This is a genomic window from Streptomyces sp. RKAG290, from assembly GCF_023701695.1.
Lineage (GTDB): Bacteria > Actinomycetota > Actinomycetes > Streptomycetales > Streptomycetaceae > Streptomyces.
On record NZ_JAJOZC010000001.1, the window covers coordinates 2,011,206 to 2,068,420 of the forward strand.

46 protein-coding genes and 7 pseudogenes (2 of these 53 cut by a window edge) are annotated in these 57,215 nt (G+C 72.3%); 27 read left to right on the plus strand and 26 right to left on the minus strand.

Annotated elements, in window-relative coordinates; genetic code table 11:
* Positions 1-604 (minus strand): annotated as a pseudogene (locus LNW71_RS08365) (ferritin-like domain-containing protein); it reaches 514 nt to the left of the window's first position.
* Positions 605-781: 177 nt separating this feature from the next.
* Between LNW71_RS08365 and LNW71_RS08370 the strand changes: the two are divergent.
* From LNW71_RS08370 to LNW71_RS08390, 5 genes are all read left to right on the plus strand, one after another.
* The gene (locus tag LNW71_RS08370) at positions 782-1,717 is read left to right on the plus strand and encodes a diiron oxygenase (RefSeq protein WP_250967664.1); all 936 of its coding nucleotides are present in this window, start codon (positions 782-784) and stop codon (positions 1,715-1,717) included.
* Between the two features lie 52 nt (positions 1,718-1,769).
* Positions 1,770-2,522 (plus strand): TetR/AcrR family transcriptional regulator, encoded by a 753-nt coding sequence (locus tag LNW71_RS08375; protein ID WP_250967665.1) that lies wholly within the window; start codon positions 1,770-1,772, stop codon positions 2,520-2,522.
* Between the two features lie 17 nt (positions 2,523-2,539).
* On the plus strand, positions 2,540-2,809 hold the full coding sequence (locus LNW71_RS08380; protein ID WP_250967666.1) for a hypothetical protein: 270 nt from the start codon (positions 2,540-2,542) through the stop codon (positions 2,807-2,809).
* 93 nt (positions 2,810-2,902) lie between these two features.
* Entirely contained in the window at positions 2,903-5,572 is a 2,670-nt protein-coding gene (locus LNW71_RS08385) for a PQQ-binding-like beta-propeller repeat protein (protein WP_250967667.1), read from the plus strand.
* A 188-nt stretch (positions 5,573-5,760) separates the two neighbouring features.
* Entirely contained in the window at positions 5,761-6,948 is a 1,188-nt protein-coding gene (locus tag LNW71_RS08390) for a C40 family peptidase (protein ID WP_250967668.1), read from the plus strand.
* A gap of 85 nt (positions 6,949-7,033) precedes the next feature.
* Here LNW71_RS08390 and LNW71_RS08395 read toward each other — a convergent pair whose 3' ends face one another.
* The 6 genes and pseudogenes from LNW71_RS08395 to LNW71_RS08420 all read right to left on the minus strand — a co-directional run bounded on the left by LNW71_RS08395 (position 7,034) and on the right by LNW71_RS08420 (position 12,707).
* Positions 7,034-8,269, minus strand: a complete 1,236-nt coding sequence (locus LNW71_RS08395; protein WP_250967669.1) for a styrene monooxygenase/indole monooxygenase family protein — start codon at positions 8,267-8,269, stop codon at positions 7,034-7,036.
* 22 nt (positions 8,270-8,291) lie between these two features.
* Positions 8,292-8,941 (minus strand): annotated as a pseudogene (locus tag LNW71_RS08400) (ATP/GTP-binding protein).
* Positions 8,922-9,338 (minus strand): DUF742 domain-containing protein, encoded by a 417-nt coding sequence (locus tag LNW71_RS08405; protein ID WP_250967670.1) that lies wholly within the window; start codon positions 9,336-9,338, stop codon positions 8,922-8,924. The pseudogene LNW71_RS08400 and the gene LNW71_RS08405 overlap by 20 nt, the downstream one beginning before the upstream one ends.
* Positions 9,335-9,813: pseudogene (locus LNW71_RS08410) on the minus strand (roadblock/LC7 domain-containing protein). The gene LNW71_RS08405 and the pseudogene LNW71_RS08410 overlap by 4 nt, the downstream one beginning before the upstream one ends.
* Complete coding sequence (locus LNW71_RS08415) at positions 9,810-10,154, minus strand: hypothetical protein (protein ID WP_250967671.1); 345 nt, start codon at positions 10,152-10,154, stop codon at positions 9,810-9,812. The pseudogene LNW71_RS08410 and the gene LNW71_RS08415 overlap by 4 nt, the downstream one beginning before the upstream one ends.
* Positions 10,155-10,310: 156 nt before the next feature.
* Positions 10,311-12,707 (minus strand): nitrate- and nitrite sensing domain-containing protein, encoded by a 2,397-nt coding sequence (locus LNW71_RS08420; protein WP_250967672.1) that lies wholly within the window; start codon positions 12,705-12,707, stop codon positions 10,311-10,313.
* A 451-nt stretch (positions 12,708-13,158) separates the two neighbouring features.
* Here LNW71_RS08420 and LNW71_RS08425 point away from each other — a divergent pair, with 451 nt between their 5' ends.
* The gene (locus tag LNW71_RS08425; RefSeq protein WP_250967673.1) at positions 13,159-13,944 is read left to right on the plus strand and encodes a protein phosphatase 2C domain-containing protein; all 786 of its coding nucleotides are present in this window, start codon (positions 13,159-13,161) and stop codon (positions 13,942-13,944) included.
* 38 nt (positions 13,945-13,982) lie between these two features.
* On the opposite strand, the gene LNW71_RS08430 is transcribed toward LNW71_RS08425, so the two are convergent.
* A complete protein-coding gene (locus tag LNW71_RS08430; protein ID WP_250967674.1) occupies positions 13,983-14,414 on the minus strand; it encodes a MarR family transcriptional regulator in 432 nt (143 codons plus the stop codon).
* A 289-nt stretch (positions 14,415-14,703) separates the two neighbouring features.
* Between LNW71_RS08430 and LNW71_RS08435 the strand changes: the two genes are divergently transcribed.
* On the plus strand, positions 14,704-15,558 hold the full coding sequence (locus LNW71_RS08435) for a lysozyme (protein WP_250967675.1): 855 nt from the start codon (positions 14,704-14,706) through the stop codon (positions 15,556-15,558).
* Between the two features lie 304 nt (positions 15,559-15,862).
* Positions 15,863-16,541, plus strand: a pseudogene (locus LNW71_RS08440) (polysaccharide deacetylase family protein).
* A gap of 175 nt (positions 16,542-16,716) precedes the next feature.
* Here LNW71_RS08440 and lon read toward each other — a convergent pair.
* The gene (gene lon / locus LNW71_RS08445; RefSeq protein WP_250967676.1) at positions 16,717-19,137 is read right to left on the minus strand and encodes an endopeptidase La; all 2,421 of its coding nucleotides are present in this window, start codon (positions 19,135-19,137) and stop codon (positions 16,717-16,719) included.
* 215 nt (positions 19,138-19,352) lie between these two features.
* Here lon and LNW71_RS08450 point away from each other — a divergent pair.
* The 13 genes and pseudogenes from LNW71_RS08450 to LNW71_RS08510 all read left to right on the plus strand — a co-directional run bounded on the left by LNW71_RS08450 (position 19,353) and on the right by LNW71_RS08510 (position 32,251).
* A pseudogene (locus LNW71_RS08450) lies at positions 19,353-19,888 on the plus strand (isochorismatase family protein).
* Between the two features lie 64 nt (positions 19,889-19,952).
* On the plus strand, positions 19,953-20,771 hold the full coding sequence (locus LNW71_RS08455) for a nucleotidyltransferase domain-containing protein (protein WP_250967677.1): 819 nt from the start codon (positions 19,953-19,955) through the stop codon (positions 20,769-20,771).
* Between the two features lie 58 nt (positions 20,772-20,829).
* On the plus strand, positions 20,830-21,432 hold the full coding sequence (locus LNW71_RS08460) for an RNA polymerase sigma factor (RefSeq protein ID WP_250967678.1): 603 nt from the start codon (positions 20,830-20,832) through the stop codon (positions 21,430-21,432).
* Positions 21,429-21,800: a hypothetical protein gene (locus tag LNW71_RS08465; protein ID WP_250967679.1), complete on the plus strand. Its 372-nt coding sequence runs from the start codon at positions 21,429-21,431 to the stop codon at positions 21,798-21,800. The genes LNW71_RS08460 and LNW71_RS08465 overlap by 4 nt, the downstream gene beginning before the upstream one ends.
* A 142-nt stretch (positions 21,801-21,942) precedes the next feature.
* A complete protein-coding gene (locus LNW71_RS08470; RefSeq protein WP_250967680.1) occupies positions 21,943-22,521 on the plus strand; it encodes a hypothetical protein in 579 nt (192 codons plus the stop codon).
* Between the two features lie 10 nt (positions 22,522-22,531).
* Positions 22,532-23,317 carry an ATP-binding cassette domain-containing protein gene (locus LNW71_RS08475; RefSeq protein WP_250967681.1) on the plus strand — a complete coding sequence of 262 codons (786 nt, stop codon included), beginning with the start codon at positions 22,532-22,534 and terminating at the stop codon, positions 23,315-23,317.
* A 124-nt stretch (positions 23,318-23,441) separates the two neighbouring features.
* Positions 23,442-24,377 (plus strand): hypothetical protein, encoded by a 936-nt coding sequence (locus LNW71_RS08480; protein ID WP_250967682.1) that lies wholly within the window; start codon positions 23,442-23,444, stop codon positions 24,375-24,377.
* Positions 24,362-24,667: a hypothetical protein gene (locus tag LNW71_RS08485; RefSeq protein ID WP_250967683.1), complete on the plus strand. Its 306-nt coding sequence runs from the start codon at positions 24,362-24,364 to the stop codon at positions 24,665-24,667. Before LNW71_RS08480 ends, LNW71_RS08485 begins: the two co-directional genes overlap by 16 nt.
* Positions 24,664-25,311: a hypothetical protein gene (locus tag LNW71_RS08490; protein ID WP_250967684.1), complete on the plus strand. Its 648-nt coding sequence runs from the start codon at positions 24,664-24,666 to the stop codon at positions 25,309-25,311. The genes LNW71_RS08485 and LNW71_RS08490 overlap by 4 nt, the downstream gene beginning before the upstream one ends.
* 104 nt (positions 25,312-25,415) lie before the next feature.
* On the plus strand, positions 25,416-26,108 hold the full coding sequence (locus LNW71_RS08495) for a spermidine synthase (RefSeq protein ID WP_250967685.1): 693 nt from the start codon (positions 25,416-25,418) through the stop codon (positions 26,106-26,108).
* A gap of 235 nt (positions 26,109-26,343) precedes the next feature.
* Complete coding sequence (locus LNW71_RS08500; RefSeq protein WP_014154105.1) at positions 26,344-27,081, plus strand: response regulator transcription factor; 738 nt, start codon at positions 26,344-26,346, stop codon at positions 27,079-27,081.
* Entirely contained in the window at positions 27,078-28,154 is a 1,077-nt protein-coding gene (locus LNW71_RS08505; protein WP_250967686.1) for a HAMP domain-containing sensor histidine kinase, read from the plus strand. The genes LNW71_RS08500 and LNW71_RS08505 overlap by 4 nt, the downstream gene beginning before the upstream one ends.
* Positions 28,155-28,411: 257 nt before the next feature.
* Positions 28,412-32,251 carry a multifunctional oxoglutarate decarboxylase/oxoglutarate dehydrogenase thiamine pyrophosphate-binding subunit/dihydrolipoyllysine-residue succinyltransferase subunit gene (locus LNW71_RS08510; protein ID WP_250967687.1) on the plus strand — a complete coding sequence of 1,280 codons (3,840 nt, stop codon included), beginning with the start codon at positions 28,412-28,414 and terminating at the stop codon, positions 32,249-32,251.
* Positions 32,252-32,327: 76 nt separating this feature from the next.
* On the opposite strand, the gene fxsT is transcribed toward LNW71_RS08510, so the two are convergent.
* The 10 genes and pseudogenes from fxsT to LNW71_RS08560 all read right to left on the minus strand — a co-directional run bounded on the left by fxsT (position 32,328) and on the right by LNW71_RS08560 (position 46,205).
* Positions 32,328-35,321: an FxSxx-COOH system tetratricopeptide repeat protein gene (gene fxsT / locus LNW71_RS08515; protein WP_250967688.1), complete on the minus strand. Its 2,994-nt coding sequence runs from the start codon at positions 35,319-35,321 to the stop codon at positions 32,328-32,330.
* A gap of 81 nt (positions 35,322-35,402) precedes the next feature.
* Positions 35,403-36,793 (minus strand): annotated as a pseudogene (locus LNW71_RS08520) (HEXXH motif-containing putative peptide modification protein).
* On the minus strand, positions 36,790-37,941 hold the full coding sequence (locus LNW71_RS08525; protein ID WP_250971933.1) for an FxsB family cyclophane-forming radical SAM/SPASM peptide maturase: 1,152 nt from the start codon (positions 37,939-37,941) through the stop codon (positions 36,790-36,792). The pseudogene LNW71_RS08520 and the gene LNW71_RS08525 overlap by 4 nt, the downstream one beginning before the upstream one ends.
* 319 nt (positions 37,942-38,260) lie before the next feature.
* Positions 38,261-38,476 (minus strand): FxSxx-COOH cyclophane-containing RiPP peptide, encoded by a 216-nt coding sequence (gene fxsA, locus LNW71_RS08530; RefSeq protein ID WP_250967689.1) that lies wholly within the window; start codon positions 38,474-38,476, stop codon positions 38,261-38,263.
* A gap of 234 nt (positions 38,477-38,710) precedes the next feature.
* Positions 38,711-42,226 carry an SAV_2336 N-terminal domain-related protein gene (locus tag LNW71_RS08535; protein ID WP_250967690.1) on the minus strand — a complete coding sequence of 1,172 codons (3,516 nt, stop codon included), beginning with the start codon at positions 42,224-42,226 and terminating at the stop codon, positions 38,711-38,713.
* Between the two features lie 178 nt (positions 42,227-42,404).
* The gene (locus LNW71_RS08540; protein ID WP_250967691.1) at positions 42,405-43,436 is read right to left on the minus strand and encodes a MoxR family ATPase; all 1,032 of its coding nucleotides are present in this window, start codon (positions 43,434-43,436) and stop codon (positions 42,405-42,407) included.
* 130 nt (positions 43,437-43,566) lie between these two features.
* Positions 43,567-44,571 (minus strand): hypothetical protein, encoded by a 1,005-nt coding sequence (locus LNW71_RS08545; RefSeq protein ID WP_308294562.1) that lies wholly within the window; start codon positions 44,569-44,571, stop codon positions 43,567-43,569.
* Entirely contained in the window at positions 44,493-45,419 is a 927-nt protein-coding gene (locus LNW71_RS08550) for a trypsin-like peptidase domain-containing protein (RefSeq protein ID WP_250967692.1), read from the minus strand. Before LNW71_RS08550 ends, LNW71_RS08545 begins: the two co-directional genes overlap by 79 nt.
* Positions 45,413-45,574, minus strand: a complete 162-nt coding sequence (locus LNW71_RS08555; RefSeq protein WP_250972261.1) for a hypothetical protein — start codon at positions 45,572-45,574, stop codon at positions 45,413-45,415. The genes LNW71_RS08550 and LNW71_RS08555 overlap by 7 nt, the downstream gene beginning before the upstream one ends.
* Positions 45,513-46,205 carry a CU044_2847 family protein gene (locus LNW71_RS08560; protein ID WP_308294466.1) on the minus strand — a complete coding sequence of 231 codons (693 nt, stop codon included), beginning with the start codon at positions 46,203-46,205 and terminating at the stop codon, positions 45,513-45,515. The genes LNW71_RS08555 and LNW71_RS08560 overlap by 62 nt, the downstream gene beginning before the upstream one ends.
* A 174-nt stretch (positions 46,206-46,379) precedes the next feature.
* Between LNW71_RS08560 and LNW71_RS08565 the strand changes: the two genes are divergently transcribed.
* Complete coding sequence (locus LNW71_RS08565; RefSeq protein ID WP_030207192.1) at positions 46,380-46,565, plus strand: DUF6104 family protein; 186 nt, start codon at positions 46,380-46,382, stop codon at positions 46,563-46,565.
* A 47-nt stretch (positions 46,566-46,612) separates the two neighbouring features.
* On the opposite strand, the gene LNW71_RS08570 is transcribed toward LNW71_RS08565, so the two are convergent.
* Positions 46,613-47,470, minus strand: coding sequence for a hypothetical protein (locus LNW71_RS08570; protein ID WP_250967694.1), 858 nt, complete (start codon positions 47,468-47,470; stop codon positions 46,613-46,615).
* A gap of 164 nt (positions 47,471-47,634) precedes the next feature.
* Between LNW71_RS08570 and LNW71_RS08575 the strand changes: the two are divergent.
* Positions 47,635-48,491, plus strand: a pseudogene (locus LNW71_RS08575) (DUF4097 domain-containing protein).
* 1 nt (position 48,492) lies between these two features.
* Complete coding sequence (locus LNW71_RS08580) at positions 48,493-49,494, plus strand: PadR family transcriptional regulator (RefSeq protein ID WP_250967695.1); 1,002 nt, start codon at positions 48,493-48,495, stop codon at positions 49,492-49,494.
* Positions 49,495-49,686: 192 nt separating this feature from the next.
* On the opposite strand, the gene LNW71_RS08585 is transcribed toward LNW71_RS08580, so the two are convergent.
* From LNW71_RS08585 to LNW71_RS08600, 4 genes are all read right to left on the minus strand, one after another.
* The gene (locus tag LNW71_RS08585; RefSeq protein ID WP_250967696.1) at positions 49,687-50,262 is read right to left on the minus strand and encodes a Clp protease N-terminal domain-containing protein; all 576 of its coding nucleotides are present in this window, start codon (positions 50,260-50,262) and stop codon (positions 49,687-49,689) included.
* Entirely contained in the window at positions 50,262-50,471 is a 210-nt protein-coding gene (locus LNW71_RS08590; RefSeq protein ID WP_123461611.1) for a sigma factor-like helix-turn-helix DNA-binding protein, read from the minus strand. Before LNW71_RS08590 ends, LNW71_RS08585 begins: the two co-directional genes overlap by 1 nt.
* 38 nt (positions 50,472-50,509) lie before the next feature.
* Positions 50,510-51,475, minus strand: coding sequence for a zinc-binding dehydrogenase (locus tag LNW71_RS08595; protein WP_250967697.1), 966 nt, complete (start codon positions 51,473-51,475; stop codon positions 50,510-50,512).
* Positions 51,476-51,637: 162 nt separating this feature from the next.
* Positions 51,638-52,849, minus strand: coding sequence for an NADP-dependent malic enzyme (locus tag LNW71_RS08600; protein WP_250967698.1), 1,212 nt, complete (start codon positions 52,847-52,849; stop codon positions 51,638-51,640).
* A 520-nt stretch (positions 52,850-53,369) separates the two neighbouring features.
* On the opposite strand from LNW71_RS08600, the gene LNW71_RS08605 reads away from it, so the two are divergent.
* The 3 genes from LNW71_RS08605 to LNW71_RS08615 are packed head-to-tail and all read left to right on the plus strand — an operon-like array spanning position 53,370 to position 56,089.
* Positions 53,370-54,320 carry an ABC transporter substrate-binding protein gene (locus LNW71_RS08605; RefSeq protein WP_250967699.1) on the plus strand — a complete coding sequence of 317 codons (951 nt, stop codon included), beginning with the start codon at positions 53,370-53,372 and terminating at the stop codon, positions 54,318-54,320.
* Positions 54,321-54,365: 45 nt separating this feature from the next.
* Positions 54,366-55,331, plus strand: coding sequence for an amino acid ABC transporter permease (locus LNW71_RS08610; protein ID WP_250967700.1), 966 nt, complete (start codon positions 54,366-54,368; stop codon positions 55,329-55,331).
* A gap of 5 nt (positions 55,332-55,336) precedes the next feature.
* Positions 55,337-56,089, plus strand: coding sequence for an amino acid ABC transporter ATP-binding protein (locus LNW71_RS08615; protein WP_250971935.1), 753 nt, complete (start codon positions 55,337-55,339; stop codon positions 56,087-56,089).
* A 77-nt stretch (positions 56,090-56,166) separates the two neighbouring features.
* On the opposite strand, the gene LNW71_RS08620 is transcribed toward LNW71_RS08615, so the two are convergent.
* Both LNW71_RS08620 and LNW71_RS08625 read right to left on the minus strand, forming a co-directional pair.
* Positions 56,167-56,946 carry a hypothetical protein gene (locus LNW71_RS08620; RefSeq protein WP_250967701.1) on the minus strand — a complete coding sequence of 260 codons (780 nt, stop codon included), beginning with the start codon at positions 56,944-56,946 and terminating at the stop codon, positions 56,167-56,169.
* A protein-coding gene (locus tag LNW71_RS08625) for a SigE family RNA polymerase sigma factor (RefSeq protein WP_250967702.1) crosses the window boundary here: on the minus strand, positions 56,943-57,215 show its 3' portion. The gene runs 216 nt beyond the window's last position; only the last 273 of its 489 coding nucleotides appear in the window; the start codon falls outside the window, past its right edge; its stop codon occupies positions 56,943-56,945. Before LNW71_RS08625 ends, LNW71_RS08620 begins: the two co-directional genes overlap by 4 nt.

Here is a 57,215-nt window from a genome sequence, read left to right on the forward strand (position 1 = left end):
GTGTCGCGGATCATGCCGAACGCGGCCAGGGCCAGGCCCTCGATGAGGACCTGCATGCCGAGGTAGGGCATGTCCCAGCGGGAGTCGCGCAGGGTGTCGCCCAGCAGGCCCTGGAGGTTGTCGTTGACCGGGTAGAGCATCCCGATCTTCTCGTGCAGGAACCGGCCGTAGATCTCCGCGTGCCGTGCCTCGTCCATGGTCTGGGTCGCGGAGTAGAACTTGGCGTCCAGGTCGGGGACGGACTCCACGATCCGGGCCGCGCAGATCATCGCGCCCTGCTCGCCGTGCAGGAACTGGCTGAACTGCCAGGAGGTGTAGTGCTTGCGCAGCTCGCCCCGGTCCTTCTCGGTCATCTTCGCCCAGTGCGGGGTGCCGTAGAGGGTGAGGGCCTCGTCGGGGGTGCCGAGGGGGTCGGTGGGGTCGACCTCCAGGCTCCAGTCGATGCGCTTGTTGCCGTCCCACTGCTTGTCCTTGCCCTTCTGGTACAGGGCGAGCAGACGTTCACGGCCGTCGTCGTAGTCCCAGCTGAAGCGGGCTGCGCCCGAGGCGGGCACCGTCCACAGCGGCTGCTCGGGGCGGTGGTGTAGAGGTCGTGTGTCGACACGGACGGCTCCTTCGCCTCGCATGCATCGATAAGTCACCTGGCGCCTGGCTCAGTTGGCAGGTTCACACGTTGGTAGACGCCGGGTCAACAAGTCGCGCACAAGGGATTGACGGGCTTGCTGACAGGAGGTCTCATAAGAAGTGACCGTCGGTAACCCAGGTGTGAGGTGCCCCAGCGATGACGACAGCGACCGAACGCGACGTGCAGATGCTCCGCGATGCGCTGGGCCCCCTCCGGGACCGCGAGCAGATCGCCGAGCGGCTGCTGGAGGCCTCGGCCAAGCACTCCTTCGACCCCGACAAGGAGCTCGACTGGGACGCGGCGATCGAGGACGGCAAGTGGTTCTGGCCGCCGGAGCTGGTCTCCCTCTACGACACCCCGCTGTGGCGCAGGATGTCCCAGGACCAGCGCTTCGAGCTCGCCCGGCACGAGGCGGCCTCGCTGGCCTCGCTCGGCATCTGGTTCGAGATCATCCTGATGCAGCTGCTGGTCCGCCACATCTACGACAAGTCGGTGACCAGCAACCACGTCCGCTACGCACTCACCGAGATAGCCGACGAGTGCCGGCACTCGATGATGTTCGGCCGGATGATCACCTGGGGCGGCGCGCCCGCCTACCCCGTGCCGCGCAGGTACCACAATCTGGCCCGGGTACTGAAGACCGTCTCCACCACCCCCGGTTCGTTCGCGGCCACCCTGCTCGGCGAGGAGATCCTCGACTGGATGCAGCGGCTGACCTTCCCCGACGAGCGCGTCCAGACCCTGGTGCGCGGCGTGACCCGCATCCATGTGGTCGAGGAGGCCCGGCACGTGCGGTACGCCCGCGAGGAGCTGCGCCGCCAGATGGTGACCGCACCGCGCTGGGAGCGCGAACTCACCCGGGTGAGCTGCGGGGAGGCGGCCCGCGTCTTCTCCGTCTGCTTCGTCAACCCGCAGGTGTACGCACACGTCGGCCTGGACCCGCAGGAGGCCGTGGCCCAGGTCCGGGCGAGCGGGCACCGGGCGGAGGTCATGCAGTCGGGCGCCAGGCGGCTGACCGACTTCTTCGAAGACATCGGAGTCCTCAACGGAGTGGGGCGCAGGCTGTGGAAGAGCTCGGGACTGCTTGCCTGACCGGGCCGCCCGCCCCCGGCCCGCCGGGGCGGCAGGCCGTAGGCTGCCTGGTATGACCCCTGCCGCAGCCGCGCCGCCGACCCGTGCGTACCGAAGGCTCAGCGTCGAGGAGCGGCGCACCCAGCTCCTGGGTGCGGCGCTCACCCTCTTCGCGCACCGGGCCCCCGACGAGGTCTCGCTGGACGAGGTCGCGACGGTGGCCGGGGTGTCCCGCCCGCTGGTCTACCGCTACTTCCCCGGCGGGCGGCAGCAGTTGTACGAGGCGGCCCTGAGGTCCGCCGCCGAGGAACTGATCCTGTGCTTCGCCGAACCGGCCGTGGGCCCGCCCACGGAACGGGTGACCCGGGTCCTGGACCGCTACCTGGCCTTCGTCGACCAGCACGACGCCGGTTTCAGCGCACTGCTGCGCGGCGGCAGCGTCGCCGAGACGTCCCGGACGAGCACGATCGTCGACGAGGTACGGCGGGCGGCCGCCGACCAGATACTCCTGCACCTGGGCCGGGGCGCGGGCAGTGAACCCGGGCCGCGGCTGCGGATGATGGTGCGCACCTGGATCGCGGCCGTCGAGGCGGCCTCACTGATCTGGCTGGACGAGGAGAAGCAGCCGGCCGCGTCCGAGCTGCGCGACTGGCTCGTCGACCAGTTCATCGGGCTGCTCGCGGTCACCGCGGCCACCGACCCGGGAACCGCGGCCGCGGTGGCCGAACTGCTGCCGCTGGAGACCGCGGCGGGCCCGGCCGGCCGGCTGGCGGCCCGGCTGATCCCGGTGGTCGGCGGGGCGGCGCATCTGCTGCCGCCGGACTGATCGGTCAGACTGGGGCGGTGAGAAGCGAGAACACCCCCTTCGCCGGCGGCCCGCTGGACGGCCGGGTACTGCCCGTGCTCGTCGGCGCCACCGGCCACCCGCCCAAGTGGTACGAGGTCCCGGTCCCGGACGCCACCGGCGGCCCGGCCACCGTGCACGCCTACCGCAGGGTCCCGGCCGGGCACACCAAGCGGCTGGGCATCCAGCGCGGCTGGTTGTACGAGTACGCCCCGGGCGGCCGCGAGCGCCACGGCCCCAAGTGGCCCTGGTCGAAGCCGGGTCAGTAAATGCGCTGAAATGGGGCGGGGTGGCCTTTCGGTCTAAGATCGGCGATCTGGTCCGAGGACGGTCGCGAGAGGCCGGTCACAAGGGGGTGCGCCATGGAGGCGCTGCGTCAGGATGATCCACGCCACTTCGGCCCGTACACCACGCTGGCGCGTTTCCGTGAGACGGCGGCAGCGGTGCAGTACCTCGCGCGTGAGGCGACTTCGCGGGACATCGCCGTCATCACCGCGGCACGGCCCGCGCTCGCCGCGCTGCCCGCCTTCCGGCGCCGCTTCCAGGCGGAGGCACGCACCGCGGACCGGCTGGCCGGGGGCTGGGTGGCGGCTCAGCTCGACACCCGCACGGACGGACCCGAGGACGACGCACGCCTGTGGACCGCCTCGGCGTACGTACCGGCACTGACGCTCGCCGAGGCCATCGAGATCGCCGGGCCGCTGCCCGAGCGTGCCGTGCGGATACTGGGCGCGGGCGTCGCCGAGACACTCTCCCGGGTGCACGCCACCGGAGCCGTACTGCACGGCCTCGCCCCCAGGACGGTGCTGCTGGCGGAGGACGGGCCGCGGCTCACGGCCTTCGGCCCCCTGGGCGCCGCGGCCGAGGCCGAGGCGCGGCCGGGCGGGCAGCTCTCCGTGCGGCTCGGTTACCTGACCCCGGAGCAGGTGGAGGGCAAGGAGGCCGGGCCGGCCTCGGACATCTTCGTGCTGGGCCTGCTGCTCGCGTACGCGGCGACGGGCAGTACCCCGCTGGCGGACGGCCCGGTGACCGAGGCCGCCGAACGGATCGCCCACACGGACCCGGAACTGGCCGCCGTGCCGGACGCGCTGCGCGACCTGGTCGCGCGCTGCCTGGCGAAGGACCCGGCCGACCGGCCGGCTGCGGGGGCGGTGGCTGCGGAGCTGGCCCTGGAGGGTGCGGCCGGACTGGCCAAGGGCGACTGGCTGCCGGGACCGCTCTCGGCGGCCGTGGCCGAACAGGGCCTGCGTGCCGAGGCGTTGGACGCCGCGCCGCCCGCCGTCGAGGACTCGGTGCCCGCGCGGGACGCGAGCGATGCACCTGCCGTGACCGGCGTGCAGGACCGGGCCCCGGACGCGGTGGGCGTCCCCGGCGGCGCCGAAGTTCCGGACGTGCAGGACTCCGTGGTGCCCGCGGCCGCTCCGGCCGGCGGCGGCGCACCGGACGCGCCCGCCCCCAGGGACACCAGGACCGCCCAGTTCGGGATCATCGATCACCACGCCCCGCGGCCCGACCGGGCGACGACCCAGCTCTCGATGCCGCGCGAGCTGCCCGGACCGCCGGTGGCCGGACCCCCGGTGGCCGGTCCGCCGGCGGCCTTCCCCGCTCTCCCCGCCCTCCCCGGGCCTGTGGTCCCGCAGGCGCTGCCCGTGCACGTCCCTGCGGCGCCCTTCCCCTCCGCCACTCCCCCGCCCGCCCCCAAGTCCGCCGCGGCCGACCGCCGGACCCTGCTGATCGGGGCGGCCGCCGGGGTCGCCGGGCTCCTCGTGGGGGGCGGCGGGGTGCTCGCGCTCGGGCCGGGCGACGACGCGAAGTCCACGGCCGACGACAAGCCCGCCCCGGACACCGCCCGGCCCACGGTCGCCGGACTGCCCCCGCAGCCGCGCTGGATCTACACCCACCCGGCTGCCGAGACGGTCCCCCTCACCGCCGCCGTGTGGAACGACCGGCTGCTGGTGCTGACCGACGAGACCCAGGCCTCCGCCGTCGACCTGCGCACCGGACGCCGGGTCTGGGAGAGCGCGGACGCCGCCAAGGGCCAGGCCGCCGTGCCGGCCGGCAAGGAGTTCTGCTTCATCGCCGGCCCTTCCGAGTTCCTGTGGCTCTCGGCGAAGGACGGCCGGGTGGCCCACCGGGTGGCGTACGCCGACGGCTTCGCGGGAGCGCCCTACCTGGCGGTGCCCCAGCTCGTCGGCGCGTCCGGGGCGACCATCTGGTTCACCGGCTCCACGAAGGTCACGGTGAAGGCGCCCAAGCCGAAGAAGGGCAAGAAGCGCGGCAAGGACGAGCAGGTCGTCAAGTCGTACCTGTTCGCGTACGACGTCGAGCAGCGCAAGGAGCTGTGGCGGACTTCCGTGCCCACCGGCCGCGGCCCGGTCGCGCCGGTGTACAAACTGATCGCGGAGCGGCCGGACGACATCGTCGTACGGCAGCACCGGCTGTCGCTCACCCCGGCGGACGTGAAGGCCGGCAAGGGCAAGGGCCGCTTCCGCAGTTTCGACCGGAAGACCGGGAAGCTCCAGTGGACCGAGGCGTTCGGCACCGTGACCGCCGACGGGGCGGCCATGGGCGACGAGGAAGGGACGCTGTACGCGGCGGTCGGTGACGACCTGCGGGCGTTCGAGACCGGCAGCGGGAAGCCGAAGTGGACGCTCAACGGCACTCGCGGCTCCCTTTTCGGGACGTCGGTCGAGGCGGGCGCGCTGCTGCACACCACGAACCGCAACCAGGAAGTGGGCGCGGTCGAACGGGGGACCGGGCGGCTGCGGTGGCGGCGCTCGACCGAGGGGATGCTCACCGGCTGGGCGCCCGCGCTGACCGTCAGCAGCAGCGGCGGCACGCTGCTCGCCGCGGGCTCCGGCCAGGTCTGCGCGTTCGCGGCGGCCGACGGGCGGCGGCTGTGGAAGTTCCAGGACATCGGCGCCCAGGACCCGAAGGGCGCGACGGTCACCGACCCTTACCAGGTGCTGGCAGCCGGGAAGAGCGCGATCGTCCGGCGCGGCCGGGTGACGTACGCGTTCCCCGTCGACTGACCGGGCAGCGGCGACGGCGGATGCGGCCTTGGTGAGGTCACCGGCGCCGCACCCGCCGCCTTCCGGGGGACCGGCCCGTCGCCACGCCGCCGGGTTCTTGCATCGCCTGACGGTAGGTGAGCGTATGGAGGAATTGCGCTCACTCATGGGGTAGTCCCACGATTCACCCCTTCATCGGAGGTGATGTCGTGCCGGGCAGAGTCCTGCGCTCCCTCGCGACGGCGACGCTGGCCGCCGTCGTGGTGACCTCGCCGGCCGCCGCCGTGGCCGCCCCCTCGCCCGCTCCCTCGGGCCCCGGCTCCGGCACGGACGCCGAGGGCGCCGCGGCCCCGGAGGCCGCAGGCACCGGTGTCGCCTCGCTGCTGGGCCGGCTGCAGAAGCTGTACCAGCAGGCCGAGGAGGCGACCGAGACGTACAACGGGACGGCGGCCGAGCTCAAGAAGCGGACGGCGGAGGCGAAGAGGCTGGACGCCGCGCTCGTCACCGCCCGGCTCTCGCTGGCCCGCAGCCGTGACGACGCCGGGCGGCTGGCCCGCGAGCAGTACCAGGGCCGTTCCGACTTCTCCTCGTACCTGCAGCTCCTGCTGGGCCGCGACCCGGCGCAGGCCCTGGACCAGGGGCAGGTCATCCAGCGGCTGGCCGCCGGGCGGGTGGCGACCGTGAAGCGGTTCAGCGGCGCCGAGAAGCGCGCCGACGAGCTGGCGAGGGAGTCCCGCAAGGTGCTGGACAGGCAGCAGGTGCTGGCCGCGCGGCAGAAGAAGGAACGCGACGCGGTCCACAAGCGCCTCAAGGACGTCGAGGCGATGCTCGCCGCGCTCTCCGTGGACCAGCTCGCCGATGTGTCCAGCCTTGAGCGGAAGGGCACGGAGAAGGCCCAGGGCGCCCTGGTCGCCTCGGGAGCCCTGTCCTCGGCCAGGCCGCCGTCCGAGGAGGGCGGCGAGGCCGTCCGGTACGCGATCGGGCAGATCGGCAAGCCGTACGTGTGGGGCGCCGAGGGCCCCGGCTCGTTCGACTGCTCCGGACTCACCTCGCAGGCCTGGGCGAGCGCCGGCCGGACCATTCCGCGTACCTCGCAGGAGCAGTGGCGACAGCTGCGGAAGGTGGCGGTGAGCGCGCTGCGCCCGGGCGACCTGGTGATCTACTTCCCGAAGGCGACCCACGTCGCCCTGTACATCGGCAACGGCCTGGTGGTGCAGGCGCCCCGGCCGGGGTCCCAAGTCAAGGTCTCGCCGTTGGCGTCGAACCCCCTGCTGGGCGCTGTCCGGCCCGACCCGGAGAGTGCGCCGCTGAGCACGTACCAGGCGCCGGAGCTCCCCCAGGACGCGTCCGACGGCTCCGACGAGGGGTACGGCGAGTCCTCGTCCCCCGACGCGTGACAGCTGCCGTACGCGAGTCGGCCGGGCCGGGCAGCGTCGGTGACAGCGACGTGCCCCGGCCCGGCCGGTTCGTTCAGGCGGTGGATCAGGCCCCGGACACCGAAGCCAGGTACGCGTTCGTCTTGTCCGGCTCGAAGAAGAAGTTCTCGAAGTCCGCCGGGTCGTTGAACCCGTTGGCGAAGCGGTCGGCGACCGGCTGGAGCTGGCCGGCGGCGCCGATCAGGTTCAGCACGTGCTCCGGCGGAACGCCGAGCATCGCGTTCGTCCACTTCGTGACGTGCTGGGCGGTGTCCCAGTAGCGGTCGAACGTGGACTGCATCCACTGCTCGTCGAACTCGCCGTCGCCGCGCTCGATGATCGAGTCCAGGTAGGCGTTGGCACACTTGGAGGCCGAGTTGGAGCCCTGCCCGGTGATCGGGTCGTTGGCGACGACCACGTCCGCCACGCCGAGCACCAGGCCACCGCCGGGCAGCCGGCCGACCGGCTTGCGGACGGTCGGGGCGTAACGGCCCGCCAGGGTGCCGTTGGCGTCGGTCAGTTCGACCTTGGTGGCGCGTGCGTACTCCCACGGCGTGAACTTCTCCATGAGCTCCAGCGTCTTGGCGAGGTGCTCCGAGGGGTCCTTGATGCCCTGGAAGGCGTCGAGCGGGCCGCCCGGGATGCCCTCCCAGAACAGGATGTCGGCGCGGCCCGACGTGGTCAGGGTCGGCATCACGAAGAGCTCGCCGACGCCCGGCACCAGGTTGCAGCGGACCGCGTCGAACTCGGGGTGCTCGGGCCGCGGGCCCATGCCGTGGACGTACGAGACGGCCAGCGCACGCTGCGGGGCGTCGAACGGCGAGCGGGACGCGTCCCGGCCGAACATGGAGACCAGTTCGCCCTTGCCCGCGGAGACCATCACCAGGTCGTAGGTGCGGGAGAAGTAGTCCAGGTCCGAGACGGCCGCACCGTGGATGACGAGCTGTCCGCCGCGCTGGGCGAAGGTCTCCATCCAGCCGGCCATCTTCACCCGCTGGTCCACGGACTGGGCGAAGCCGTCCAGCTTGCCGACCCAGTCGATGGCGCGTGAGGAGTCGGGCGCGGCGACCGAGACGCCGAGGCCCTCGATCCGCGGGGCCTGGGACTCCCAGAAGTTGAGCTGGTAGTCCCGCTCGTGCTGGAGCGCGGTGTGGAACATGCACTGCGTCGACATGACCCGGCCGGAGCGGATCTCGTCGGCGGTGCGGTTGGACATCAGGGTGACTTCGTACCCTCGGGACTGCAGTCCGAGGGCGAGCTGGAGCCCGGACTGGCCGGCTCCGACTATCAGTATCTTCCGCATCGCGGTTCTCCGTTGTGTGTAGCTATGCCGGGGTGGCGTCGAGGGCGTGGCCCACCAGGGCCAGCAGCGACTCGACGACGGTGATCCTGTTACGCGCGTCCATGATCACAACAGGCACGTGCGGGGGACGGTCAGGGCCTCCCGGACGTCCTCCGCCTCGAACCCGGGCGTGCCCTCGAAGTGGTTGACGGCCACGATGTACGGCAGTCCGCAGCTCTCGAAGTAGTCGAGAGCGGGGAAGCAGTCGGCGAGCCGCCGGGTGTCGGCCAGCACGACCGCGCCGATCGCGCCGCGCACCAGGTCGTCCCACATGAACCAGAAGCGCTGCTGCCCCGGTGTGCCGAAGACGTACAGCACGAGGTCGTCGTCGAGCGTGAGGCGGCCGAAGTCCATGGCGACGGTCGTGGTGACCTTGTCGGGCGTCGCGCTGAGGTCGTCGGTGTCCTCGCTGGCCTGGGTCATCGTCGCTTCGGTCTTCAGCGGGGTGATCTCGGAGACCGACCCCACGAAGGTCGTCTTGCCCACGCCGAAGCCGCCCGCGACCACTATCTTCGTGGCGATCGGGGCCCTGGTGTGGTCGAGCTGCCATGCCTGCAGCGATTCCTCGGCCTGGGGCCTCGGCCCCGGCCGGCGCGGAGTGAACAGCGGCGACTCAGAGACGGCGGAGTCCATTGAGCACCCTTTCGAGCAGTGCGCGGTCGGGCTGGCCGGTGCCGTGCCCGGTTCCGTACACGCGGATCTTTCCCTGGTCGGCCAAGTCGCTGAGCAGCACCCGGACCACGCCGAGCGGCATCTTCAGCAGCGCGGAGATCTCCGCGACGGTGCGCATCCGGCGGCAGATCTCGACGATGGCCTGGAGCTCCGGCATGACGCGCGAGGCCAGGTTGCCGTTGGTGAGTTCGCGGCGTTCGTCGGGGGCTTCGAGCGCGGCCACGAACGTCTCGACGAGCAGGACGTGACCGAACCGGGTGCGACCACCGGTGAGCGAGTACGGGCGGACCCGTGCGGGGCGTTTGTCGGCGCCGCGGACCGGGAGCCTTCGGGTGGGTTCAGCAGCAGCGGGGGTCACTGGGCGCTCTCCATCGATTTGCGCAGCTCACTGCGGAGTTCGGGGGTGAGTACGTGTCCGGCACGGCCGACGAAGAGCGCCATGTGGTAGGCGATGACGCTCATGTCGCAGTCGGGTGTGGCGTGCACCCCGAGCAGCGAGCCGTCACTGATCGACATGACGAAGACGCTGCCCTCCTCCATGGCGACCATGGTCTGCTTGACGCCGCCGCCTTCCATCAGCTTCGCGGCGCCGATGGTGAGGCTGCCGATGCCGGAGACGATGGTCGCGAGGTCGGCGCTGGAGCCCCGGGGCCTTCCTGCCGGCCCGCCACCGGGGCGGACTGGTGGCCGGGGTCGGAGGAGAGCAGCATCAGGCCGTCGGACGAGACGACGGTGACCGAGTGGACCCCTGGCACCTCCTCCACCAGATTGCTCAGCAACCAGTGAAGGTTACGGGCCTCGGTACTCAGCCCGAACGTGCTGGGCGCAGTCAACTGCGTGCCTCCTCGACTGTGTCCCCCGTCTCATCGGTTCGACCGTCGGTACGGTCGGCCGCCTCAGTGTGGCCTGTGCGTGCGGCGCGTCCGGCCGTGGCGGGGGGCTCCGGCGTGGCGGCGGACTCGGCGATCTCCGCCTCGACGTCCCTGCGGCCGTCCTTCGCGCCCTGGTGGAAGCCGCCGAGCCGGCGGCGCAGGGCGTCCTTGTCCACGCTGCCCTTGCGCTCGGCCGCGGGGGCCCCGGCGGGCTTCACGACCTTCGGGGTGCGCTTGGGCAGCCCCTTGTCCGTGATCTCTTCCGGCTCCGGGTGGCGCGGGCCGGGTACCGCGTCGGCCACGGAGGTCGTGACGGGCGCGGGCGTCGGGACCTCGTGCGGCTGCGGGCCCTCGTCGGCGGTGCGTTCGTGGCGGTCGGGTCCGATGGCGTACGGGCCGGACGCGAGCGTGGGCTCGGGGCCGTCCCCGAAGGCGGGGCGTGGGTGAACTCGGGTACGTCATCGAACTCGGGCACCCGGGGGAGCCTGACCTGCATCGTGGTCTCGGCCTCGGTCTCCGCGGGCTGCGGGACCTGCTGCGGCTGCGGCGGCTGGGAGGCCTCCGGCTCCGGCGCGGCGGGGGTGCGTGGTCGGGGCGACGTGGACACGGTCGGCCGCGGGTGCCGGGGTGGCGGCGGCCGGGTCCGCGGCGGCCGGCGCGGTGACGGCTGCCGGGCCGGACTCGGCGATCGTCTGCTCGGCCGCCGCGATCAGCGGGTCGCCGGGCAGCGCGAGCGTGCGGCGCGGCAGGGCGTTGGAGTTGGCCTCGGCGACCGAACCCGGCAGGTTCAGCGTAGGGGCGTCGCCCGGCGCGGTGACCGGCGGCGGGGTGGCGGCCGGGGGCGCCTTCGGGAGCAGCGCCTTGGGCAGCACGACCACCGAGGTGACCCCGCTGCCCTTCTGCTCGCGCAGCTGGACCCGTACGCCGTGGCGCGCGGCCAGCAGCGAGGTCACCTGAAGGCCGAGGCCGGCCCCGTCGGCGTTCTGCTCGCCGGCCTCGAAGAGTGACGGGTTGCCCAGCCGGGTGTTGAGCTCGCCCATCCGCACGGACGACATGCCGATGCCCTCGTCCTGCACGGAGAGCATCACCTCGCCGGTCTCCAGCAGCCAGCCGGAGAGCTGGACATGGGAGTCGGGCGGGGAGAAGGAGGTGGCGTTCTCCAGGAGTTCGGCGACGAGGTGGCTGAGGTCGTCCGCGGCGAATCCGGCGATCGCGGCGTGCGGCGGCAGCGACTGGATGGTGACCCGCTCGTACCGCTCGATCTCGCTGACCGCGGCGCGCAGGACGTCGACCAGCGGGATCGGCCCCGGGTGTCCGTGCCCGTGCTCGGCGCCCGCGAGCACCAGCATGTTCTCGCTGTGGCGGCGCATGACCGTGGCCATGTGGTCGAGCTTGAAGAGGGTGGCGAGCCGCTCCGGGTCCTGCTCGCGCTCCTCCAGGGCCTCGATGACCCCGAGCTGGCGCTCGACGAGGCCGAGGTTGCGCAGCGAGAGGTTGACGAAGGTGTGGTGGACGGTGTTCTTCAGCTTCTCCAGCTGGGCCGTCAGGTCGGCCGTGCGGACCTGGAGTTCGGCCCGCTGGAGGGTGAGGGCCTCGCGGCCGGAGATCAGCTCGGCGCGCTCGGTCTCCAGGTTCTCGAACCGCCCGTTGAACTCGTGGAGCAGCCCGTGCAGCTTGCCGTGCAGGGCGTTGAGGGACCGTACGACCTGCGCGAACTCGTCGTTGCGGCCGGTGTAGCGGACCGGTTCGGCCGTGGCGGGTTCCGCCGCGAGGCGCGCGGCACCGATCCGGAGCACGGCGAGCGGCTGGGTGAGGGTGCGGGCCACGGCGGTGGAGACGCCGACGGCGATCAGCAGAGCGCCGCCGAGCAGCGCGATCCGCAGTTCGAGGGCCGTGACGTCGTCGTCCCGCAGCTCTTCGAGCCGGTGGACCTGGGCGGTGCCGAGCGCGGACTCCACGCCCCTCATCCGGTCGATCCGGGCGGAGAGCGCCGCCTGGACCTTCTTGTTGCTGACCTTCAGGTCGGTGTCGGAGAGTTCGGGGCGGTCGGTGAGCTCGCCGAGGTACTTCTCCGCGTTGTTGACCTCGGGGCCGGTGACGGTGGTGGCGAGCTTGTCGCGGGCAGTGGCGCCGGCCGCCTGGTCGAAGTCGGCGAGCGCGGCGAGTTCGCCGACGCGGGCCTGCTGGGCGGCGGCGCTCAGCTCGTCACGGGTGCGGTCGTCCTTGGTGTCGCCCTCGTCCTGGGTCTGGACGGGCAGGCCGGTGAACGGGTCGGTCTGCGGGGTCACCGGCTCCTTGCGGGGCACGGCGAGCGCGGCGAGCAGCAGCCCGCGGGTGGCGGAGGCGTGCTCGGTGGCCTGGCCGAGCGCGAGCGGGGTGCGGGTCGCCTCGGCGGCGCGCGGCGGGGTCTTCTCCGCGAGGTCGTCGGCGAGGCCGTGCAGCTTGGAGATGACCTCGGAGTACGCCTGATGGGCCTCCAGCGCGGATCCCTTGCCGCTGACGGCGTCGCGCCGCAGCGAGGGGATGGTGGAGAGGTCGCGGCGCAGGACGGCGGGGGCCGCGTCCCGGATCTCGTCCACCTGCTGGTCGACACGGGCGCTCCGGCTCCCGGCGGCGCTGCTCGTCCCGCCGGGCTTGCCCGTCCGGCCGGCGGCGATGTAGGCGGTCACCTCGTCGCGCTCGTCGGCGAGGGAGTGCGCGAGCGAGATGGCCTGCTGGTTCAGCTCCGCGAGGGTGACCAGCCGCTGCGATTCGGTCAGGTCGGACGAGGCACCGAGGGCAGCAGGGGCTCCTGCGGCTATGACGGTGATCCCGACGACCGCGACGCCCGCGACCAGCCGGCTGCGCACGCGCACGCGGCGCCCGCCCTCAGCCGACGCCGAAGGCGCCACCCCGGAATCGTTGTGCTTGCTGCCCTTGCTCCGAGGCCGCTTCTTCTGCACCGGTGCTCGCAATCTTGACTCGTCCGCCCTTGAAGCAGAGGTGACGCACGGCCACTTGAACGAGCGCCCCGACCCCTGGTACGGCTTCTGACCATTCCAGTGCTTTTGAGAGGGGGGCTCGCATCAACCGCTCCGCCACTCGAACGAGTGAACAACACTCCAGAGTTGACGAACAACTCTCCCCTCGGGGCCCCGAAGGCACACCCGGGCGGTCGGCTGGAACTTCCGGGCAGGCTTTGGCAAGATGCCCGCCCGCACACTTCTCGGAGTGATTCCTTCCGCTCCAGCCGCCCGCCTGACCTGCCGGTACGGGCCAATCCCGGGTCCGTGCAGGGCGCGTGAAGACGTCGTGCAGACTGTCCGTATGCGCATCGAACTCGCCACCTCGGCCGGCGCTCCCGAGCGACCGAACGAGGACTGGGCCGCCAGCGTCCTGCCCGCCTCCGGCCAGGGCGGGGGGCTGGTGCTGCTCGACGGGGTCACCCCGCCGCAGGGCGACGACGGTTGTGTGCACACGGTCCCGTGGTTCACCGCGAGACTCGGCGGCTCCCTGGTCGAACTGTCCGGTTCGCGGCGGGATCTGACCCTGCAGGAGATCCTCGCGGAGTCCATCCGGCGCACCGCCGACACGCACCGTTCCCTGTGTGACCTTTCTCACGTACGTACCCCACAGGCAACCGTCGTCGTGGTGCGTTGGGACGCGGCCGAGGTCGAACACCTGGTGCTCTCCGACTCGGTGCTGCTCCTCGAGTCGCCCGGCGGAGCCGTCCGCGCCCTGCTGGACGACCGGCTCGACCGGCTGCCGCCCGGCTCGCTCGCCTCCGACGCGATCGCCGACGCCCAGGTCCGGAACAAGGAGGGCGGCTTCTTCACCGCCGCCGCCGATCCGGCCGTGGCGGAGCGCGCGGTCACCGGGCGTACGCCCCGCGCCGAGGTGCGCGCCCTGGCCGCGATGACGGACGGCGCGAGCCGCTGGACGGAGATGTTCGGCGAGGGCGACTGGGCCGCCTGCTTCGGGGTGCTCCACAAGGAGGGGCCGCAGGGGCTGATCGACCGGGTCCGCGCCCTGGAGGACGCGGACACGGACCGTACGCGGCTGCGTCGCAGCAAGACGCACGACGACGCGACGGCGGTCTACGCGCAGCTGTGACACCTCGGGCGGGGGCTGGGCAGCCCCCGCCCCCGGTGTCAGTCCTCCGCGCGGGCGTTCAAGTGATGGAGCAGCCGGGCCAGTTCCGCCACCTCGGCGCGGTCCCAGTCGGCGAGCTTGCGCACATACCGGTCCCGGCGCGCATCGCGGACGTGCCGGAAGCGTTCGAGCCCCTCGTCGGTGAGCCGGACGAGGAAGGCGCGCCCGTCGGCCGGATCGGGCTCGCGCGCCACCAGCCCGAGGCTCTCCAGGGCCCGCAGCTGACGGCTCATGGTGGCCTTGCCGACCCCGAAGTACGACGCCAGGTCGGTGGCCCGCTGCCGGCCGGCCGACTCCAGGCGCACGAAGAGTCCGTACGCGGCCGCCTCCAGCTCGGGATGCACCTCGCGCGCCATTTCGCCGGAGTTCGCCCGGGCGCGGCGCAGGAAAACCGCCAACTCCAGCTCCAGAGCGAGGAATTCGTGGTCCACACCACTCCCCCGGCTGCGCCGGGTTCACTCCCGCTTTCGCTCCCGTGCACGTCAACACCCCTCATGAGCTTTCCTGCCGCTGAAAGTTTCTTTCACCGCCGCCCATCGCCGCAGCTCCGCCAGTATTTCGTAGGAGTAGACCAACGGCACCGCCGAGGCCCTCTTCCGCCGTGCGGGTCTACGTGCGTAGCGTCCTGCATGGCATGTCCACACCATGGCGTGCCGCCAGGGGTGCGCCCGGCGCCTCCTGGTTCAGCAGGTCCCCCCACCGAAGCCTCGGAGGCACGCAATGCCCGTGCACAGATCCGGCTCCCGCTCGGCCCGCCGCTCGCGTTTCGCGGCAGCAGGCACTCTGCTCGCAGCACTCTCCCTCCTCATCGCCCTGCCCGGCACCGCCGGCGCCACGGGCAAAGCCGCCACCGGGGACCCCACCAAACCGGCCCGGGGCTCGGCCACCATGGGAATGGGCGTCGTCGCCCACGACGGCCGGGGCGGACTGCCGACCGACAACCGCGCCGTCCAGACGGAGGGCGTGGACGTCAGTGGACACCAGGACGCCGTGAACTGGGCGGCGCTCTGGAGCAGCGGCGTCAAGTGGGCCTACGTCAAGGCCTCCGAGGGCACTTACTACACGAACGAGGACTTCACCCAGCAGTACAACGGCTCGTACAACGTCGGGATGATCCGCGGTTCGTACCACTTCGCCACCCCGGACACGACGAGCGGCGCCGTCCAGGCCAACTACTTCGTCGACCACGGCGGCGGCTGGTCCAGGGACGGCCGGACGCTGCCGGGCGCGCTCGACATCGAGTGGAACCCCTACGGGGACCAGTGCTACGGCAAGACCCCTGCCGCGATGGTCGCCTGGATCCGCGACTTCGTGAACACCTACAAGGCGCGCACCGGGCGCGACGCGGTCATCTACACCGCGACGAGCTGGTGGCAGACCTGCACGGGCGGCAACGCCGGCTTCGGCGCCACCAACCCGCTCTGGGTGGCCCGTTACAACACCACGGTGGGCGCGCTTCCGGCCGGCTGGGGCGTCTACACGATGTGGCAGTACACCTCGACCGGCCCCACGGTCGGCGACCACAGCCACTTCAACGGCGCCCTCGACCGCGTACAGGCGCTGGCCAACGGCTGACCGCCCCCGCCGGCGACCGCCCGGCGCACCCTCCCCGCAGCAGAGCCCGGTGACGCACCCAGTCGCCGGGCTCTGCCTCGTCCCACGCCCCTGACCAGGGGTTCAACTCTCCACAGCGGATACGCACCCCTCGCTATACACCGCATGTATACGTCGTGTGTATAGTCCTCCCAGGCCGCACACACTGTGCGCCGTTCAGTTCACGAGGGAGTGACCCGTCTTGCGCAGTAAGAGGAAGTCGATCGGTGCCGGGTTGGCCCTCTCCCTTGTGACGGCGCTCACGCTGACGCTGAGCGGCTGCTCGATGGAGACCACGGCCCCCGGCTCCGCACGCGCCGACGCGGGCTCCGACTCCAAGGGGTCGTTCGGCCCGGTGGACTGCCGCAAGGCGAAGTGCATAGCCCTGACCTTCGACGCGGGCCCGGCCGACGACACCCCCACCTGCTGGACATCCTGAAGAAGGAGAAGGTCCACGCGACCTTCTTCCTGCTGGGCAGGAACCACGTGAAGAAGCACCCCGACACCGTCCGCCGCATCGCGGCCGAGGGGCACGAGGTGGCCAACCACACCTGGTCGCACAAGGTCCTGACGGACCGGAAGCCGGCCGAGATACGGGCCGAGCTGGAGAAGACGCAGGACGCGATCGAGGCGGTCACCGGCAAGAAGCCGCGACTGATGCGCCCGCCGCAGGGCCGCACCGACGACACCGTCTCCAGGATCAGCAAGGACCTGGGGCTCTCCCAGATCCTGTGGAGCGCGACGGCCAAGGACTACTCGACGACCGACTCCGCGCTGATCAGGAAGCGGATACTCGACCAGGCGAGCAAGGACGGCATCATCCTGCTGCACGACATCTACAAGGGCTCGGTGCCCGCGGTGCCGGGCATCATCCACGAGCTGAAGAAGCGCGGCTACACCTTCGTGACGGTGCCTCAGCTGATGGCCCCGCGGAGCCGGTCCCGGGCACCATCTACCGCCCCTGATCCGTGCGCGGCCGCGTCACGGCCCGGCACTGCCGATCGGCCGCCGGCCGCCCCGGCCTCTCACCCCATGACCGGTCGCCCGCCCGCACCGAAACGGCCCGCCGCCCCGTCGCCGGGAAGGCGGGCCGTCCGTACCGGCCGTGTCCGTAGTGCCGCGCCCGTCACGACGTGACGCCTACGCCGCGGCCGGGATCCTCCGCTCCGCCGGGGCCGAGGCCGGGGCGAGGGCGATCTCCAGGACCTGGCGCACGTCCGTCACCGGGTGGACCTCCAGCGTGTCCAGCACCTCGGCGGGGACGTCGTCCAGGTCGGCCTCGTTCCGCTTCGGGATCACCACGGTGGTGATCCCCGCGCGGTGCGCGGCGAGCAGCTTCTGCTTCAGGCCGCCGATCGGCAGCACGCGTCCGGTCAGTGAGACCTCACCCGTCATCGCCACATCCGTACGGACCAGCCGTCCGGAGAGCAGCGAGGCCAGCGCGGTGGTCATCGTGATACCCGCACTCGGACCGTCCTTGGGCACCGCGCCCGCCGGGAAGTGGATGTGCGCGCCACGGTCCTTCAGGTCCGCGACCGGCAGCTCCAGCTCCGCGCCGTGCGACCGCAGGAAGCTCAGCGCGATCTGCGCGGACTCCTTCATGACGTCGCCCAGCTGGCCGGTGAGGGTCAGCCCGGACGCCCCGGTCTCCGGGTCGGCGAGCGACGCCTCCACGAAGAGCACGTCACCACCGGCGCCGGTCACCGCGAGCCCGGTGGCCACGCCCGGCACCGCGGTGCGGCGCTCGGCCGGGTCCTGTGCGGACTCGGGGACGTGGTGCGGCCGCCCGATGAGACCGCGCAGGTCCTCGTCGGTCACGGTGAACGGCAGCTCGCGGTCGCCCAGTTCGTGCTGGGCCGCGACCTTGCGCAGCAGCCGGGCCACGGACCGCTCCAGGTTCCTCACGCCGGCCTCCCGGGTGTACTCCCCGGCCAGCTTCCGCAGCGCGGACTCGTCGAGGGTCACCTCGTCCTTCTCCAGGCCGGCCCGCTCCAGCTGGCGCGGGAGCAGGTGGTCGCGGGCGATGACGACCTTCTCGTCCTCGGTGTAGCCGTCGAGCCTGACCAGCTCCATCCGGTCGAGCAGGGCCTCCGGGATGGCGTCCAGGACATTGGCGGTGGCCAGGAAGACGACGTCGCTGAGGTCGAGTTCGACCTCCAGGTAGTGGTCGCGGAAGGTGTGGTTCTGCGCGGGGTCCAGCACTTCGAGGAGGGCCGCCGCCGGGTCGCCCCGGAAGTCGGAGCCGACCTTGTCGATCTCGTCGAGCAGGACGACCGGGTTCATCGAGCCGGCCTCCTTGATGGCGCGGACGATGCGCCCGGGAAGCGCGCCGACGTAGGTACGCCGGTGGCCCCGGATCTCCGCCTCGTCCCGGACACCGCCGAGCGCGACGCGGACGAACTTGCGGCCCATGGCGTGCGCCACGGACTCCCCGAGCGAGGTCTTGCCCACGCCGGGCGGGCCCACCAGGGCCAGCACCGCACCGCCGCGCCGCCCGCCCACGACGCCCAGGCCGCGGTCGGCGCGCCGCTTGCGCACCGCGAGGTACTCGGTGATGCGTTCCTTCACGTCCTGCAGGCCGGCGTGCTCGGCGTCGAGGATCTCCTGGGCGCCGCGGATGTCGTAGGCGTCCTCGGTCCGCTCGGTCCACGGCAGTTCGAGGACGGTGTCGAGCCAGGTCCTGATCCAGGAACCCTCGGGGCTCTGGTCGGAGGACCGTTCCAGCTTGTCGACCTCCTTGAGCGCGGCCTCGCGGACGTGCTCGGGGAGGTCGGCGGCCTCGACCCTCGCCCGGTAGTCGTCGGACTCGTCCTCCGGGTCGCCGTTGAGCTCGGAGAGCTCCTTGCGCACGGCGTCGAGCTGGCGCCGCAGCAGGAACTCGCGCTGCTGCTTGTCGACGCCCTCCTGGACGTCCTTGGCGATGGACTCGGCGACGTCCTGCTCGGCGAGGTGTTCACCGAGCCACTGGACGGCGAGCTTCAGCCTGGCGACCGCGTCGGTGGTCTCCAGCAGCTGCACCTTCTGGGCGGTGGTGAGGAAGGGTGAGTAGCCGGAGTTGTCGGCGAGCGCGGAGACGTCCTCGATCTGCTGCACCCGGTCCACGACCTGCCAGGCGCCGCGCTGCTTGAGCCAGCTGGTGGCGAGGGCCTTGTACTCCTTGACCAGCTCGGCGACGGCTCCGGGCAGCGGATCGGGGACGGTCGGCTCGACCCGGGTCCCTTCGACCCAGAGCGCGGCACCCGGACCGCTGGTCCCGGCGCCCACGCGCACCCGGCCGCGGCCGCGGATGAGCGCGCCGGGGTCGCCGTCGGAGAGCCGGCCGACCTGCTCGACGGTGCCGATGACACCGATCCCGGTGTAGGTCCCGTCGATCCGCGGGACGAGCAGCACCTCGGGCTTGGCACCGCTTTCCCGGGCGGCGGCCTGTGCGGCTTCCACCGCGGCGCGGACCTCGGCATCGGACAGGTCGAGAGGCACCACCATTCCGGGCAGCACGACCTCGTCGTCGAGCGGCAGCACAGGCAGGGTCAGCGGTGTGACGGCGTTGGACTCAGTAGCCATGATCTCCCCTTCGGCATTCAAGTTGAGCTATGAAGACTCAATGCTCCTGAGCCGCTCAATGTTCCCCGGGGTGCGTTCGCTGTGAGCGATCGCGATGTGGCCGCCGCCGCAGGCCTTGTCTGCAACGCCTCACGGGCCCCGCGTAGTCCCCGGCCCGGTACCGGGCCTCGCGTAATGCCGTGGAAGGCTCGGGCGCCGCCGGACAGGATGACGCCATGAACGATTCCGCCATTCCCTCGCAGGCCCTGCTGGTCGTCGACGTCCAGAGGGCAGGTGTGACCGGCGGCCGGGCGGTGCCGGGTGCGGCCGGGCTGCTGGCGCGGACGTCGGAGCTGATCGCGCGGGCGCGCCGCAGCGGCGCGCTGGTCGTCCACCTCCAGAACGACGGCGCACCCGGCGCGGGCGACGAGCCCCACACCCCGGGCTGGGCACTGCACCTTCCCGTCGAGGAGGGGCCCACCGAGTTCGTGATCCGCAAGACCAGGGACGACGGCTTCGCGGGGACGCCCCTGCGCGGTCTGCTGGCCGAGGCGGGCGTCGGCTCGCTCGCCGTGTGCGGAGTGATGTCGGAGATGTGCGTCCAGGCCACGGCCCGGTCCCGGCCGCCGTGGTCTCCCGGGTCGCCGCATGGGCGATCAGCGCGGCCGCCGAGGTCACCACGCCGGCCGCGGACGTGAGGTTCACGGCGCCGCGGTCCCGGACGGCGACCACCACCACCTCGCCGTACGTCCAGGCCCCGCCCCGGGCCTGACCGGTCGGAACGCCCCGCCGAAAACCGTTCGGCGACGCCGCCGGAGGCAGGGCAGAGTGCCGGTATGAGCGAGGACCTAGGGCTGGCACCGGACGGCACGATCAGGCGGGAGGGCTCGCTCGACCGGGTGCCCGCCGAGTTCGCGGCGGTCGTGGCCGCGGCCCGTTCCCGGATCGCCGAGGTGTTCGGCCCCGACCGGCTGGACAGCGCCTACGTCTACGGCTCCGTTCCGCGCGGCACTGCCGTCCCCGGCGTCTCCGACCTGGACCTGCAGCTCGTGCTGCGCGACGCTCCCACCGGACGGGACCGCGCCGACGCCGACGCCGTCGAGGCCGAACTCGACGCCGCGTACGAGGAGATCGACGGGGCCGGCATCCTGCTGGGCGGTGCGGCGACGCTGCTCAGCGCACTCGAACGCCACGACGGCGGCTTCTTCCTCGCCTGCCTGTGCACCCCGCTGCTGGGCGACGACCTCGCCGCACAGCTGCCGCGCTACCGGCCGACCTCGCTGCTCGCCCGCGAGACCAACGGCGATCTGTGCCTGCTGCTGCCCCGCTGGCACGAGCGGGCCGCCGAGGCCACGACCGACGCCGGACGGCGCGCCATGAGCCGGGGCGTCGCCCGTCGGATCGTGCGCACGGGCTTCACCCTGGTCATGCCGCGGTGGGGCGGCTGGACCAGTGATCTGACCGAGTCCGCCGAGCTCTTCGCCCGCTACTACCCGCACCTTCCCGAGCGGGCCGGGCAGATGCGGCTGGCGGCCCGCACGGGACGCGCGCCGAGTGCCGACCCGGCCGTCCTGTCGATGCTCGTCGACGACCTGGCCCCCTGGCTGGCGGCGGAGCACGTCGCGGTGCACGGCGAGAAGGCTCCGCGCCCCTGACCGCACCTCAGGGCGGCGTACGTGAACCGAGTAGCGTCCGGCCTCCGATAGAGGAGGTGTGAGCCACTTGCGCCCTTCGGGGGACGACCGGGACGACGAGGCGCTGCTGCGTGCCGTCGCACAGGGGGACACGACGGCCCTGGCCGCTCTCTACGACCGGCATGCCGGCTGGCTGCTGGCCAGGCTGAACCGGCGGTGCGCGGACCCCGAGACCGTACGGGAGGTGCTCCAGGACACCTTCGTCACGGCCTGGCGCTCCGCCGGTTCGCACCGGGGCGCCGAGGCCGGCGGCTGGCTCTGGGTGATCGCGGCACGCCGGCTGGTCGACGCGCGGCGGGTCCGGGCCAGGACGGAACGGGTGGCACGGGCCGAGCACGCGGGGAGCGCCGAGTGGACGGCCGCCGTGCCGTCCGCCGAGGACCGGGTCCTGGCCGGTCTCGAATACGGCGACGTGGGCGCCGCCCTCGACCGGATATCGCCCGAACTCCGGGAGGTCCTGCGGGCGACGGTCATCGACGGCCTGACGACCCGTGAGGCCGCCCGGCTCCTCGGCATACCGGAGGGGACGGTCAAGACCCGGGCGCTGCGGGCCCGCCGCGAACTGCGGACCGCACTGGACCGGCTGGTTGTGGAGAACGGTCCGCTGGGAGGCACGGCATGACGGTCTGGCACGTGGGCGACGAACTGGCCGGGCGGTACGCGGCCGGCACGGCTGCCGAGACGGATGCCTGGTCCCTGGAGAAGCACGTCGAGGCGTGCGCACCCTGCGCCGCCCTGGTGTCGGCGTCGGTGCGCGAGCAGGGGGACGCGGCACCGCTGCTGGAGGGGGTGCGCGCGGCGGTGCTCGCAACCGCGACGGCCGAGCCGGTGCGGGGGACCTCGTGGGGCGGGCGCGGGGCGCCGGTGGGGGCCGGCTCGGCTGCTCGGGCGGGGGATGGCTCCGCGGGCGTGGGGGCGTCCGGGGGAACGGGGGCCGGGGCGCCCGTGGGCGCGGGAGCCGGTCCGGACGTGGGGGCGTCCGGAGGGTGAGGGGCCGGCCTCGGGGTGGGGGCGTCCGGGGAACGGGGCCGGGGCGGGGCCCGGCCCGGGGGCGCCTGGCGTGGTCGGCGCCGGGGCCCGCCACCCGGATCGGGCGGGTGCTGTGGGCCGCCGGGCCCACCCTGCGGGGGTCGTGGGCGGCTGCGTTGGTGCTGGTGGCGCTCGGGCCGTCGCGCTCGCGTACGGGGGCGGACTCGGCGGCACGGCGCGGCCCCTGCTCCTCGTCGTCGCGCCGGTGCTGCCGCTCGCCGGGGTCGGCGTCTCGTACGGGCGCTGCGCCGATCCGATGCACGAGATCACCGCCACGACTCCGGGCGGCGGCCTGCGGCTGCTGCTGGTCAGGACCGCCGCGGTGCTCGCGGTGACCGTCCCGGTGCTCACGCTCGCCTGGGCGGTGCTGCCCGCATCGGCCGGCGGTCCGGGAGCCGTGGCGTGGCTGCTGCCGGGACTGGCCATGACGCTGGCGGCGCTGGCGCTGAGCAGTTACGTCGGCTGCCGCACCGGTGCCTCGTCCGTGGCCGCGTGCTGGGCTCTCGCCGTCGCCGTACCGGCCGTCGGAACGCTGCCCGCACGGCTCGACGAGCCGCTGGCGGCAGCCGTCCGCTACTTCGCGGGGCCCGCCGCCCAGAGCTCCTGGGCGGCCGCGGCCGTGCTCAGCGCCGGGCTGCTGGCCCTGCGCCGCAGATCCTTCGACCACCTGGAGAAGTCATGAGCGTGATCGCGTGAGCAGCACCGTCAGAGTCTCCGGGCTGACCGTCCGCCATCGCCGCACGACCGCCTTGGACGGCATCGACCTCGACTTCGCACCCGGCGTGCACGGCCTCCTCGGGCCGAACGGCGCGGGCAAGACGTCGCTGATCAGGGTGGTGTCCACGGCCACCGCTCCAGCCTCGGGGCGGGTGGAACTGCTGGGCAGCGAGGTGGGCGCGGCCGCGGACCACCACAGCCGGGCGGCGGTCCGGCGCAGGCTGGGGTATTTGCCGCAGGAGTTCGGCTACTACCCGGGCTTCACCGTCCGCGAGTTCGTCGCCTACGTGGCGTGGCTCAAGGAGATGGACGGCGCCCTGACCGCGAAGGCCGTGGCACGTGCGGTGGACCGGGTGGGCCTGACGGACCGGATCGACGCCCGGATGAAGACCCTGTCGGGCGGCATGGTGCGGCGCGTGGGTATCGCGCAGGCGATCGTCAACGAACCGGAGCTGCTGCTGCTCGACGAGCCGACCGCCGGGCTCGACCCGGAGCAGCGGGTGGAGTTCCGCACCCTGATGCGGGAACTCGGCGACCGGGCCACCGTCATCCTCTCCACCCACCTCGTGGAGGACGTGGCCACGGCCTGCTCCGATGTGACGCTGATCGAGGCGGGCCGGATCGCCTACCGGGGTACGACGGCCGAACTCTCGGCACTCGGCGGCAAGGACGGCGAAGGTGCCCCGCTCGACGGCAGCCCGATCGAGCGCGGCTACACCGCCGCCCTGCGCACCCACCGCGAGACGGCGGCTGCCCGATGACGAGGACCGATACCGTCACCGCCGAGCGACCGGACTCCCCCGCGCCCCGCGCCACCCGCTCGCCCGCCGCGTACCGGACGACGCTCCTCGCGCTGCGGACCGAGCTGCGCCGCGGCATCGCGCCGTGGACGGGGCCTGTACGGCACTCACGCTCGGCGTCACCATGGCGGCCAAGGCCGACACCTGGCAGGGCGGCTGGGGCGATACGCAGGGATATCTCCACTCCGCCGCCACTCTGCTCGTCGGCCCGCTGGTGGCAGCGGCCTCCTGCTGGCAGGGCGCCCGCGACCACCGGCGCTCGACCACCGAGCTCTGGCTCTCCACCCCGCGGGCCAGGTCCGCGCGGGTCGTGGTGGCCGCGCTGCCACTGGCGCTGTGGGCGGTCGCGGGGTATCTCGTCGTGCTGGTCGCCTCGCTGCTGGCCACCTGGCCGTACGCCGGGGGCGGCAGCCCGTTCCCGTCCTTCGCCGTCGCGGACTGCGCCTTCCTGCTCGCCGTCGGGCTGCTGGGGTTCGCCGTCGGCCAGCGGTGCCGTTGGCGGCTGGCCCCGCCCGCCCTTGCCGTGCTGCTGTACCTCGCCTTCGGTGTGCCGGACTACATGGACTCCCCGGCCCTGTACCTCAACCCCGCCTGGCAGTACGAGCTGACCGGGACGCTTCCCGTGTGGTGGTTCGCCCCGGCGATGGTGGCGTGGACGTGTGGACTCGCCCTGGCCGCGCTGCTCGGCCACGCGGCCCGGCGCCGCTTCCTGGCCGTCGTACCGCTGGCCGTGGCGGTGGCGGCCGCCGGGTTCATCGCGCACACGGGCCCCGGTCTGCTCCGCGCCGACCCCGCCCGCGACCGCGTGGTCTGCACGGACGGCACCCCGCAGGTCTGTCTGAACGCACTCGACGGAGCTCTGCTGCCACAGGCGTCCCAGGCACTGTCCGGGCTGTTCGAGCGGCTGGACGGTGTGCCGGGAGCACCGGTCAGGTACGTGGATCACGAGGTCCGGGAGGGCTCCGGAGAACTCCAGCTGTCGATGCCCGCCCGCGGCTGGGCATCGTGCGCGACAGGCTGAGCCGGCCCGAGGACTTCGCCTGGCAGGCAGCCGTGGTGATCGTCTCCCATGGGGAATGCCCGGAGTCCGCGACCGAAGAGGACCAGGGCGGCTTCGACCGCGTGGCGGAGTCCGACAGCGCGGTGGCGAACTGGCTCGCCGGCCCCCATGCCGCACAGCCCCCCGGCGCGGAGCAGGGCCCCCGGTTCCGCCGGCTCGCGGCCATGCCCGCCCCCGAGCGCCGGGCCTGGCTCGGCCGCTACCTGGCCTCGCGCAAGAGCTGCACCCCGTCGGAGGTACCCGTCCTGTGAGCCCCGACGCCGACGCCGCCACGGAGCGCTCCGCGCTCCGGCCCGGCCTGCCGCTCCTCTATATCCGCTCCCGCGACCTCCCCCGCACCGCCGCCGCCCTGGCCTGCGTGGTCCTCCTCGCCGCCTGGGCCGCCGACTGGATCGAGGACCGGCCGGACTTCGACCACACCGCCCGCGTCCCCGTCCTCGTGCTGGCCCCGCTGCTGGCTTCCGCGGCGATCGGCACCAGCCTGTACGCCGCCGCCGACGAGCTCGACCGGACCGCCGTGCACCGCTGGTGGCCGCGGCGGCTGCTGCATCTGCTCGCGCTCACCGGGCCGGCCGCGGTGGCCCTCGCGCTGGCCGTCCCCGGGCATCCCGAGGCGTTCGGCGCCCCGGGCATGGTCCGTAACGTGCTCGGCGCGACCGGGGTCGCGGCCGGCTCCGCCGCCCTGATCGGTGCCCGGCTGAGCTGGCTTCCCATGACGGTCTACGGCGGCTCGGTGTACCTCGCCGCACCGCGCACCCCGGGTGGCGCGGCCGCCGTATGGGCCTGGCCCATGCAGCCGGGACCGCAGACCGCTGCGTGGGTGGTGGCATCGGCGGCGTACCTGGCGGGGGCCACGCTGCTCGCCGTACGCGGGCCGCGTCCCGAACGCGGCTGACTCCCCCTCCGATCAGGGGACGACCGGCTAAACCGCTGGCCCGGCCGCCACCCGGCGGGCCAGGATGACGGTCCACCGACCGACCTGTACCGGAGACCAGCGCCATGCAGCACACCTACGGGCCCGACGCCCTCGCCCCCGTCACGCTCGACCGTCGCGAGGGGCCGTACGGGGAGGTCGTCCTGCGCAAGCGGGGCGACGACTTCGAGATCATCGCCAACGGGTGCTTCCTGATGGACACCTCGGACGGGCGCTCGGAGCGGTTGCTCATCGACGCGGCACTCGCCGCGCTGCCCGCGGACCGGCCGGACCCGGCGGTGCTCATCGGCGGGCTCGGGGTCGGGTTCTCGCTCGTGCGGGCCGCCGCCGAACCGCGCTGGGGCCGGATCGCCGTCGTGGAGCGGGAGCGGGCCATCGTGGACTGGCATCTGGGCGGGCCGCTGGACGCGATCTCGGCGGCCGCGCTCAGGGACCCGCGGACCGCGGTCCTGACGACGGACCTCCTCGCGTACCTCCGTACGACCACGGACCGTTACGACGCGCTCTGCCTGGACATCGACAACGGGCCCGACTGGACCGTCACCGAGGACAACGGAAACCTCTACTCCCCCGCCGGTCTCGCCGACTGCCACCAGCGGCTCGTGCCTGGCGGAGTGCTCGCCGTGTGGTCCGCGCAGCCGTCGGACGAGTTCGAACAAGCCTTGCGGAATGCCGGATTCCGCGGGGTTAGGACGGAAGAGGTAGGAGTTGCCCGAGGTGTGCCCGACGTGGTCCATCTCGCAATTCGAGCGGACTGAGATCCCCCCACCGGGTATGCGGACCCCTGGGACGCCCGGGGGCCAAGCGCCACAAGAGCGACACTCCGCCTCCTCCGTGCGGCCGGCCCGCCCGCACACCCTTGCACCCTGCGTAGCCGAGAGCCGTCCGCTGCCTTTACGCTGCTGACCGATAGCGGGATCTCCCACGAAATTCACAAGCGAAAACCGTGCGTCCGGGGGAATGGCCCCCGTGAGAACGGGCAGGGGCGGGGCGATGGAACAGACACACACCACCCACAACGGTGTCGCGGCCACCCCGGGCGCGCAGCGCCGGGTCCTGGTGGTCGAGGACGACGCGACAATCGTCGATGCCATTTCCGCCCGGCTGCGGGCCGAGGGCTTCCTGGTGCAGACCGCGCTCGACGGCCCCGCGGCCGTGGACGCGGCCGAGGCCTGGCAGCCGGATCTGATGGTGCTCGACATCATGCTTCCCGGCTTCGACGGCCTGGAGGTCTGCCGCCGTGTGCAGGCGCAGCGCCCGGTGCCGGTACTGATGCTGACCGCCCGGGACGACGAGACGGACATGCTCGTCGGTCTCGGTGTCGGCGCGGACGACTACATGACGAAGCCGTTCTCCATGCGTGAGCTGGCGGCCCGGGTGCACGTCCTGCTGCGCCGGGTCGAGCGCGCCGCACTGGCCGCGGTAACGCCGCGCAGCGGCATTCTGCGCCTCGGCGAGCTGGAGATCGACCACGCGCAGCGCCGTGTGCGGGTGCGTGCGGACGACGTCCACCTGACGCCGACCGAGTTCGACCTGCTGGTCTGCCTGGCCAACACGCCGCGTGCGGTGCTGTCCAGGGAGCAGCTGCTGGCCGAGGTCTGGGACTGGGCGGACGCCTCCGGCACCCGTACGGTCGACAGCCACATCAAGGCCCTGCGCCGGAAGATCGGCGCGGAGCGGATCCGCACCGTGCACGGTGTCGGCTACGCCCTGGAGACCCCGGCGCCATGACCGCCCGCGGACCGGGGCTGCGGCCGTTCTCGATCAAGGCCAAGCTGGGCACGCTCGTCGTGGTCTCGGTCTTCATCACCACCGGGCTGCTCATGGTGGCCCTGCGCACACGTACCGAGCTCCGGTTCATCACGGTGTTCTCCGTCATCGCGACCCTGCTGATCACCCAGTTCGTGGCGCACGGCCTGACCGCGCCGCTGGACGAGATGCGGGCCGTGGCCCGGTCGATCTCGCACGGCGACTACACCAGACGGGTGAGCGGCGCCGACCGGCGTGACGAGCTGGGCGACCTGGCGCAGACGATCAACCTGATGGCGGACGACCTGGAGGCCGTGGACCGGCACCGCAAGGAGCTGGTGGCGAATGTCTCACATGAGCTGCGCACCCCCATCGCGGCGCTGAGAGCCGTTCTGGAGAACGTCGTGGACGGGGTGTCCTCGGCCGATCCGGAGACGATGCGCACGGCCCTCAAACAGACCGAACGTCTCGGCAGGCTGGTGGAGACGCTGCTGGACCTGTCCCGGCTGGACAACGGCGTGGTCACGCTGAAGGCCGGCCGTTTCGAGGTGTGGCCCTATCTGTCGGGGGTGCTGAAGGAGGCGAATCTCGCCGCCGCGCACCGCCGGCTCTCCTCCGGTTCCGGCAACCACTCCCGCAAGGACGTCCATCTGCACCTGGACGTGTCGCCGCCGGAGCTGACCGCGCACGCGGACGCGGAGCGGCTGCACCAGGTGGTGGCCAACCTGATCGACAACGCGGTGAAGCACAGCCCGCCGCACGGCCGGGTCACGGTGCTCGCACGCCGGGGTGCCCAGCCGGAGTCACTGGACCTGGAGGTCCTGGACGAGGGGCCCGGCATACCCGAGTCCGAGCGGCACCGGGTCTTCGAGCGGTTCAACCGGGGCGACGTGACGTCCCCGCACGGCCCGGGCAGCGACGGCGGTACGGGTCTGGGCCTGGCCATCGCCCGCTGGGCGGTGGATCTGCACGGCGGGCGGATCGGTGTGGCCGAATCAGCTCGCGGATGCCGCATCCGCGTCACCCTTCCGGGGATCCATCAGCCACGAGGTTGACATAGGGTTCGAACCGGAAGGGCACGTTCTGCGTGTTCTGTTCAAGGGGTACGGTCCAAGGGGCCGTAACTGCGGTCTCGCGTACCCGGAGCAATGCGGAACCAAGCTTGTTTCCCGCCATTTCCTGCGCCGAAACCGAACTTTCGATGTGACTTGCACGACGAAGACCGGCCCGGCCCGCATGGAACGGCCCGGGAGGCGTAGCCTTGATTTCCGCTGTCCACCACCTTGTGAAGCGGAAGAGGGCGGTTGCCGCCGTGTCGTCTCAGTCCCCCAGTAACTCGAGCATCTCGACCGACCAAGCCAGCCCGGGTTCGAACCCGGCTGCTGCTTTCGGCCCCAATGAGTGGCTCGTCGACGAGATCTACCAGCAGTACCTCCAGGATCCCAGTTCGGTCGATCGCGCCTGGTGGGACTTCTTCGCCGACTACAAGCCGGGCACTTCCGGCACGGCGGACAAGCCCGTTCCGGGCGCCGCAGCCGCGGGGGCTGCGGTGCCTGCGGCTCCGGCCGTGACCGCACCGACCGCCACCGACAACAACACCGCGCAGGCCGCACCCGCGCAGCCCGCGGCCCAGGCTCAGGCCCCGGCCGCACCTGCTGCCCCGGCGCCCGCACCTGCCGCACCCGCACCGGCCGCCCCGGCGGCTCCGGCGAAGGCCGCCCCGGCTCCGGCAGCACCGGCTCCGGCCGCGAAGCCCGCCGCCGCTCCGGCCACCGAGGCCCCGGCCGGCCCGGAGTACGTGACCCTGCGCGGCCCGTCGGCCGCTGTCGCGAAGAACATGAACGCCTCGCTGGAACTGCCGACGGCCACGTCCGTGCGCGCGGTCCCGGTGAAGCTGCTCTTCGACAACCGCATCGTCATCAACAACCACCTCAAGCGCGCCCGGGGCGGGAAGATCTCCTTCACGCACCTCATCGGGTACGCGATGGTGCAGGCCCTCAAGGCCATGCCGGCGATGAACTACTCCTTCGCCCAGAAGGACGGCAAGCCGACCCTGGTCAAGCCGGAGCACGTCAACCTCGGCCTGGCCATCGACCTGGTGAAGCCGAACGGCGACCGCCAGCTGGTCGTCGCGGCCATCAAGAAGGCCGAGACGCTCAACTTCTTCGAGTTCTGGCAGGCCTACGAGGACATCGTCCGCCGGGCCCGCAACGGCAAGCTCGGCATGGACGACTTCACCGGGGTCACCGCCTCGCTGACCAACCCCGGCGGGATCGGCACCGTTCACTCGGTGCCCCGCCTGATGCCCGGACAGGGCCTCATCATGGGTGTCGGCGCGATGGACTACCCGGCGGAGTTCCAGGGCACGTCGCAGGACACCCTGAACAAGCTGGGCATCTCGAAGGTCATGACCCTGACCTCGACGTACGACCACCGGGTCATCCAGGGCGCCGCCTCCGGCGAGTTCCTGCGGATCCTCAGCCAGCTGCTGCTCGGCGAGAACGGGTTCTACGACGAGATCTTCAAGGCGCTGCGCATCCCCTACGAGCCGGTCCGCTGGCTCAAGGACATCGACGCCTCGCACGACGACGACGTCACCAAGGCCGCGCGGGTCTTCGAGCTGATCCACTCCTACCGGGTCCGCGGCCACGTCATGGCCGACACCGACCCGCTGGAGTACCGCCAGCGCAAGCACCCCGACCTGGACATCACCGAGCACGGCCTCACCCTGTGGGACCTGGAGCGGGACTTCGCGGTCGGCGGCTTCGCCGGCCAGACCCTGATGAAGCTCCGCGACATCCTCGGTGTGCTGCGTGAGTCGTACTGCCGCACCACCGGCATCGAGTTCATGCACATCCAGGACCCGAAGGAGCGCAAGTGGCTCCAGGACCGGGTGGAGCGTCCGCGCCCCGCACCGGAGCGCGAGGAGCAGCTGCGCATCCTGCGCCGGCTCAACGCCGCCGAGGCGTTCGAGACGTTCCTGCAGACCAAGTACGTCGGCCAGAAGCGCTTCTCGCTGGAGGGCGGCGAGTCCGTCATCCCGCTGCTCGACGCGGTCATCGACTCCGCGGCCGAGGCGCGCCTGGACGAGGTCGTCATCGGCATGGCCCACCGTGGCCGGCTGAACGTGCTGGCGAACATCGTCGGCAAGTCGTACGCGCAGATCTTCCGCGAGTTCGAGGGCAACCTCGACCCCCGGTCGATGCACGGCTCCGGCGACGTGAAGTACCACCTGGGCGCCGAGGGCACCTTCACCGGTCTGGACGGCGAGCAGATCAAGGTCTCGCTGGCCGCCAACCCCTCGCACCTGGAGGCGGTCGACCCGGTCCTGGAGGGCATCGCCCGCGCCAAGCAGGACATCATCAACAAGGCGGGCACCGACTTCACGGTCCTGCCGGTCGCGCTGCACGGCGACGCGGCCTTCGCGGGCCAGGGCGTCGTCGCCGAGACGCTCAACATGTCGCAGCTGCGCGGCTACCGCACCGGCGGCACGGTGCACGTCGTCATCAACAACCAGGTCGGCTTCACCGCCGCCCCGGAGGCGTCGCGCTCCTCGATGTACGCCACGGACGTGGCGCGCATGATCGAGGCGCCGATCATCCACGTCAACGGTGACGACCCGGAGGCCGTGGTCCGCGTCGCGCGCCTCGCCTTCGAGTACCGGCAGACGTTCAACAAGGACGTCGTCATCGACCTCATCTGCTACCGCCGTCGCGGTCACAACGAGGGCGACAACCCGGAGTTCACCAACCCGCAGATGTACACCCTGATCGACAAGAAGCGCTCGGTGCGCAAGCTCTACACCGAGTCCCTCATCGGTCGCGGCGACATCACGCTGGAGGAGGCCGAGCAGGCGCTCCAGGACTTCCAGGGCCAGCTGGAGAAGGTCTTCGCAGAGGTCCGCGAGGCCACCTCCGCGCCGTCCCAGCCGCATGTCCCGGACGTCCAGGCCAAGTTCCCGGTGGCCGTGACCACCGCGGTGTCCTCGGAGGTCGTGAAGCTGATCGCCGAGTCGCAGGTCAACATCCCCGACTCGATCACCGTCCACCCGCGGCTGATGCCGCAGATGCAGCGCCGTGCCGCATCGGTGGACAACGGCACCATCGACTGGGGCATGGGCGAGACCCTGGCCATCGGATCGCTGCTGATGGAGGGCACCCCGGTCCGGCTCGCCGGACAGGACACCCGCCGCGGCACGTTCGGCCAGCGTCACGCGGTCCTCGTCGACCAGAAGACCGGCGAGGACTACACCCCGCTGCTCTACCTCTCCGAGGACCAGGCCCGCTACAACGTCTACGACTCGCTGCTCAGCGAGTACGCGGCGATGGGCTTCGAGTACGGCTACTCGCTGGCCCGCCCGGAGTCGCTGGTCATCTGGGAGGCCCAGTTCGGCGACTTCGTCAACGGCGCGCAGACCGTCGTGGACGAGTTCATCTCCTCGGCCGAGCAGAAGTGGGGCCAGACCTCCGGCGTCACGCTGCTGCTGCCGCACGGCTACGAGGGCCAGGGCCCGGACCACTCGTCCGCCCGCCCGGAGCGCTTCCTCCAGATGTGCGCGCAGGACAACATGACGGTCGCCATGCCGACGCTGCCGTCGAACTACTTCCACCTCCTGCGGTGGCAGGTGCACAACCCGCACCACAAGCCGCTGATCGTCTTCACCCCGAAGTCGATGCTCCGGCTGAAGGCGGCCGCGTCGAAGGTGGAGGAGTTCACCACCGGCGGCTTCCGCCCGGTGATCGGCGACGACTCCGTCGAGGCGAACGCGGTCCGCAAGGTCGTCTTCTGCGCCGGCAAGGTCTACTACGACCTGGAGGCCGAGCGCGAGAAGCGTGGCGTCACGGACACGGCGATCATCCGCCTCGAGCGCCTGTACCCGCTGCCGGGTGCCGAGCTCCAGGCCGAGATCGCCAAGTACCCGAACGCCGAGAAGTACCTGTGGGCCCAGGAGGAGCCGGCCAACCAGGGCGCATGGCCGTTCATCGCCCTGAACCTGATCGACCACCTGGACCTGGCCGTCGGCGCCGACGTCCCGCACGGTGAGCGCCTGCGCCGCATCTCGCGGCCGCGCGGCTCCTCTCCCGCGGTCGGCTCCGCCAAGCGCCACCAGGCCGAGCAGGCACAGCTGGCCGACGAGGTCTTCGAGGCCTGACCGGCGAGTTCACGAACCGAGGGCCCGGCCCCGCGAGACGATCGCGGGGCCGGGCCCTCGGCGTGGGTCGGGGCCCTCAGATGATCGGAGGCTCGAAGTCCCAGAACGGACGGTTTCGGGACCGCGCCGAGACCGTGTGGACGTGCTGCGCCCCGAGTGTCGCCGCCAGATCGCCCAGCGCCTCCGTCTCGACCTTCTCCGCCCGCTGCCGGTCCCGCAGTCCTCGCAGGTCCGCCGCGTGCGCGACGCGTGCCGAGAGGGTCAGCGGGTGGGTCCGGCCGAGGACCTCGGTGGCCCGGGTGATGACCGACTCCGTCAGCGTCGCGGCGGATTCGGGGTCGCCCACCAGATTGCGCAGCGCCGAGACGTTGATCGCGCAGCCCAGCGTCCAGGGGTGGTGCTCGCCCACGGCCCGGCCCATGTCGACGAGTGCCTCCTCCAGGAGGTGGTGCGCCTGGTCCCGCTCCCCGACGTTGCGCAGGATCAGGGCGTGGTTGCCGCGGGTGCCGGCCACATACGGGTGCTGTTCGCCCAGCATGTCCACATAGCCGTCCACGACCTTCTCGCTTATGGCCCTGGCCTGGTCGATGTCGGCGTGCTCCCGGGCGAAGAAGCTCTGGCTGGCCGCGAACATCATGGTCAGCGGGTCGTTCTCGCCGAGCACCCGTTCGCCTCGCTCCAGCACCCGGGTGAACAACAGCGCGGCCTTGCCCCGATCACCGGAGCGGTAGTGGCAGAGCGCGAGATTGTGCTCGGCGCGCAGGGTCTGGGGGTTGTCGTTGCCCATCACGAGCCGGTGCACCCGGGCGCTCTGGGTCTGAAGCGATTCCGCCTCGTTGTAGCGGCCGAGCAGGCGCAGGTCGGTGGCGTAGTTGATCTCCGAGTAGAGAGTCCAGCTGTGTCGCGGGCGGAGCAGTTGCCGACGGGACTCCAGAGTGCGCCGGTTCAGTTCCAGGGCGTCCTCGTACCGGCCGAGCAGCCGGAGCGAAATGGCCAGGTTGTTCTGCGCGTTGAGTGTGCGCGAGTCCGTGTCGCCGAGGAGTTCGCGGTAGGCCGCCAGGATCCAGCCGGACATCTCCTGCGCCTCGTCGTACCGGCCGAGGCCGCGCAGGTCTGCCGCGAGGCCGCCGGCGGCGCGCAGGTGTTCCAGGTCGTCGGAGCCCCGCTCGGCGCGCAGGTGGTCCACCGCGGCGCGCTCGATGGCCTCGGTGCCGGCGTAGTCGCCGACGGCCCGCAGCAGGTTGGCGTAGTTGTAGCTGAGGTCCCAGACCCGGGGGTGGTTCTCGCCCAGCAGCTCGCGCCAGGCCGTCATGGCGCGGGAGCCCAGCTTGATGCCGGCCCGGTACTCCCCGGAGAGGTACATGTAGCGCAGGCAGTTGAGCACCAGGCTCTGCACCGCGGGGTCGGCGCTGCGCAGGACGTCGGCCCACTTCAGGTGCGGGGTGATCTCGGCGTACGTGGGCCACTGGCGGGTGTCCGTGGGGCGGCCGGGGTCCGCGCCGGCCAGTGCCCGGCGGACCACGTCGATGAATTCCTGGCGGTCGCGTTCCGGCATGTCCTTGCGGACGATCTGGTGCACCATGCGGTGCAGATAGATCGATTCGCCGGAGGACGTCTCGTCGATGACGGACTCGTGGGACTCCAGGCGGACGACGGAGTACTGGCGCAGCTGGCCGATCGCCCTGTTCCACAGGAGTGGGTCGTTCATCAGTCCGGAGAGCTGCTCCGGCAGCTCGCCGGGCGGCATCTCCTTCAGCAGCCGTACGGGAATGGAGCCCGGCGCGAAGAAGCTGCACAGGCGCAGCAGGTCGACGGACTCGGGGACGGTGTCGCGGAGTTTGTTCAGCAGTATCGACCAGGCGGTCTGGAAGGCCAGCGGGAAGTCCGCGGAGACCTTGACGACGTCCTGGTCGATGCCGCCGCCGAGGAGTTCGATGTACTCCTCGACCGACATGTCCGAGTCGTTCAGCCAGCCCGCGGTCTGGTCGAGCAGCAGCGGGAGGTCCTCCAGCGCCTCGGCGAGCTGGTCGGCCTCGGTCTGGGTGAGGCGCGGGGCCCGGCGGCGGATGAAGGCGACCGATTCGTCACGTTCGTAGACCGGCACCTCGACCAGGTTGCTGTTGTGCTCGCCCCACTCGGGGTTGCGGGACGTGATCAGGACGTGGCCGGGGCCGGTCGGCACCAGGTCCCAGATCTGTTCCGGCTCGTCGGCGCCGTCCAGGACCAGCAGCCAGTGGGCGTGCGGGTCGCCGCGGCGCAGCGAGTCACGTACCGCGCGCAGCCGCTCGCCGTACTCGGCGCCGGTGGACAGGCCGAGTTCCGGGGCGAGTTCGGCGAGTTTCTGGCGGAAGAGGGCGCGCCGGTCGGCGGGGACCCACCACACCACGTCGTACTCGGAGCCGAACCGGTAGACGTACTCGGCGGCCAGTTGCGTCTTACCCACTCCCGACATGCCGTGCAGGGTGACGACGCCCGCACCGGGACCGGCGTCCTGCAGGGACCGGTAGGCCTTGCTGAGGAGTTCCTCGCGGCCGGTGAAGCGGGTGTTGCGGCGTGGCACCCCGCCCCAGACCTCGGGGGTGTCGGCCGGGTAGCGGGGTCCCGGCCGGGCGGCGGCGGCCTCGGGCAGCGCGTCGGTGGGCAGTTCCAGTCGTACGAGCAGCCGCCGCTCGGCCTCGTCCGCACCGACGTTCGTCAGGTCCGCGGCGCCGTAGACCGAGGTGGCGCCGGGCAGAGCCGCGGTGGTGACGGAGACCGCGGCGAACCGGTCCGGATCGGGGGCGACGATCTCGCGCAGGGCCCGGTTCCACTCCTCGTGGCTGCGGGGCCCGACCTGGAAGTACCAGTCGCTGAGCAGGACCAGGATCCGGCCGCGGGAGAGGGTCAGGTCCCGCAGGGCGTCCTCCAGCGGGACCTCGACCGGTGGGTCCCAGCGCTGCAGGACGACCGTCACCCCGCGCCGCTCCAGCCGGTCCGCGATCCACGCCGCCCAGGCCCGGTTGAATCCGGCGAAACTGAGGGTGACGGTCTGCGCCCCGGTTGCTCCAACTTGCTTACGCGTTCCGGGCATTCAACCGTCTCCCTGACCTCGTTGCGAGCTTTTTCAAGATACACCGGGGCAAGGTCGCCCCGGCCTGAATCACCTGGCTGCTCAGCTCCTCGGCGATCCGTTCCTCTGCTGCCATATCACTCTGGTGGTGCTCACGTACGCCTCCGCGCGCGCCAGGTGCCCCGTGGGTGGCGGCGAATCCTCCAGACGGTGGTAGAGCGTGATCATCTCGTTGACGAGCACCCGCCCTTCGACGGTCAGCGAGGCGGAGCCGGCCAGTACCGGCAGCACGGCGCCGACCTGTTGGCGGCATCGCGCGTGTTCCGCCCAGGCCAGGTCGCGGTGGGTGACCCGCCGCGCGCCGAGTGCGAACCGCTGCCAGTAGTCGGCGAGCGCGAGGTGCGAGTAGGCACCCTGGAGCAGCCCGTCGAAGGGCCTGGGGTCGGAGCGCCAGGGGGCGAAGTGGCGTGGGGTGGCGTCCTCGTGGTGCAGGCGGACGAGTGCGCCGAGCGCGGCGAGCTTGGTGTGCTGGAGTTCGTGCACGAGGGTCGAGGCGAAGTAGGCGGGCGTGGCCGGTTTGCTGCTGAGGACGGCGCCGAACGCCTCGCGACGGGTGCCGCTGCAGTGGGCCGCGCCCTGGCCGGTGGGGCCCGAGCCGGGCGGCGGCCCGAGCGGGACGAGGCAGCGCAGCAGGACGGCGGCTTCGGTGAGCCGGTGCTCGCCGCCCACCCGCAGCAGGGGTTCGACCCCGGACCAGGACTCCGTCCAGGCCTTGCGCTCGTGGTCGTCGATGTGGGTGGCGGCGCTCAGCCCGTGGCGTTCGAGCCCGGTGCCGCGGGTGCGGTACGGGTCGAGGTCGTCCAGGGGTACGGGGCCGGTGCCGGGCAGTACGGCGGGGAGTGTGAGGACCGGCAGCCAGCGCGGGTCGGCCGAGCTCATGGTGCCGTCGGGCTGGGTCCGTACCGACAGGGGCGGCGCACCGGCCGGCCGCAGCGTCGTCTCGCCTTCGGCGTGGTCGAGTTCGACCGGTCCGGGGCCCGTCCGCAGCGCCCCGAGAGTGGGGAGACAGACCAGGCCGTCGCGGGGGTGAGCCGGGCGGTGCAGGGCAGTGCGGCACGGATCGCGGCCGCTGTCGCGAGCGCGGTCAGGTGGGCCAGGTCGGCCAGGAGGTCCTGGCCCGGGGCGGCGGCGCCGGTGATGCCGCCCAGCAGGCGTTGCGCCCAGGGGCCTGCCAGGGGGTGGAACAGCACGGTGCGCACCGCCGCCCGGTCGGCCCGCTCGGCCGCTTCGAGCAGCGCCCAGTCCTCGCGCAGCCGGTCGAGCAGAGGGGGTGGGCAGACGCGCGCGGGGGCGGCGGCCGCCGCGTCGAGCAGCGCCCTGAGCAGGACGAGACGGCGGGTGTCCTGATCGCGTACGAGCAGGCCGAGGGAGCCGGCGCCGCCCTCGGTGCGGCCGAGTTCGCGCAGTACGCGCTCGGGAATGGCAGGGCTCATGGGGGATCTCCTGCGGTTGCGTCGGCGAGCCGGTCCGCCACGTGGCGGACCAGCCGTTCGAGGTCTGCGCAGTAGACGGAGGGGTTGAGGAAGCCGTTCTCTGCGCGGTAGCGGTGGGCGTAGTGGCCGCCGCCGCAGACGTTCAGCAGCGGGCAGGCACGGCAGGTGGCGGCGAGGGCGCCGGCTCCTGCCTGGCGGGCGGCGACGCCGGGGTGGCGCAGGGCGTCGTCGAAGGTGTGGCGGAAGATGTCGAGTCCGGTGGCGGCCGCGGTGTCGTAGGCGGACTTGAGGGAGTCGACCTGCTCGATCGATCCGTCGGTCTCCACGACGACCGCGTTGACGGGGTCGAGGCCGAGGGACTCGGTGGCGGCGGGCAGGCCGAGGAGCAGGGCGATGCACTCCTCGAAGAGCCGGATCCGGGTCTCCCGCCGGGCCGCCGGCCACCAGCGGTCGAAGACGGCGCACAGCCAGTCGCCGTACGGGGTGGCGCGGCCCGTTCCCGGACCCGTGGCCGGCAGGTCCGGGAGGCCGGGCGGTGGGCTGGTCCAGTTGCCGTGCGGCAGGAGCAGGTCCAGGGCCGGAGGCCGCAGCGCGAGCAGCGACTCGTACATCTCCAGCGGGTCGGTGCGCGGGTCGACGACGGTGAGGATGCCGGCGTACGCGTCGGGGTGGTGGTCGGCGAGCAGCCGGGCGCCGCGCGAGGCGGCGGGCCAGGAGGGGCGGCCCGCGTGGTCGGTGCGCAGGGTGTTGTGGGCGGCCAGGCCGCCGTCCAGGCTGATGCCGATGCGTATGCCGTGCCGGGCGAGCGTGCTGACGCCCTCGTCGGTGAGCAGGGTGGCGTTGGTCTGCACGGTGGTGTGGACGGTGCACCCTTCGGGTGCCCGCTCCCGCACCCGGTCGGCCAGGGCGCCCAGCCTTGCCGGGCCTGCGAGCAGGGGTTCGCCGCCGTGCAGCACCAGGGCGACGTGCCGGAGCCGGTGGGCGGCCGCGTGTTCGGCGATCCGGTCCGCTGTGCGGTCCAGTACGGCGGGTGCGGCGGCGGCGGGGCGGCTGCGCCAGGTCCGGTCGGGGCCCTCGTACAGGTAGCAGTACTTGCACGCCAGGTTGCAGCGGCCGTGCACCTTCACGATGAACTGCCCGAAGGGCACGGCCGGCGAGCGCTGTCGCTCGGCTCGCGGTCCGGGGTCCGGGCGTGACGGCTCGGCCGCCGTACCCGGCTCCGCCCGCGGCGGGCTCCGGTCCGCGGACCGCTCCACGCGCCGTTCCCCCTGCGGCGTCGTCCCTCGCACCACTTGGGCACCCCCGTGCTGTACGTCTGCCGGGGCGGGCGCCGCCACCGGCACGGGGAAGGGGTCCCCGGTGCGCGGCGCGGGCGGGCCCGACCCGGGCGATGGTGTTGTGAGGGGCCGCGCCCCGGACCGCGCTCGTGCGGCGGGTCCGGTACGCGGCGCTGCGGGGCCGCCCGCCTCAGAAGGCGTTGTTGAATCCCCAGAGCATTTCCCGTGGCTGTTCGGCCCGGCCGCGCAGGTCCGCGACCACCTCGGCCAGCACCGGGTGGTCCAGGGTCCGCAGGGTCTCCAGATCGAGACCCAGCAGATCCGGCAGTGCGCCCGCGGCTCCGGACGCACTCCCTCCCGTGCCACCGGGCACACCCGCCCCGTCGTTACGTGTCGACTCGCTCATCACGCCTCCCCGTACTGCAGCACCGGGCCGGCCGGGCCGCGCTCGCCGTTGAGCGCACACCACCGGTCCCGCGTCCCTGACCCGCTTCGTCCCTCTGCCCAGCTCTCGCCGAAGGCCAAGGGCCTCGCGGCCGACCTGCGGCAGACGCCACCGGCCGGCGCCGGTCGCGCGCCGGTCGTGCCCGTGCCCGGCGCACCGCCGGGCCGGCGGCGCCGGGTGCTCGTCGTTGAGCACTCAGCGCTCCAGCTCGGCCAGCCGCCCGGCGCTCGACTCGCCCGCCGCGCCGCCGCCGTCCGGCAGTTTGCGCCACTCCTGGCGGGCCGCCCGGTACGCCTCCCGCGCGGCCCGGGGGCGCCCCGCTCTCTCATACGTCATACCCCGCCAGTGGTTGGCTGTAGCACCCAACTCCACTGCCTCCTGCAGTCGTTGCGGACTCTCCAGCTCCGCTTCCGCCGCTGCGGCAGACTCGGCGGCCGAGCGGAAGGACTCTGCGGCCTCGTCGCGCCTGGACGGCCGGTCCAGTACGTCGGCGGCCTCCAGCTGGGCCCTGCCCAGCTCCAGCCAGCAGCGCGCGGCGGTCAGCGGGGCCGCTGCCTCCTGCGCCGCCAGCCCGAAGAGGTACTCGGCCTCCCGCAGGTCGACCCGGTCCGCGGTGGCCCGGTGCCGCAGCATCAGGGCCCGGCCGAGCATCAGCAGCCGCTCGGACTGGTGCGCTCCGCCGGCCGGCGTCTCGGACCGGCAGTCGCGCAGCACCCGCACGGCCGCGCCGATGTGCGCACCGCCGTCCGGCAGTTCGGCGCGGCGCAGCAGGGTGCCGCCCCATTCGGCGAGCAGGTCGGTGTGGGCCCTGGAGTCCCGCGGGATGCCCCGGGAAGCCCGGGCGAACCACTCGGCGGCCGTTACGAGTTCGTCCGGGTCGCCGGTGTGTTCGTAGCGGGCGACCCGGACCCGTCCGGCCCTGGTCTGCAGCTGGGCGCGCTGACGCTGCTCCCGTACGGTCTCCAGCGCCTGGCCGGTCAGGGCCGCGGCCTCGTCCGGCTCCTCGCCGGATGCCAGCAGCGCGTCCACCAGGTCCAGCACGATGCGGACCTCGGTGCCCATGGTGTGCCCGCCGCCCTGGGAGAAGGCCGTGCGCAGCGAGCGGGCCGCCTGCCGGGCGAACTCCCGGGAGCGTTCGGTGTCCTCGGTGGCGCCGGACAGTTTCAGGAGTGTCCGCCCGTGCTGGAGCGGCAGGGCGGCCGGCCGGTTCTGCTGGTCGGGCCAGGCGTCGGCGAAGGCCTCCAGCATCCCGCAGGCGCTCTGCAGCAGGGCGCTGTCACCGTCGAGCCGCCACTGCGCCTCCAGGGCCCGCACCCGCTCCAGGGTGAGCCGCAGCGCCTCGGCGGGCTCCAGGGCGGGGGCCGCACAGGCGGCGGTGTACTCACGGTCGGCGCGCCGCAGCAGCTCCAGGGCGCCCCGTCGGTCGCCGCGCCGGCGCCGGTCGTCGGCCGCCGCGTGCAACACCTTGGCCAGCACCGCACGTTCGCGAATCGCTCCTGGCTGGGTGGCCGCCCGGTCGGCGGCGTCCTCGGCCTCGCGGAGCAGCTCGGCGCCGCCCTGCACCTCCCACAGCCGCAGGACGCAGCGCGCGTACTCCGCCCAGAGTTCGGGGTCGGCGGACTGCTGCGGCCCTTCGGTGGCTCCGCGCAGCAGCTGCACGGCGTCGATCAGCCGCTGCACCATCTTGTCGGCTTCGAAGTGCCGCACGAGCTCGCGGGCACGCTCCACGGCGGGGGCGGTGCCGGGCGGCGGAGCGCCGTCGGCGTTCTCCTGCTCCCGGATCACGAACCTGGGGGGCATGGGCATGAATCGCTCCAGTACGCGGGCTGCGACCTCGGCAAAGGCATGGGGGACGCGCGGGCCGCCGCGCCTCTCGATCCCCCCGTTCGCCTCGTTCTCCTCACTGTCCTCGGACTCCTCGTTCTCGTACGGGTACCCGGCTCCGGCCGCGTCGTGTCCGGTGGCGTACGAGGAGTCGTCCGCCCCGCCGTCGCCGAGCTGGGCGAAGGCGAGCGCGGGGAAGTTGGGCCCGCCCTTCCCGAACCGCGTCTCGATGTACTGCGAGCAGTGCTTGAGCACGAGCAGCGCCTCGTCCCGGCCCAGCGGCCCGAGCAGCGCGTCCTGGACGCCGGGTTCGAACGCGTACCACTGTCCGCGGCCGCCGCCGTCGGCGCGCGAGAGCAGTCCGCTCAGCAGTACCTCGGCGAGTTCGGAGGGGCCGGAGTGGGGCAGCATCGTGCGCTGCACGAGCTGCATCACCGGCAGGTAGAGGGGCGCGGCCGCGAGGTAGACGGCCAGCTGTCCGGCGACCGGCGAGCCCGCCGAGCGGAAGCGGCTCACCAGTTGGAGCGAGGACAGGGTCGCCCCGGAGCGCTGGGCGGCGGCCGCGGGCTGGTCGGCCCGTACCCAGCCGACCGCTCCGGAGATGCGTGCCGCGCCGGTGCCGGAGAGCAGCCTGGCCCAGGCCGCCAGCGCGTCCGGCACCGGCGGGAGGACCGGTACCGCCAGGGCCCCCGGGTGCACCGCGGGACCGGTCCCGGCGTCCTCGGTGACCTTCAGCAGGGTCGCTCCGGTGAGGCCGTCCCCGCGTGCCAGCGAGCCGAAGGTGACCGGCAGCCGGGTGCGGTTCCACATGCGCTGCGGCAGCGGCTGCAGCACCGCGACCGGGGCCTGCCGGGCCAGCTGGTGCAGCAGCCGGTGGGCGCGCCCGCTGTGCCAGAGCGGTCCGGCGCAGTCGCTGATCACCACGGTGACCCGGCGCCCGGTCGGATCGCTGAGCCGGTCGGCGGAGTGCAGCGGAGCGGCAGCCGGGTCCGAGCTGCGGCTGACCGCGCAGCCGCCGTCCGGGCCCTGGTGCAGATAACGCACCTGCACGTCCCGGAAGGCGCCCAACTGGCCGAAGATCTGTTGGAGTTCGCCGAACATCCGGTCCCACACCAGCATCGAGGACGAGGCGTCCATGACGCATTGCAGGATCGCGTCACCCCGGCCGACCCCGCGGAACACCGGCATGACCATCCCGCCCGCGCGGGCACTGAGGTCCGCGGTCGCCGTCTCGTCCAGGGCGCGGCGCAGCGGGGCGGAGGCCGGGCGGTAGCGCTGCAGGGGGCGGAGCGCGCGGGTGAGTTCGAGGGGCGCCGGCAGGACGGGCGCGGCCGGTACGCCGAGGGTGAGCACGGTGGCGCGGGGTTTCGTCCCGGACCGCCGCTCCGCCACGGGGTCGCCCGTGTCCCGCTTGCCGTCGGCGCGGGCGGGACGCGGCAGGGGATACAGGGCGATCCGCCCGTCGTCCCCCGGCTCGCGCGCCTCATCGGGGCGACCGTCGTCGCCGGTGTCCGGAACGCGCCCCTCCCGCGCACTCTCCGGACCCGCGGGGCCCGGCGCGACGGACTCCTCGGGCGTCCGGGCGGACGGCGACGCCCCGTCGCCCTCGTCCGGGTCCTCCTCCGGAGCGCCGGGGGTCCGGGTCCACCTGGCCAGCCAGAGAGCATCGCAGAGCTGCTCGACATCGGGGTCGAGGCCTGCGCCACGGAGCCGGGCGACGAGCGTGGAAAGTAACTCCCCGTCGTTCGGGGCCGGAGCGGCCGGGCCATCAGAGCCGGCCGACGCCGCGGGCACGGCGGATTTGCCGGACGCCGCAAGGCCACCAGACGCGGCACGGCCACCGGGCACGCCGGACCCGGCACGGGCAGCGCCCGGCGCGTCGGACATCGCAGGGGCACCCGGCGCGTCCGAGACCGCAGGAGCCACACCCGTCACACCCGTCACATCCGTTACATCCGCCGGGAGCGTCTCGGGCCCCTCGTCGGCACCGGGCACACCGGCAGTCCCTTCCGGCCCGCCGTCCGCCGCCCCTTCCGGCGTCCCGTCCGCCCCGGGCATCAGTGGGTCACCTCGGCCTGTCGAGTCGCTGGATGAGCAGGTCGGCCAGCCGGTCGCGGCCGGCCGGCGCCGCGGCGTGGGTGAGGTAGATGGCGTTCAACAACTGGTCCGTGGCCAGGAGTTCGCTGCGCGAACGCTCCAGGAAGTGGGTGATGAGGTCCTCGCTGGAGCGGGCCGCCTCCTCACCGAGGTGGGCCTTCACGAAGGCGGCCAGCCGCTTGTGGTCGGGGCGGTCCAGCTCCAGATGGATGCAGCGGCGCATCAGGGGGGCGGGGAAGTCCCGCTCGCCGTTGCTGGTGAGCACCACGAACGGGAACGCCCGGCACTGCACCCGGCCGCCCTTGATCCGCACCTTGTTGCCGTCGTGGTCCAGCACGTCCGCCTCGCCGTCGGGCAGCCGGTCGACGATCCGCTCCAGCTCTGGAATGGCGAACTCGCCCTCCTCCAGCACGTTGAGCAGGTCGTTCGGCAGATCGATGTCGCTCTTGTCGAGCTCGTCGATGAGCAGCACCCGCGGCCGGTCGGAGGGCAGCAGGGCGGTGCCCAGCGGCCCGAGCCGGATGTAACTGCCCACGTTCTGGGCCGCGTCGGGGCCGACTCCCCCGTCCAGGGACGCGTGCGAGGCGATCTGCACGTCCTGCAACCGGGCGATCGCGTCGTAGTGGTAGAGGCCGTCCAGCAGAGTGGAACGGCTGACGATGGGCCAGCGCAGCACCTTGCCGAACTCCAGCTCACGGGCCACGGAGTGGGCCAGGGTGCTCTTTCCCGCGCCAGGGTCCCCGGTGACCAGCAGCGGCCGCCGCAGATACAGCGCGGCGTTGATCATTTCGAGCTCCTCGGCGCCCGGCCGGTGCTCCTCGGCGATGCGCCCGGGAATGCCGAGCCGGCGGTCGGCGGACTCGTCCCCGCCCGCCCCGTCCGCCGGGGCCGGGCGGCCGCCCGCGAAGTCACGCCAGGGCGGCGGAGGCGGCAACTGCGGTACGCCGTCGTGGGGTTCGCCGATCCCTCGGTAGATGAGCCACTCGCTGGGTTCACTCATAGCGTGTTCCTCGTTGTCACTCGTCCGCCAGGGACAGCAGCCGTCGAACGTGCCTTACCGTAGCGATCCGGCGTACCCCCCGTAAGGGGCGGGCCGGTGCGGTCCTTGCGGTGGTGAGCGGCGGATCGCCTCACGGCGCCTCCAGGAAGTCGCCGGCACCGGGCAGCGAATGGTGCGGGTCGTCGTAGTAGAGGGCGATCCCGTCGGACCAGTACGTCTCCGTACGTGCCGCACCCACTCCTTTTCTCAACTCATGCACCTTGAAAGGCAGTCGGTCGCGGGTGTCGGCGTCCGAAACGGCCTCGGCCACGCGCCGGTGGAAGTTCGTGCAGACCGTGTCGGCCTCCGTGGACCGTCGCTGCAGCAGGGCCACTGCGAAGCCGGCGTCCAGCACCCGCACCACCCCGGCCGTGATCCCGGGGTCCGGCCGCCCGCCGTAACGGCAGAGCACCGGCACGCTCTCGTGTGCCAGGGTCCGCAGCTGGGCGACCTCCGGTACTCGTACCCGCAATCCGCCCTCGCAGTCGACGACTTCGGCCCGGATCCCGCCCTCCGGAGCGGCGTTCCAGCGCGCCAGGCGCTCTTCGGGCGGCCCGTGGTAGGGGCTGCGCAGGACCACCGGGCGCACGACGCCGAGCGGCAGCCCGTCCGAGGGGAGCTCCCAGCGGTCGACCTCCAGCGCGAACAGCGCGGGGGCGAGCGCGACCTGGAGCATGGCCGGGCTGCCCGGCTCGTCGCACTGCCTGAAGGCCTCGGCGAGCGCGGCGGCGAGCCGGTCCGGCAGGGTGTGCAGCGCGGTGCCCTGGCTGTCCTCGCCGACGGGCAGCATCTCTCCGGTGTGGCGCACGACACCGATCCGCCAGTCGTAGCGGTCCCGGGCCCAGCCCTGGGGTTCGAGCTCCAGCAGGACGTGAGCCCGTTCGCCGTGGCGGACGGGGTCGGCCAGCGGCGCCCGGGCCCGCCGGCGGTTCTCCTCCAGGCGCAGGCGGACGGCCGCCCACTCCATCGCGAGCTGCTGCCTGAAGTCCCGGGAAAGCTCCTCGTCCGCGATGCGCTTCACCCACTCCCAAAGCGACTTGGCCGCGGTCCTGGTGGACGGCACGTCGAAGGGCCGGTCGGCGGCGAGCACGCCCATGCAGTAGCGCAGGACCAGTTCGAGCGGGGCCTCCCGGTCGCGGGCACGGGTGTCGTAGAGCACGCCGAGACCGTCCCGCCAGCCGCGGGGGCCGGGCGGTGGTCACGGGAGTGGACACCCGGCAGGGCGTCCAGGAGGGCGAGCAGACTGCGGGTACTGACCGGGGGCGGGAACTCGGCGAGCCTCCCCAGCAGGTCCGCCCGCCGCTTGGGACCGAGGATCCCGCCGGGCGGGACCGACAGCTCGCTCTGCGCGTCGGCCCAGGTCCGCTCGGTGCTGGCGGGGCTGTTGTGCCGGTCCGCGTGGTAGCGGTCGTGGGCGTGGAAGACGGACTGGTAGAGGTCGTCGGCCTCGGCCTCGACGGGCACGGACGGCACCTTCAGGGTGCGCAGCCGCTCGATTCCCACGGCCGTTCCGCCCTGGTGGTTGTCGAGCCGCGACTTGATCACCCCGACCACCTCGCCCCGGGCGAGGTCGACCACAGGTCCGCCGGACATGCCCGGCTCCAGCCAGTCCCCGTCGAGCCTGACGACCTGTTCGGCGTCGTCCGACGCGCCGTAGGCGCCCTTCACCACGCAGACCCCGCTGCGTTTCAGCAACCCCCCGCTCTGCGAGGGCGCCCAGCCCACGCAACGGATCTCGCGGCTGCGGAGCATGGCCTCGGAGCGCTCGGTGACGTACACACAGGTGTGCTCGACGGGCCGCTGGAGCTGGATCAGCGCGAGGTCGGGGGCCGGCCAGCCGGTGGCTCCCGGCGGCCGGGCGCCGGGCATCGCGGCGACCACCTTGCCGGGCACTTCGGTCAGTTCGGTGCTGTAACGGTCTCCCTTGAACCACACGTTCACCACGCCCCCCTCCCCCGCATCGCCACGTGCGCGCACGTCAGGATCCAGCTCGGGGCGATGAAGAAGCCGCTCCCCAGGAAGTCCCCGCCAGGTCCGTCATGGGCATACCCGGACGCCGGGCGATGGATGCGCACGGTGGCGTCGTGCACGAGGTCCATGAGTGCAGCCTGCGACCGGCCCAGCACTCCCTCTGCGCCCCCGTCGCCCTCCGAGGTCATCCCCAGCCGCCGTCGGTGTCGTCCGCCCCGTCCGGGTGCGCCGGGGCGCCGGGGGACGCACCGGCGGGCGCACCGGGGGCGCGGGCGCCGGCGCGGTGGGCGGCGCCCCCGGGGCCGCGAAGGGGACCGGTGGCAGGGGCGCGCCCGAAGGCGCGGGGGCCTGAGCGGGTACGGGCACGGGTGCGGGTGCGGGCGGGTCGACCGGGGGGCCGCCGCCGTTCCAGCTGAGCGTGATCTTGATGGCGCCCTTGGCCTCGCCGTCCGCGAGGAGCCCGACGATCTTGCCCGCCCTGGCGGTGAGCTCGATGCCGAACTCGACACTGACCTCGTCCGGCCGCACGGCCCGCAGCGGCACGGCGAGTGAGCGGGCGACGCTGGTCACCACGCCCTGCAGACTCTCGACCCGTGCCTGCACCTGGTCGCCTATGTCGCCGAACCCGGTGTCCGTGTATGTCGGACCGCCGCCACCGGGCGCCGGCCGTGTCAGTTCCTCGGCTCCCGAGATCCGGGCCCAGACCGGCGTGCCGTCCGGCATCTCAATGCGCGTAATACGGGCCCCGCTGTCACCCATGACACCCCCCGTTCCCCAACTACCCGCAGGTTAACGGCCGTAGGCGGCCGATGCGAGGGACATGGACCATGACGCGAGGGCGCGTCGAGGCGGTTCTGGCGCCGCCCGGGTGGCCGCCGCGGGCCGGCTCCAGGGGGCCCGTCCGCACTGCCACCAGGCATTAAACTTGCCGCCATGTACTTCACCGACCGCGGTATCGAGGAGCTGGAGAAGCGGCGAGGCGAGGAAGAGGTCACTTTCGAGTGGCTCGCCGAGCAGCTGCGTACCTTCGTCGACCTGAATCCCGACTTCGAGGTGCCGGTCGAGCGCCTCGCCACGTGGCTGGCCCGGCTGGACGACGACGAGGACGACGAGGAGTAGTCCACCGCCGCCGTCACCACCCGCCCCCTCCCGCCACGTCCCGGCTGTCAGGCGGGCCCGCCGCCCTCCCCGCCCGGGCCGTCGTCCCGGATCCGGTCATACGCGAGACCGAGTGCGCCGTGCACGATCAGCAGGGCGCCCGCGAAGACCCAGCCACCGCTGCGCCGCCCGGCCCCCCAGAGGGCGAGCGGGAGGCCCGCGGCCAGCTGGGCGCCCGCCAGGGCGCGGGCCTTCGGGCCACGCAGCCAGGGCCCGACGCGACTGCTCTCGACCGCTTCGAGTTCGACCTTGACCGCGTCGCGCCAGCCGGTCCACTCGATCCACTCGGCCTCCGGCCCCCCGCCGGCTCCGGCCGTGAGCACGTCGGAGGACCGGCCGGGGTCGAGTCCGGCCGGGAGCTTCAGCCCGGTACGGGTGAGGACGGCGAGCAGCCCGCGCAGCCGGGCGGCGGCGTCCGCCTCCGGACCGGGTCCGGTCAGGGCCTCCAGCGCCTGGACGTCCGGTACGGGATCGAGACCGAGCCGCTCGGCGAACGTGCGCATGGCCTCGTCCTCACCGGCCGGGGTGCCGTCGGCGAGCCAGACGTAGCCGACCGGCCGGCGGAAACCCGCGGCCAGCGTGTATCCGGCACGGTCGCCGTCCCACCAGAGCGCGAGCACCGGCCAGGTGGAGCCGACCGCGAGCGCGGTGGCCCAGCCGCTCAGCACCCGGTCCACCGGCTCGGCCGCCTCCGCCGTCCCGGCCCGGTGGTCCTGCCAGGGCCGCCCCTCGGGTACGAGGACACTCCAGCCGTCCCCGGCGGGTGCGAGCAGCATCCGCTCGCGCAGCAGGTGGGCCACCGGCCGCACGGTCTCGGGTTCGGCCCGGCACAGCAGCAGGGCTCCCACGGGTGGTGTCGCGTCCATGTCCCACACCGTAGGACAAATTGCCACTATTTGATGCACTTTGCCCCCATACCCCCGCCCACCACCCGTCGCGGAGCGCCTTGACTTCCCCGATCCGCGATATATCGTGTTCCGGAAGAGACGCGATATGTTGCGTCATCCGCGCTCCCCAGGAGGTCAGATCCATGCCTGTGTCGACGTGGGCCATCGCCGGGCCTGAGAAGCTCACCTTCGACGAACCGGTGACGGCACTCAGCGTGCGCATCGTCAACGGTACGGTCAATGTCGTCGGCACCGAGGAAACGACCGCCAGGCTCGAGGTCACCGACATCGAGGGACCACCGCTGATCGTGACCCAGGACGACGGCGTCCTCACCGTCGCCTACGAGGACCTCGCCTGGCAGGGCTTCCTCAAGTGGTTCGACCGCAAGGGCTGGCACCGGCGCGCGGTCGTCTCCCTCGCGGTCCCGGCCGGTTCGGCGGTGGAGGTCGGCGTGGTCGGTGCCGGCGCCTTCGTCTCCGGAATCCGCGGCCGCACCGACGTGCGCGGCGTCACGGGCGACACCACTCTCGTCGCACTCGCGGGCCCGGTCGGCGCGGACACCGTGTCCGGCAGCCTGGAGGCCCAGGCCGTCACGGGCGACCTGCGCTTCCACTCGGTTTCCGGCGATCTGACGGTCGTCGAGGGCGCCGGCACCTCCGTACGGGCCGAATCGGTCAGCGGCAACATGGTGCTCGACCTCGACGCGACCGGGAAGCCCACCGACATCCGGCTGACCACGGTCTCCGGCGAGGTCGCCATCCGGCTGCCGCACCCGGCGGACGCGAAGGTGGAGGCGAACACCGCGAGCGGCTCCGTCTCCAACGGCTTCGAGGACCTGCGGGTCAACGGCCAGTGGGGGCGAAGAGGATCACCGGCACGCTCGGCGCCGGTACCGGGACGCTGAAGGCGACGACGGTCTCGGGGTCGATCGCCCTGCTGCGCCGCCCACCGGCCGAGGACGATCCGCACGACGCCGAGCAGACCGGAAAGGTGCTCTGACATGCCCCCCGTATTCGCCCACGGCCGCCTGCGCCTCTACCTGCTGAAGCTGCTCGACGAGGCTCCCCGCCACGGCTACGAGGTGATCCGGCTGCTGGAGGAACGCTTCCAGGGGCTGTACGCGCCCTCGGCCGGCACCGTCTACCCGCGGCTGGCCAAGCTGGAGGCCGAGGGCCTGGTCACCCACGCCACCGAGGGCGGCCGCAAGGTCTACTCGATCACCGACGACGGCCGCGCCGAACTCGCGGGCCGCACCGGCGAACTCGCCGATCTGGAGCTGGAGATCAGGGAGTCGGTCTCCGAACTGGCCGCCGAGATCCGCGACGACGTCCGCGGGGCGGCGGGCAAGCTGCGCAGCGAGATGCGCGCCGCGGCGGACGAGTCCCGCCACGGCGGCACCCGCTCCGGCACCAAGGGAGGCAAGGAGTCCCCCTTCGGCGGCTTCGGTGACCTCGGCGACCTCGGTGACTTCGGCGACAAGGAGACGTGGCGCAACGCCAAGGAGGAGCTGCGCAAGGCCAGGCAGGAGTGGAAGGAGCAGGCGCGCCGGGCGAAGGACGAGTCCCGCCGCGCCCGCGAGGACGCCGACCAAGCCCGCCGCCAGGCCAAGGAGGCCCAGGAGCGGGCGCGCGAGCAGATGCAGAACGCCGCCCGCCAGGTCCAGGAGCACTTCGCCCGCGGTGACTGGCCCGCGGGCGTCCGGGAAGGTCTGGCGGAGATCACCGGGCAGCTGTCCGGCTTCGCCCGCACCGGCGGCCGGCCCCCGTACACCAAGGCGGACACCGCGGACGCCGACCCCGACTGGGGCAAGGACACCGGCAGCACCGGCGACCCGGCCCGCGATCTGGACCGCCTGCTGGACCGTTTCCGCGACGACATCCGCGACGCGGCCCGGGACCGGGGGGTCACGGCGGACCAGCTGTCACAGGCCCGCAGCCACCTGTCGACGGCGGCGGCCCACATCGGGGCGCTGCTGCGCAAGGACGCCGGCGACTCGAAGTAGGGACCGTCAGGGGTCCGGGGTGCGAACCACGCACCCCGGGCCCCTGACGCTCAACCGGCTCCCGGCCGGTCGGCCCGCACCGTCGCACCGACTCCCGGTCCACACCGTGGGCGGCCACCCGGTCCACACCGTGGCCTGCCACCCGGTCCGCGGTGAGGAGGCCGCAGCGTCGATTCCGCGCGGTGCGGCGGCTCAGCCGGCCTTACGGTCCTGCGCGGTGCCGCCGTCCCCGTACAGGGCGCGATCGACCGTCTCGTAGGTCGCACCGTGCTCGGTCAGCACGTCGGATACGACGCCGGGGTTGGCGGTGAGGGCCAGCAGCAGGTGCTCCTCACCGATGAAGCGGTCGCCGCGGCCCAGCGCGATCCGCAGCGACTTCTCCAGGATGCGCTTGGCCTCCCGGTTGAACATGCGGCCGCCCGTCCAGCGGCGGCGGCCCTTGTGGTCACCCTGCAGAGCCCCCTCGCCGTGCGCCTCTTCGATGCGGTCGACGATCGCGGTGAGATCGATGCCGATGCCGGCGAGCGCGTCGGCATCGGCCTTGGTCATGCCGCCGCGCCTGCGCGCATCGGCCAGTGCGGCCTCCACCGACGCCCTGCGGTCCACGAGGCCCAGCGCCGTGACGGCGAACGACGCCCGGCTGCCCTCCTGGTCCAGCAGAGCGAGCAGCAGGTGCTCCTCGGTGACCGGACCGGCGCCGGCCCGTTCGGCATGGGTCACGGCGCCGGTCACGGTGGCCCGGGCGCCCTTGGTGAATCGCTCGAACATCAATGCCTCCCGTACTTCTTGTGCACGGCCTGCCGGCTGACGCCCAGTTCCGCCGCGATCTCCTGCCACGACCAGCCCTGGACGCGGGCGCTTCTGACTTGTACGGCTTCGAGCTGCTCCAGCAGCCGACGCAGCGCGGCGACCGACCGCAGCCCCACCCGGGGGTCGCGGTCGCCGGCGCGAGCGGCGAGATCCGTTGCTTCGGTCATGGTGTCAACTTACGTTGACACCATGACGCATGTCAACCCTAGTTGACAGTCAGCACGATCTTGCCGAACTGGTCACCCGCGGCCAGCCGCTCGAACCCCTCGCGGGCCCGGTCCAGTGGCAGCACCTCGTCGATGACGGGCCGCACACCCGTGGTCGCGCAGAACGCCAGCAGGTCCTCCAGCTCGTCCTTGGACCCCATGGTCGAGCCGACGACCTTCAGCTCCAGGAAGAAGATCCGGGTCAGTTCGGCGTGTGAGGGGCGGTCGCCGCTGGTGGCGCCGGAGATGACCAGCGTTCCGCCGGGGCGCAGGGACTTGACGGAGTGCGACCAGGTGGCGGCGCCGACCGTCTCGATCACCGCGTCGACCCTGGCGGGCAGCCGCGCGCCGGGCTCGTACGCCTCAAGGGCGCCGAGTTCGACGGCCCGCTTGCGCTTGGCCTCGTCCCGGCTGGTGGCGAAGACCCGGAGTCCGGCTGCCCGGCCGAGCACGATCGCGGCGGTGGCGACACCGCCGCCGGCACCCTGGACGAGCACGGAGTCACCGGGCCGCACCCCGGCGTTGGTGAAGAGCATCCGGTAGGCGGTCAGCCAGGCGGTGGGCAGACAGGCCGCCTGCTCGAAGGTGAGCTCCTTCGGCTTGGGCAGCACGTTCCAGCTGGGGACGGTGACCTGCTCGGCGAAGGTGCCCTGATAGCGCTCGGTGAGGATGGAGCGGGGCTCGTCCGGGCCGACCCCGTGTCCGGTCTGGCCGATGACGGAGTGCAGGACGACCTCGTTGCCGTCTTGGTCGATGCCGGCGGCGTCGCAGCCGAGGATCATCGGCAGCTTGTCCTCGGTGATGCCGACACCGCGGAGCGACCAGAGGTCGTGGTGGTTGAGGGAGGCGGCCCGGACGTTGACGGTGGTCCAGCCCGAACGTGCGCCAGGAGCGGGGCGTTCGCCCAGCTCAAGGCCGTTCAGGGGGTGGTCGCGGTCGAGGCGGGATGCGTAGGCGGCGAACATGGCCCCGACGATAGGCCGGGCCGTGGCCCGGCGTAACCGGCTGCGGGTGTGACGCGCACCGCGCGTGACGGGGCGGGACCCGGCCCCTCCGGCGATTGAGGAGCGGGGGCCCGGGGCGGCGCCGCCGAAACGGCGCCGCCCCCGAACCCCCGCCTCAGGACATCAGCGCCGTGCCACACCCTCCGCACGCGCGGCTGCGGCCACCGCGGCCGTGACCGCCGGGGCGACCCGCTCGTCGAACGGGGACGGGATCACGTAGTCCGCGGCCAGCTCGTCGCCCACCACGTCGGCCAGCGCGTTCGCCGCGGCGATCTTCATGCCCTCGGTGATCCGCGACGCCCGCACCTGGAGCGCGCCCGCGAAGATGCCGGGGAACGCCAGCACGTTGTTGATCTGGTTCGGGTAGTCCGACCGTCCGGTCGCCACGACGGCCGCGTACTTGTGCGCGACGTCGGGGTGCACCTCGGGATTCGGGTTCGCCATGGCGAAGACGAACGCCCCGGGCGCCATCGAGGCGACGGCCGGCTCGGGGACCGTACCGCCGGAGACGCCGATGAAGACGTCCGCGCCGGCCAGCGCGGCCTCCAGGGTCCCGGAGATGCCGGCCTTGTTCGTCAGCTCGGCCAGCTCGCGCTTGACCTCCGTCAGGTCCTCGCGGTCCCGGCTGACGATGCCCTTGCGGTCGGCCACGGCGACATCGCCGAGCCCGGCCTCCAGCAGGAACTTGGCGATGGCCACCCCGGCCGCGCCCGCGCCCGAGATGACGGCGCGCAGCTCGCCGAGGCTGCGCCCGGACAGCTTCGCGGCGTTGCGCAGAGCGGCGAGCGTGACCACGGCGGTGCCGTGCTGGTCGTCGTGGAAGACCGGGATGTCGAGCCGCTCCTGGAGCTTGCGCTCGATCTCGAAGCAGCGCGGCGCCGAGATGTCCTCCAGGTTCACCCCGCCGAACGACGGGGCGAGCCGGACGACGGTCTCGACGATCTCGTCCGCGTCGGTGGTCGCGAGCGCGATCGGCACCGCGTCCACGCCGCCGAACTGCTTGAACAGGATCGCCTTGCCCTCCATCACGGGGAGGGAGGCCTCGGGTCCGATGTCGCCGAGCCCCAGCACCGCGGTGCCGTCCGTCACGACGGCGACCACCTGCGACTTCCAGGTGTAGTCGTGGACGAGCTCGGGATTCTCGGCGATCGCGCTGCACACCTTCGCCACACCGGGCGTGTACGCGAGGGACAGGTCGTCCTTGTCCCGGATCGGGACGGTGGACTGCACGGCCATCTTCCCGCCCCGGTGGAGGGCGAAGGCCGGATCGAACGGCTCGTCGGTCGCGCTGTCTGTGTTGCTGTCGCTGCGAGGATTGACGATCTCCGCTGCCATGGTGTTGACCCCTTAAGTCTTCATCGTTTGAGGGTGGCCACTCCTGGTTGAGGAGGGGTGGGTGGGCACCGCGTACGTTCCCTGCGCTGGGCGATTGGCCTGCCCGGCAGGGGAGGTACATACGCGCGGGCGCGCCGCACACGCGCCCTGAGCCCCGGATGAGGGGTGTAAACGTCCTTCTTACCGGACAGGCCACACCGCAGACGAGTCGTTATGCCCACGGTGACGTGACTCATAGTGGGGCATACAGACAAGTCGGCCAGGCGACACGAAATCCGCCCAGAGCGTGTCCAAGGCGGGGGATCTTCCGGCCAGAGGGAGAGATTCCAGTGAAAGGTCCGGCCTTGATGTGCCGGCCCGCTGGGGTTCGGGGGTGTCCCGTTATCCGATTTTGACATGCGGTGCCCCCTGATTGGGCTAGTCCGAATGGCAAGATGCCGAAAACACACAAGGTCACGACATTCGAAGACGAGTTCGCGACCAGTTGGCAACGCCCCTCATCTGCCGGAGGACCCCGATCATGACCGCAAGCACCACCCGCTGTAAGACCGCCGCCAAGTCCCGGATCGCCGCGGTCGGCGCCATCGCGGTCGCCGGCACCATGCTGCTGACCGCCTGTGGCGACCAGACCAGCTCGGGCACCAAGGACAGCGACACCACCAAGTCGTCCTCCGCCCCGCTCTTCGCCAAGCTGCCGAAGAAGTACCAGGACTCCCGCGTCATCAAGGTCGGCACGGACGCCTCCTACGCTCCGATGGAGTACGAGGAGGGCGGAAAGATCGTCGGTATCGACCCCGACATCGCCGCCGCGCTCGGCAAGGAGCTCGGCGTGAAGTTCGAGTTCACCAACGGCACCTTCGACGGCCTCATCTCCTCGCTGAACACCGGGCGCCAGGACGTCGTCATGTCCGCCATGAGTGACACCAAGGCCCGCCAGCAGGGCCTCGACGACAAGGGCAAGAAGGTCGGCAAGGGCGTCGACTTCGTCGACTACTTCACCTCCGGTGTCTCGCTCCTGGTCAAGAAGGGCAACCCCGAGAAGATCACCTCGCTGGACGACCTGTGCGGCACGACCGTCGCCGTCCAGCGCGGCACGATCTACGAGGACACCTTCAAGGCCCAGGCCAAGAAGTGCGGCAGCGACAAGCTGAAGATCGAGCCCTTCGACACCGATGCCGAGGCCCAGAACCGGGTGAAGATCGGCGGCGCGGTCGCCGACCTCAACGACTACCCGGTCGCCGCGCACATCGCGAAGACCGCCGGCGGCGGCAACACCTTCGAGGTCGCCGGCGACCAGACCGACGCCGGCCCCTTCGGCATCGCAGTCGACAAGGACAACGCGCAGCTGCGCGACGCGCTGAAGGAAGCGGTCGCCTCGATCATCAAGAACGGCGAGTACGCGAAGGTCCTGGAGAAGTGGGACGTCAAGAACAGCGCCGTCACCGAGGCAGCCATCAACGCCGGCAAGTAGGACACGGCGTTCTCGCCTCAAGCGTTTCACTGAAGGGCAGTCGCTGTGACTGACAAGTTCGACAAAACGCCCGCCGACGAGCCACCCATGCACTCGGCGGTCTCCAAGGGCGCTTCCACCCCACCGCCCCAGATCAAAGCGATTCCGGTACGGCACTGGGGCCGGTGGGTCTCCGGTGTGATCGTGCTGGGCGTGCTCGGCATGCTCGTCTACTCGTTCTCCCAGGGCGACATCGAGTGGGGCACGGTCGGGGACTTCCTCTTCGACGACAGGATCGTCAAGGGCGCCGTCAACACGGTGATCATCAGTGTCCTGTCGATGATCATCGGCCTGGTCCTGGGCATCGTGTTCGCGGTCATGCGGCTCTCGAAGAACCCGGTGACCGGCGCGGTCGCCTGGCTCTACATCTGGCTCTTCCGCGGCACCCCGGTCTACGTGCAGCTGCTGCTGTGGTTCAACCTCGCCCTGATCTTCCCGATCCTGAACCTCGGGTTCTACAAGGACGAGATGGTCGACGTCATGACGCCGTTCGCCGTCGCCCTCCTGGGCCTCGGTCTGAACGAGGGCGCCTACATGGCGGAAATCGTCCGGTCCGGGATCCAGTCTGTCGACGAGGGACAGACCGAGGCCTCACACGCACTGGGCATGTCCAACGGCAGGACCATGCGCAGGATTGTTCTTCCGCAGGCGATGCGGGTGATCGTGCCGCCGACCGGGAACGAGTTCATCAACCTGCTCAAGACCTCGTCGCTGGTGTCCGCCGTGCAGTTCACAGACTTGACGCGGGCCGCCACCAACATCGGCGCCACCTCGTTCGCGGTCATGGAGATGCTGCTGGTGGCCTCCGTCTGGTACCTGGCGCTGACCAGCGTCTTCAGCATCAGCCAGTACTACGTCGAGCGGTACTACGCACGCGGATCGTTGCGGCAGCTGCCGCTGACTCCGTGGCAGAAGGTCAAGATGAACATGCTGTCTCTCAGCAGCCCCAGGGGCGGAGGTGCCAGCGCATGAACGCCATGGTGAAGGCCGAGGGCGTGCACAAGTCCTTCGGCGCCGCACACATCCTCAAGGGCATCGACCTGGAGGTCGCCCCCCGTGAGGTGTTCTGCCTGGTCGGCCCTTCGGGCTCCGGCAAGTCCACGTTCCTGCGGTGCATCAACCACCTGGAGCAGATCAACAGCGGCCGGCTCTCCGTAGACGGCCGACTGGTGGGCTACCGCCAGAAGGGCGACAAGCTGTACGAGCTGAAGGACAGCGAGGTCGCGGCACAGCGCCGGGACATCGGCATGGTCTTCCAGCGCTTCAACCTGTTCCCGCACATGACGGCTCTTGCCAACGTCATGGAAGCCCCGATGCAGGTCAAGGGTGAGTCGAAGGCGGTCGCCCGGGCGAAGGCCGAGCGGCTGCTGGACCGGGTCGGCCTGTCCGACAAGGCGAACAACTACCCCTCACAGCTCTCCGGCGGACAGCAGCAGCGGGTGGCCATCGCCCGGGCACTGGCCATGGAGCCGAAGCTGATGCTCTTCGACGAGCCCACGTCGGCGCTCGACCCGGAGCTGGTGGGTGATGTCCTGGACGTCATGCGGGGTCTCGCCGAGGACGGCATGACGATGATCGTCGTGACCCACGAGATGGGCTTCGCCCGTGAGGTCGGCGACGCGCTGGTCTTCATGGACGACGGCGTGGTGGTCGAGTCGGGCCACCCGCGCGACGTACTGACCAACCCGCAGCACGACCGGACGAAGTCGTTCCTGTCGAAGGTCCTGTAGGTGCGGTAGCCGAAGCGGCATGCGGGAGGGCGGTACGGACCGAATCCGGGTCCGTACCGCCCTCCCGTGCGTCCGCGCTACTTCTTCGGCAGCAGCTCCGGGCTGAGCATCAGCGTTCGCAGCTGGGCACGGGTGAGCGGCGGGGTCTTGAGCAGCGGTCCCTGGGCGGTGTCGGCCTCGAAGCCGGTGCTGTCCCGCATGGCCAGTTCGCCGCCGTCCCCGAGTGAGAGCCGGGCCACGAGCTCCGAACCCCACTGGGGCGTGGCGCCGTCCCCGTAGTCCATCGAGTCGCTCCAGATCGTCAGTACCCGCCCGTCGGGGAGGCTCTCGCGGACGCAGTCCGTGCGCGGCGGCTCCCCCGCCCCCGGCTTGCACAGGTTCCAGTCCTTCGCGCCGCCCCCGAGCTTCCTGGCGAGCACCTTCGCGTCCCTGACGCCGAAGACGAGGTAGCCGACGCCGCCGTCCCTGCGGACCGCGTACTGGCCGTCCAGCGGGCCGAGCGGGTGTTCCTCGGCCTGCTCAGGCGTCGCGTGCTTGATGAGGACGGCCAGCGACACCTGCTCGACCGAGCCGACACCGGCCGGAAGCAGCTTGACCAGCTGCCTCGCCCGCTCGCTGTCGCCACCGAGCTTGCCGGGCGCGGCCACCGAGGACGTCTGCGGGCTCTGCTCCGGTCCCGAGGTGAGCCCCGGCACCACGAACGCCCCTGCCGCGACCGCGCAGACCGCCGCCGCCGACACCGCGGCCCTGCGGCGCCACCGCACCCGGGCCGCCCGGGCGTAGACCGCCTCCGTGCTGATGACCGGCTGCCCCGCGTCCTCGGCGGCCCGCCCCAGCAGCTCACGCACGTCGTTCATACGAGTTCCTCCGCCATCTCGGCGCGCAGCGCCGCCAACCCCCGAGCCGTGTGGCTCTTGACCGTGTTCTCCCGCATCCCGAGCAGCTCGGCCGTGGCCTCGACGCTCAGGTCCTCCCAGTAGCGCAGCACCAGTACGGCCCGCTGCCTGGCGGTCAGCCGGGCGAGTGCCGCCCGGACCGCGAGGCCGGTGTCCGTGTCGGGTGCGTGGGCCGCCCGGTCGGGCAGCTCGCCGTACGACTGTTCGCGCCGCCAGAACCGGCGGCGGGC

Bases quoted from the DNA above. Each gene is read 5' to 3' on its own strand.
- LNW71_RS08375 (WP_250967665.1), top strand. From the start codon at position 1,770: ATGACCCCTGCCGCAGCCGCGCCGCCGACCCGTGCGTACCGAAGGCTC.
- LNW71_RS08570 (WP_250967694.1), bottom strand. From the start codon at position 47,470: ATGGACGCGACACCACCCGTGGGAGCCCTGCTGCTGTGCCGGGCCGAA.
- LNW71_RS08600 (WP_250967698.1), bottom strand. From the start codon at position 52,849: ATGGCAGCGGAGATCGTCAATCCTCGCAGCGACAGCAACACAGACAGC.
- LNW71_RS08620 (WP_250967701.1), bottom strand. From the start codon at position 56,946: ATGAACGACGTGCGTGAGCTGCTGGGGCGGGCCGCCGAGGACGCGGGG.
- LNW71_RS08395 (WP_250967669.1), bottom strand. From the start codon at position 8,269: ATGCGGAAGATACTGATAGTCGGAGCCGGCCAGTCCGGGCTCCAGCTC.
- LNW71_RS08535 (WP_250967690.1), bottom strand. From the start codon at position 42,226: ATGTCCGACGCGCCGGGCGCTGCCCGTGCCGGGTCCGGCGTGCCCGGT.
- LNW71_RS08605 (WP_250967699.1), top strand. From the start codon at position 53,370: ATGACCGCAAGCACCACCCGCTGTAAGACCGCCGCCAAGTCCCGGATC.
- LNW71_RS08555 (WP_250972261.1), bottom strand. From the start codon at position 45,574: ATGGACCTCGTGCACGACGCCACCGTGCGCATCCATCGCCCGGCGTCC.
- LNW71_RS08505 (WP_250967686.1), top strand. From the start codon at position 27,078: ATGACCGCCCGCGGACCGGGGCTGCGGCCGTTCTCGATCAAGGCCAAG.
- fxsT (WP_250967688.1), bottom strand. From the start codon at position 35,321: ATGCCCGGAACGCGTAAGCAAGTTGGAGCAACCGGGGCGCAGACCGTC.
- LNW71_RS08385 (WP_250967667.1), top strand. From the start codon at position 2,903: ATGGAGGCGCTGCGTCAGGATGATCCACGCCACTTCGGCCCGTACACC.
- fxsA (WP_250967689.1), bottom strand. From the start codon at position 38,476: ATGAGCGAGTCGACACGTAACGACGGGGCGGGTGTGCCCGGTGGCACG.
- LNW71_RS08560 (WP_308294466.1), bottom strand. From the start codon at position 46,205: ATGGGTGACAGCGGGGCCCGTATTACGCGCATTGAGATGCCGGACGGC.
- LNW71_RS08370 (WP_250967664.1), top strand. From the start codon at position 782: ATGACGACAGCGACCGAACGCGACGTGCAGATGCTCCGCGATGCGCTG.
- LNW71_RS08540 (WP_250967691.1), bottom strand. From the start codon at position 43,436: ATGAGTGAACCCAGCGAGTGGCTCATCTACCGAGGGATCGGCGAACCC.
- LNW71_RS08425 (WP_250967673.1), top strand. From the start codon at position 13,159: ATGCGCATCGAACTCGCCACCTCGGCCGGCGCTCCCGAGCGACCGAAC.
- LNW71_RS08585 (WP_250967696.1), bottom strand. From the start codon at position 50,262: ATGTTCGAGCGATTCACCAAGGGCGCCCGGGCCACCGTGACCGGCGCC.
- LNW71_RS08435 (WP_250967675.1), top strand. From the start codon at position 14,704: ATGCCCGTGCACAGATCCGGCTCCCGCTCGGCCCGCCGCTCGCGTTTC.
- LNW71_RS08565 (WP_030207192.1), top strand. From the start codon at position 46,380: ATGTACTTCACCGACCGCGGTATCGAGGAGCTGGAGAAGCGGCGAGGC.
- LNW71_RS08590 (WP_123461611.1), bottom strand. From the start codon at position 50,471: ATGACCGAAGCAACGGATCTCGCCGCTCGCGCCGGCGACCGCGACCCC.
- LNW71_RS08615 (WP_250971935.1), top strand. From the start codon at position 55,337: ATGGTGAAGGCCGAGGGCGTGCACAAGTCCTTCGGCGCCGCACACATC.
- LNW71_RS08500 (WP_014154105.1), top strand. From the start codon at position 26,344: ATGGAACAGACACACACCACCCACAACGGTGTCGCGGCCACCCCGGGC.
- LNW71_RS08495 (WP_250967685.1), top strand. From the start codon at position 25,416: ATGCAGCACACCTACGGGCCCGACGCCCTCGCCCCCGTCACGCTCGAC.
- lon (WP_250967676.1), bottom strand. From the start codon at position 19,137: ATGGCTACTGAGTCCAACGCCGTCACACCGCTGACCCTGCCTGTGCTG.
- LNW71_RS08545 (WP_308294562.1), bottom strand. From the start codon at position 44,571: ATGGGCGTGCTCGCCGCCGACCGGCCCTTCGACGTGCCGTCCACCAGG.
- LNW71_RS08580 (WP_250967695.1), top strand. From the start codon at position 48,493: ATGCCCCCCGTATTCGCCCACGGCCGCCTGCGCCTCTACCTGCTGAAG.
- LNW71_RS08455 (WP_250967677.1), top strand. From the start codon at position 19,953: ATGAGCGAGGACCTAGGGCTGGCACCGGACGGCACGATCAGGCGGGAG.
- LNW71_RS08465 (WP_250967679.1), top strand. From the start codon at position 21,429: ATGACGGTCTGGCACGTGGGCGACGAACTGGCCGGGCGGTACGCGGCC.
- LNW71_RS08595 (WP_250967697.1), bottom strand. From the start codon at position 51,475: ATGTTCGCCGCCTACGCATCCCGCCTCGACCGCGACCACCCCCTGAAC.